Source organism: Alteribacter salitolerans (assembly GCF_016901055.1).
Taxonomy (GTDB): Bacteria; Bacillota; Bacilli; order Bacillales; family Salisediminibacteriaceae; genus Alteribacter; species Alteribacter keqinensis.
In genome coordinates this window covers 57,672-115,342 of the sequence record NZ_JAFEUX010000002.1, presented here as the reverse complement: position 1 = coordinate 115,342, position 57,671 = coordinate 57,672, and the positions used below count along the sequence as shown (strand labels likewise).

The following is a 57,671-nucleotide window of genomic DNA, read 5'->3' as shown; positions in this document are numbered from 1 at the left end:
CACAGGCTCGTCCTTCCATGGCGTTGGGAACGGCTCTACTTTCTCCGTAAACAGCGCTTCAAAGTCATTGTCCTCATTCGGAACCGTCAGAGCTGCCAGGAGGTCCGCAAACGGACGGTTGTCATTGCTCCATACGTTGTATACGTATGGGCTGACTCCTTCAGCTATGTTTCCGTTCGGAGACGGCTCGATGGCACGCTTGATCTGCTTCAGGCTGTCCGGAATCGAGTTCAGGTAAAGAGCCGGCCCGATGATCATGCCCCTCGTGCGCTCAAGATCTTTCTGATACTCGATCCACTGATCATAGCGCTCGCCTCTTCCCGGTGTTGCTTCCGGGTCATAGTTCATGACGTAGGCAAAATCCAGATAGCCTTCCTGAAGCCATTTTTCCCAGTTTTGGTGGGCACGCTGGACAGGATCCAGGTCTGTGAAATCATTTTCTCTCGGGTCGTCAAAGCCCCATGATAAAACAGCCGCCGTTACGTCAACGTTCATATCCAGATTCATAGTTTCTAAGTAAATCCGTTTCATCAGCGTGTCAATCTGGTGTGTTTTCCACTCAATCCACTCGGCATCGTTTGCAAGAGGACGGTCAGTACGGCCGGTTTCCTCCTGGAAGCGGGCAAGTGACGTCGGGTTGTACCCTTTGCCGTCTTCCTGATAGCGGATGTAGTCAACATGGATCCCGTCAACATCGTAACCGCTTACAATATCTTTCACCATGTTAATTGCGTGCTCTCTCGCATCCGGGTGACCGAAGTCGAGGTATGGCTGCATTGGGTTGGCTACTACACCATTGTAGTCCTTCGTCACCCATGTTTCGTTGTCCGGCGCATCTGGTCCGTACTGGTTGTAAATGTGCTCCTCGGCTTCCGGGGCTCCTCCGTAGATCGGGTGCCACATCGGTCCTAATACGACCCACGCATGAATGTCGATCCCTTTGTCTTTTGCCCCGTCAATTAAGTACTGAAGGGCATCGAACCCTTCTGTCATGTTCGGATCCTCTGTAAATGGTAAGTAGGAGCTGTTGAAATAAGCATCGTGTCTCCGTACTACCTGTGCCACAATCGTGTTCATGTTCGCATCTTCCACATCCGCCAAAAGCTGATCCACCTGTTCCGGTGATTTCAGCCCATCCTCAAAGGCCTGTACCCAAAAGGCCCGTGTGAACGGATCTTCTTGATCAGACGCCTCGGCACTCATCGGTGCTGCCGGAGCCAGTGATCCTATAAGAAAAATGACAAGTAACCCTATTAACCCCATCGAACGGAATACATGTTTCATCCAATCCCTCCTGATATTGTAATTTTGTTTCAACTAAATTTTAAGAATATTGAAACAATTTTACAATAGACGAATAGGAGTGAGTGTGGATAGTCTGTTTTACCCAGTTACGTATACAGTTTTTTTGACTGAAACTCAAGAAATGCCTGGGACTGCAGGGAATCCCTGCGAAACTGGGCAATTACGGAATTTCCCTGAATATAGGAAAGTCGCAAACCTTCTGTCCCATAAATGAAGTCTGACCAATACCGTTCATCCTTGTTTTTCCATAAAACCAGCGATGGGTGTTCGTCCCTCAAAACCTCAAATATGTGTCCTGCCAATGCCATCGCACCCCAGTTTTCACTCACTGGATGAAACCTTATCCCCTCGCATCTCTCATTCTCGTAATCTCCTTGAGAGGGCACAAATGTGACAGCTTCCAGCACCACACCGTCAGCTTTTCTCGCAGTGAGACTTCGGATGAATTTCCCGGCGTCAAGCCACGGCGCACCGAACTGCTGAAAAGGCTTGTCCGTCCCTGCCCCGAGGGAGAGGTTGATGCTGTCAAGAAGAGCCAGTCCATAATAAAACCTGGGCATCTCCATGACATTGGCATTCGGTGACGGCGGTACCCACGGCAGTCCGGTTTCTTTATAGTGCATGGCCCGCTCCCATCCCTTCATGGTGATGACTTCGAGCCTCCCGCCGATGGTTTGATTCAGTTCCATTGCGATCTCCCCAACGGTCAGACCGTGTCTCACCGGGAGGCCACTTGGGGAAAAGGAAGCAGCAACGCCCTGCCTGGATAACGGTCCTTCCGCAATTATCCCGCCAACCGGGTTCGGCCGATCGAGTACGATAAAGGGAATGCGGTGTTCCTTCGACGCCCTCAGTCCATAAGCGATAAGGTCGATGTAGGTATAAAACCGGGCCCCGATATCCTGCATGTCAAAAAGAAGCAGATCCAGCTCCACTGTTGCTTCGAAAAACCGGGATTCGTCAAAGGGAAACAGACTTTCAATGGGAATTCCCGTCCCTTCATCGACGGACGAGCCTACCTCACGCTCCGCCTTTACCTTTCCGCGAAATCCGTGCTCCGGAGAAAAAATCCGTGCCGGAGTGAACCCTCTCTCCTGCAGCGCATCGACGCTGTGCTTCAAAGAGGATGTCACTGATGTATGGTTGGCCATGAGGCCGAAGTTCTTTCCTTTCAGCATGATCAGATGCTCTTTTAAAAAACGCTCAAGTCCCGTTTGAATCATCGAGGGTCTCCTTTCATATGGCAGTTGCGAAAAATTATTCTATCATAAAAGCGAAGAGGCTCTTCTTACATTTTTAACACATATTTTTTCGTGATATGATAAAGCAAATAAATATAAGGGAAGGTGTATCATGACCAAACATCGGATTTATACAATGAGTTTTGCAAGTGTCTATCCCCATTATATTAATAAAGCGGAGAAAAAAGGGCGTACAAAAACAGAAGTCGATGAAATCATCCGTTGGCTGACAGGATACAGTCAGGAAGAGTTGGAAGCGCAACTGGAAAAGCAGACCGACTTTGAGACCTTCTTTGCTGAAGCTCCCCAACTGAATCCTTCACGGACGTTGATCAAAGGTGTCGTCTGCGGGGTCCGAGTGGAAGACATTGAAGAACCAACGATGCAGGAAATTCGCTATCTGGATAAGCTGATCGATGAGCTGGCAAAGGGAAAAGCGATGGAGAAGATATTGCGGAAATAATTATTAGAATTGATTCTCTATATAAATCTTAACTTTTGCAATTTGCGGGCCCACTGATGCAGAAAATGATCAGATTTTTTTATAAAAACCAACCTGAAATCTGCTGGAGAAGGATCCATTTTAATCACAAAATGGATTCTATTTATTTAACTGAAAACGCGGGTTCATAAAGTAATTGTGATTAAACCCAAAGCAATAAAAAGATGCCGGCAGGACAGCCTGCGGAGCAGCTGCCAAACTACTCTAAACAACAAAAGCATATCGCCAGGCGATATGCTCTTCCACCACATTGTTGCCTAAAAACCAGGATACAGTGTAAAAAAGACTAGAAGGTTGGACATTCAATTCCATAGTTTTTTTGCTAGTTTTTTTAAAACCAATATGTGTAAAATGTTCTTCACTTTCGCCTTTTTTTCACCACAAGCCGGCCCCTCATTTTTCGTTTTTTTGTAACTCAGGGTCCTACTTTCACAAAGTTAAGCACCCATTTTCCGAGCCCCCTCTACTTCACGCACCCACTTTCACAATCTGGGGAGCGCATGCTAAAACAAAAACCTATCGGCATAAGATACGCTACACAAAAAAATGACCTCCCCTTTTATCAAAGGAAAGGTCATTTCAGTCCGTACGCCCCTACACCTTAACAGCCTCATCAGCATTTGTTTCACGTGAAAACTTCTGAAACGCCATGTAAGCTGCGGGCATGAGGATGATGCCTGTTAAGCTCGGGATAAACCACATGAAAATGCCTGGGAAGAACAGGACAATATGATAGGTTACGGTCAGTCCGATTCCTGCCATGATCGCTAAGTAGAAATGCGTCATGCCATACAGGAACGCCACTTTCACCACTTTAAGCACCGGCAGATCGAAGTGGACGATGGCCGGAAATAAGAAGGTGACCGTCAGGAAAAACAGCGTACCGAGAATGATCAGTCCAATCACAATGAGGAGCTGGACGATTCCATCGGCACCGAGCATAAATTGATAGTTTGTAAACAGCACAAATCCGTAGAGCAAGGCGGCGTACCCAAGCACATTCACCTTCACGAATTCCTTTTTGTAGCTGCCGATAAATGTCCGGGGCACAGACGTATCCATGCCCTCCATCATCCATTTCCGGATCACGGATAGAAGGGCTGCGCTCGCCGGAAAAATTCCGAGAACACCAGCGCCCACCACCGTGAACACCATCCACAACACATTGAGTGCAGCTACCTTTACAAACACCTCTAACCCGCGGTAAATCCAATTTACCAGTCTGTTTCCCGTTATCATGTTGTTTCCCCCAAACGCGTTTATCCTAATTGAACGTTGATCTGCTTCAGGCGCCCTTCCCGGAGGGCTTCGGCTAATCTGCCTGTCAATCGGCCGGATTCAACCGTCTCTTGATCACCATGGTTCCATTCTACCTCAAACTGAACCGGTTTGACGCCTTTTTCACCAAAGGTATCTGCTTTCATTTCATTATGGTAGGTTACGCCCGTTGATCCGAGGAACGTGAACGACAGCTCGCCGGCCTCTGTAAACATCCATCCGGGCAGGACCGGCTCCAGCTCGCACACAAGCGTGCCTTCTTCCAAACGAAACGGCTTTTTCCCGGCCATCATCGTCACCCACATGTTCAAATGCTCAATGGTCGACCCGCTGAGACGCGACACAAAGCCTCTGCCGTGCAACGCAGGATTCGGGTTCGCACTGCTTGCAATAAACGACGAGTTTTCCAGCGGACTTCTTCCATAAACCGCAGGGTCCAGGAATGGCACGAGTGCTGTCTTCATGTCTGCAAAAAAGTCATCGTACAGACCGGCCTGCAGGGTCGCCAGTAAATATTTGTACTCCATGTGAAGAAAGACTGATTCGTTTTCAAGCCAGCCCGGCGTGAAGGATTTTGCCCTTCCCAGCTCGATCGGCTCTTCAGCGATGGACATAGACGTTTTATACATCTTCAATTTTTCATCAAAAATCGGTGATTGTCTCACGTTTTGGTAAAGCTGTGCCGCATCTTCCCGGCTGTCCGTCAGCTTCATCTTTTTCACAACACCCTCTAAAAACGGAGCAACCGGCTTCGGAATCAGAGTGAGACCCGCAACATCAACGTTGTCTCCCTCAATCTTTTGTCTCGGTTCAAAATAAATGTATGTCGGTGGCAGCGGATCAGCCAGCTGCTCGACAGCCCGGATACCCCGGTCCACTTCCTTGTGCAATAGGGCAAGCAACTCTTCCGTTTCTTCTGTTGTGAGCTCCATGTCTTCCCCGCGGATCCCCCGGTAAATCGTCTCCCGGTAGTTCTCACGAAGGGAAGAAACGTGATGCCAGTGCGCCATCATTTCAGCTGTGTCCGATTCGTCCTTCACAGCACTCAGCAGACGCCCAACATTGGTAAAGAACGGCTCGATTTCTGCAGGCAGACGTACGCTTTTTTCGCCTGAAACAGCGGACAACTGGTTAAGCAGACGCTTGAGCTCATACAGCTCAGACGTACTCGCCCCGAGCATGCCCGGCAGACCGTTTAAAGAATCATTCCAGCCCGGTTTGTCCCCTTCCATTTCAACCCCCATGCCGTACGGTGCCAGCGTGGTTGTCTTCACAGCCGCAAGAAGCAGAAGCTTGGAATAAAGGTTCGTCTCGTAGATCTGCCCGTCTCCCTGACCGGTCCTGATCCAAGGCGTGCCGCCCAGTTCCTTCTGTTTCGCCGCCTTCTTTTCGTCATGCTCGATCGCCTTGTACTGTCTTACATCCCCGTTTTTCACCACGTATTTCTCAGCGCGGCTCTTGACTCTGACGGCACTTTCGAAGAACCGGTACGGGCGCTCAAAGAAAAACGTCTGCTCCCGGTCCGGATAAACAGCTAAATAAGCATCGATCAGATCCAGATTGTACGTCCAATGATCCATCCAGAACCCTTCACCGAACGCCGCTTCAAACTGCTCACTCGAGAGGGTGATCACCTCGGTTAAAAAGGACTCGGCGTCCGTTTTCAGAGCGATGTCTTCCTTCTCAAGTGCGTGGATAATCTCTCCCGGTGTAAACGAAGAAGCGAACATCCCCTTGACCGCTTCAAGATCCCCAACGTTCACCCAGGCGCTGAAATCCACCTCTTCCAGGTTGTCCAGCTGAAAGCGGACTCCTTTTACCGACAGGGGATTATACCCGTCAAGCTGAATCAGGTTCATGAAAAGCCGGACATTGTAATCTTCCACCTTCGGCTCGAAAAACACATCGCAGCGCCGGTTCTGGTTGACATCCCGGTAGTTCCCGTTCCCCTGGGAATAGTAGGTGGGACTGAGGGAAAAGAAATTATAGTCTCTTTCCAGATCGCCGTGCTTTCTTGAATACACATAATAGACTTTGTGTCCGTTTTCTCCTTCGAACACCTTTGGAAACCCGCCCCGCAGGCCGTTGTCCAGAAAAGCCTGGCGCGTGTAGGCATCAAAGAGAGAAGAAGATGACTCTGTTTTCACGTTTGCTGTTAAATCACCGGTAATATGAACCGCCCGGTTTTGCAAGTCTCTGAGTTTTTCAACTGAGAGCGCTGAAGCGAACGTATTCACTACGTCCACAGAGCTGCCGTGTCCGATGACGGAGTACAGCTCAATCTCCTCACCGGCCTCGAGATCCACGTCAAAGGGCGTAAACCCGCCTGACACTTTATTTGTTGTATACTCGGTCTTTTTCTGAATCGTTTCCAGCGGTTCCTGCTGGAACAGGACGGGAGCGTTTAGAGAGGTCTCTCCCCCGAACAGAACATCACGGTCCACAATCGGTGACACTACCCGGTCTTCGCCACGGTAATACAGACGCCCCATGTAAAAGTTGCCTTCTACGATTTCACGGACCTCTGCCGTATCTTCCATACTGCCCCGCAGCTTGTAAAATGGAACGCCCGCTTCACGGTTCACCACATCAAACCAGCTTTTCAGGGTATTTCCAAGCTCCTTATAGGCCTGGTTCGGAACACCGCTCGGAAAGATCGCCGGCAGGCCGTCCACTCCTTCCACACCAACCGTTTCTTTGCCTTCATTTTTTATTGTCACATGACGAATGAGCCCGGCCAGAGGAGAATCCGGCAGACTCACATACGATACGTTAACGGAAAGCCCTTCTGACGGGTCGTTCCACGTGAGCGCCAGACGGTTTTCAGAAATCGTCATCGTCTCCTCTGAGTGTGAGGTGGCAAAGGGTTCCATAAACGTGCTTGTCCCGTTCCGGTGCAGCTTCAGAAGCGTTCTGAAACCATGTGTTCCTGTATATTGATACGCTTTATCTGCAGGAAAGAATTCCGTCATCGCGTGATCTTTGTCTTTTACCCCGAAGCTTGCAATGCCCTGCCCGCGGTTGACGTAAAACACCCACATGGGGATGCCCCGGACACCGGCAATGCCGGGAAGAAAGCTCGAAAACGGAGGCTTTTGCTGAAACCATTCCAGTTTAAAGTCATGTTCGTTCGTTAATGTATACATGTTTGTAACCTCCAGCCTGCTAAATCAAATAAGTTCCAATGGACCGCTTCGTACTCACGACGCCGGCAGACTGATTGTCAATCTGCAGGGAAAAGGAAACATCCTCTTCGGTTTCATTTAATACGACAAACACAATGGAACCATCCTCATTTTTAAAAGCGGTCATGGACAGCCCGTCCACCTGCTCATCAAGATGAATCCGGCGGGCGCCGGGTTTAATAAACTTACTGAAATGGCCGATCATGTAAAACGAGCTGTTATAGTGAACTTCATCGTTCTTTGTATCGACGATTACAGGGGCATCGCAGTAGTTTCCTACGTGGTTCGGCCCTCCTTTTTCATCGAGCACAAGGTTCCAGTCGATAAAGCCCTCGAGCCAGTTGTTCATGTCGCCGATAATGTTACGGGCGTACCGTTCCCCGGTGTGCCAGGCACCAAGCTGAACGCCGCCCTCGATGCACCCTTCTGTAAACAGGAGGTGCTTATCGGGGAATTTCTCATGGACAATGGACAGGTTGGCGAACTCCTCGGAAACATACCAGTGGTTCCCCGTGCCCCATACATACTGGGCAGCTTCAGGGTCAGACAACACGGTTTCCGCACGTTCGACGATGATGTCGCGGTTATGATCCCAGATGATGATTTTTTTATCCGCCATCTGATGACGGGACAGCGTCGGACCGAGATGGTTTTTAATAAAATCCCGTTCTTCTTCTGCCGTGTAAAGGCACGAATCCCAAACCTGCTTTGCTGCCGGCTCGTTCTGCACGCTCACGCCCCAGATCGGAATGCCTTCCGCTTCCATCGCTTCGATGTATTTCGCATAGTACTCGGCCCAAAGTCCGGCGTATTCCGGCTTTAACTTGCCTCCGTGATTCATTTCCCCGGTCGTTTTCATCCACCCCGGAGGACTCCACGGTGAAGCAAGCAGCGTTAACGGCTGACCGGCTTCAGCAACGGCTTCTCTAATAAACGGGAGCACGTACTTCTGCTCATGTTCAATGGAGAACGTTTCAAGCGTTTCATCGTTCTCTTCAACATACGTATAGTTTCCCAGAGCGAAATCACAACTGTGAATGTGCGTCCGCCCGAGGGAATAACCGAGCCCTTCAGACGGGTTAAAGTACGCTTTTATAATGTCTTTCCGGTGTTCTTCTGATACTTTCGACAAACTGTAGCCTGCCGCTTCTGTGAAGGCACCGCCGAACCCCATCCACTCCTGATAGGTGCGGTCCGGGATCAGCGTGACGACACGGTCAGTTCCCCCGTGCCCATCTTCAAAAGAAACGGTTCCTTTATCAAGCCAGCGGCCTTCTTCATCCCTGGCTGACTGAACGAGACGCATCGTTTTCTTCATGCAGCAACACTCCTTGTTTCACTTGAAACGGTTTTTCTGATAATGAACGGGACCCGACAATTTCCTTATATCGTTTGGCGCTGTCCTTCCAGTACCTAGCCTGTGTTTCAAAGTCCACATAAAAGATTCCGAACCGTTTTTCGTAACCGAAGGCCCACTCAAAGTTGTCAAACAGGGACCAGAGGAAGTAACCGGCAATATTCATGCCTTCTTCACACAGTTCATGAACCATTTTCAGATGCTCTTCAACATAGGCAACGCGCTCCGCATCATGGACCGATCCGTCGCTCTCAAGTACGTCATCATATGCCGCACCGTTTTCTGTAATAAAGATCGGTAAATCTGTGTATTCTTTGCGCAGACGGTAGATGAGCTCTTTAAACTCCTGGGGAGACACATCCCAGCCCATGCCTGTCTTTTTATAATCAGAGTGAGCAGAGGTATAAAGAAGATTCTCATTCCCTGCAAATTTCACAAGCGCTCTGTTGTAATAATTAATGCCAAAGAAGTCACACTCAACCGAGATCGCATCAAGATCCCCGGACTGAATGAAGTTAAAATCATGAACGTGCGTGGAGAACAGGTTCATCATGTCCACCGGGTACGCTCCTTTAAAGATCGGATCCAGAAACCAGCGGTTGACGTAGCCATCCGCATTGTTCTTCGCCAGTTGGTCATTGGCTGAATCGGATGCGCCGTAGGCAGGGGATAAATTCAAGGTAATGCCGATCGGCGTCGTTAAGCCGAGTTCGTTTTTAAATAACTGAACGGCTTTCCCGTGAGAAAGAAGAATATGATGAGCGGCTTTCAGGCCTTCCTCCATATTACGGTGACCAGGTGCATGATGCCCCGCATGATAGCTCAAGAAGCTTGCACACCAAGGTTCATTATGCGTGATCCACGCTTCCACATCCGCATCCAGCTCTTTAAAGCAGACTTCAGCGAAATCAAGAAACCATTGTACAGAATCTCTGTTGACCCATCCGCCTTTTTCGTACGCCCACATTGGCAGATCCCAGTGATAAAGAGTGGCCATCGGTTTGATTCCGGCTTTCTTCAGCTCCTGGATAAGGGATCGGTAAAAGGCCATGCCTTCTTCGTTATAGACGCCTTCCTGAGGAAAGATCCGCGGCCATGCGATGGAGAAGCGGTACGATTCTACGCCCAGTTCCTTGATCAGTTGGACGTCTTCTTTGTAGCGGTTGTAGTGGTCACACGCCACATCTCCGTCATCGCCGTTCCAGACGTTGCCTGGTGTTTTGGAAAAGGTATCCCAAATCGATAATGACCGTCCGCCCTGGTTGTATGCTCCTTCAATCTGATAGGAGGATGTTGCCGTTCCAAAAATAAAATCATCCTTAAATCTAGACAATGAAACCACCTCTTATGTTTATTTCTTTTTGTCAGCTGGCTTACAGTTACAGGTTGTTGAGATATAGATGTTGATGCTGCCTGCATGGCCTTCGCTTTCCGCGGAGGTGCCGTGAGCCTCCTCCAGCTTTCCTGCTTCTTCCTCTTCCAGCTAGCCTTTGCAGATCTCTGCGTCGAAGCAACTCGTCGTATACTCATGACGGAAATGCTCGTCACTGCGGGGTCTCACCCTGCCCCCACTTCCGCAGGAGTCTCGGCCATTCCGGTTGCATCCTAGCTTTGAAAATGAATAATTCTATTAACTTAAAAATAGAAAGATTTTAGATTTACACCTGCTTCTCAGAAGATGTTGATGCTATCTGCATCAGCTTTTTCAGAGCCTTACTTAAAATGTCCTTATTGAATATAAGCCTGTTGATTGGAGCGATTGCGCGACACTCCTGCGGGAGGAGCGAGTTCAGGGGAGACCCCGCAAGCGCAACGCGCTGAGGAGGCTCCCGAATCGCCCGCGGAAAGGGAGCGCAGAGAGCGTAAATCAACCAAGGTTTAATTGAATAACAGCGTCCTCAAATTTACCCTTAAAAGCACTGAAAACAGCGTTATTCTTTTACTGCTCCTGCTGAAATGCTGGTGATGATGTATTTAGATAAAAACAAAAATGCGATCATGATCGGAACTACGGAAATGGCAATCCCGAGATACATGGCACCAAGGTTCTGTGCCACCTGGGATCCGCGAAGGGCCCCCATCATAACCGGCAGCGTATACTTTTCCGGACTGAACAACACGACTAACGGCAGGATATAGTTATTCCATGATCCGATAAACGTAAAGATCGCCATCGTAGCTACAGCCGGCATCATAATCGGAACTCCGATTTTGTGGAAGATCGTAAGCTCCTTTGCCCCGTCAATACGAGCAGCTTCCAGTAAAGAAGGGTGCATCGTCGTCATTAGGAACTGACGGAGGAAGAACACAATAAACGGTGACGCAATCGGCGGGATAATTAACGGAATGTACGTATCGAGCAGTCCCATCGTACGAATCAGGTCATAAAACCCGATCAGCCCGAGCTGCCCCGGTACCATCATCAATAAGAGCATGACGACAAAGAGAAAATTACGTCCTTTAAAGTTATAAACAGCAAACCCAAAAGCGGTTAATGCACTAAAATACGAGCTTAGGATTGTTACACAGACAGCAATGAACAGGCTGTTGGCAAATCCCCGCCAAAGATTCATGTACTGAATAAGAATCTCATAGTTATCAAGAAGCGCTCCCCCCGGCAAAAGCGTAAAGCCGTGCTGAAGAATCTCCCCGTTGGACCTCGTTGCATTAATGATCATCATGTAAAAAGGAATGAAACTAATAATGACCATCAAGGTTAGAGTGAGATATAAAATCCCTTTCACAATGTTTGTTTTCCCCATGATCATTACCCCTCCTTTACATTCTTGCGGTACATGGATTTAAATGTGATTAACGAGAACACCACAGTAATAACGAACAATCCATACGCAACGGCTGCGGCATAACCGTAGTTGTTAAACCTGAAAGCCTGGTTGTATAAATACAGCACCATCGTGTTCAGGGACCCTTCAGGTGCGCCCATTCCATCGGTAATCAGCATTGGCAGGTCAAAAATCTGCAATCCGCCAATGAGGGAAGTTATTAATACGTAAAGCATGATTGGTTTTAATAAAGGCAAGGTCACATTTGTAAGTGTCTGCCAGCGGTTAGCTCCATCAATTAAGGCTGCTTCGAAGTAATCTTTCGAAATACCTGAAATGCCTGCCATCAATATAATGAAAGTATGACCAAACCACATCCACGCCCCGATCAAAGCCACAGACCATCGTGCCGTTGTCGGGTCATTCAACCAGTTAATCGGTTGAGAGATTATACCTAAATCCAGTAGCAGGTGATTGATTGTTCCGTGGTGCCAGCCGAGCAGGATACTAAAAAGCAAAGCAACAGATGCAATCGTGATTAAGTTTGGCAAGTAAAAGGCAGCTCTGAAAAAGCCCAGGCCTTTCATCTTTAAACGAATATCCGAGAATAAAATCGCAAGTAACAAGGCAATTCCTAATTGAAAAGCAAAGTTGATGCCCCATATGTACATCGTGTTATAAAAAGCACGGAAGAAGTATGGGTCGGTGATAAGCCGTGTGTAGTTTGCCAGCCCTACAAACTCAGGATCACCCATGCCTGAATAGCTGGTAAAACTGTAATAGAAGGTTAAGAGAATCGGGTAAATCGTAAAGGTAATAAACACTAAAAAGAAAGGAATGATAAAGAAGTAGCCGTTATAATCAAGTTTTTTCATCTAATACACCTTCCATCCGTTCTTATCTAAAAGGGAGCAGCAACGTGCTCCTGCTCCCTTTTACTTTTGATTACTTATTCGGCACCTGAATATGCGGGTAAGCGTTTTGAACTAAGTTGTAAAACTCTTCAAGCGCTTCTTCTTTTGTTTTCACACCGTCAACATATTCTCCTACTGCATTTCCAAACATCGTATCAATTTGCTGATCGTAACGAGTCACGACATTAGGGTCAATGGACTGTGCTTCTTCAAGGAAGAACGTGTAGTTGTTCTGTCCGGCTAGGAATTCGTCGCTGAACTCTGTCTTGATTTCTTCTGTTACCGGCAGATAAGAAAGCACGTCTCCTGTTTCAAGAGCCCAGTCTGTAAGGAATTCTTCATCGTGAGTCATCATTTTTACAAATTCCCAGGCAAGATCTTTGTTGTCTGAGTTTTTATAGATACCTAACCAAGTACCGCCCCAGAAGTAAGGGTTTGGACCATTCGTTACAGCCCAGTCTCCTGCAGTTTCTTCTACGTTTGTTTTAAGAACACTGTGCAGACCCCATGTAGGAAGGGCATAAGAGAATACTTCCACTTCACTGGATGCGTTCTCATCTACTTCATCCCATCCGGCGTTGTAGTTAACCGGACCGTCCATCGCTGCGAACCATGCCGGAGACCACTCAGGAGCAAACGCTGTCATGTCTTTGTCACGAAGCTCTTTTGCATAATCGAAGTGATTCATACGGCCTTCAGTCATAACAAGTTCATCGTCTTCATTTACCCATGGCTGTGGCTCCTGCCCCTGGGAGAACCAGCGGACTGCGCCTTCATCCGGGAATAAACGGTAGCCTTCTGCTTTTAACTCTTCCCCAACTTCGAACATACCTTCCATCGTAGACAGACGCTCGCCAATCGCAGCCGGATCATCTGTTCCTAATACTTCCTCTGCAATGCTTCGGCGGTAGAAGATACCTCCAGGCGTTGTCTGCCAGGAAAGGGCTTTAACTGTTCCTTCTGAGTCCCGGCCAAGATCAAACACGTAATCTACGTAATCATCTTTAATGTCTTCTACATTATACGGATCCTGGGACAAGTCTTCCCAGTAGTCCTGCTCTACCCACTCTTTAATGAAGGCCATTTCACCTGTAAAGACGTCCGGCGCTCCGGTTCCACTTTCCAGTACAGGACGCAGACGCGTAGGATAATCTTCAATTGGAATAATAGTCAGCTCAATTTCAACCCCGTGCTGCTCTTCAAAAACTTCAATCGGCTCTTCAAGCTCGTCCGTAAATGACCAGACTGTCAGTTTATCCTTACTGCCTGAACTTCCTTCTGCATCTTCAGTATCTCCACAAGCACTGAGCACTCCCAGCCCCAACATTGATACTATCGACAACGGCAACCATTTTTTCATACTCTAATCCCACCCTTGTTTTGTTTTGGTTCCCCCGAACCATTTATCCAAAGCGCTTTCGGGATATGTAACAACCTCGCGAAAGCGCTTTCGAACCTTTCCAAAAACATCATAACACGCTTTCAGGTTTTCCGAAAGCGGTTTCGGAAAAATTTTAAAAAAATTTGAATAATTAGTGAATCTACAAAGGTCAGTCAATGGCCTTTGTAGATTCACGGACCACAAGCTGGACAGGAATCGTCACCGCTGCATAGTCCCTGCTTCTCATATTGATCTGCTGCACCAGAACCTCTGACGCCTTTTTCCCGATCAGATCGGTATCCTGGCGGATGGTTGTAAGCCCCGGTGTAATGTGTTTTGAAATCTCAATATCGTCAAACCCGACAATCGACAGATCATCCGGAACTGATACACCCGCTTCTTTACATGCCTTAAGTGCCCCCAGAGCCATATTGTCTCCTGACACAAAGACCGCGGTTGGGCGATCTTCCAGGCTGAGGATCTCCTTCATGGCGTCATAGCCGCCTTCATAAGAGAAGAAGCCTCCGTCTGCAATATAGGAAGACGGAATATCAAGTCCGTAGTTTTCCATCGCTGACCGGTACCCTCTGAGGCGTTCAAGCCCGGCAAACGTTTTTTGGTGCCCCTTAATATGGGCGATTTTGCGGTGTCCGAGCTCATGCAGGTGATCCACCGCCAGAATACTCCCCCGGTAATTGTCGCTGTAAACAACACTGGACTTGTCGCTGTGCAGGTCCACCACCAGGCTCGGAATAGGTGATTCAATCAGCTTTTGCACCTCTTTGTCCTCAAAATCCGAGCACATGACGATAATGCCGTCCACTCCCCGGTGAATCGCATGATCCACATAGCTTTTTTCCTCACCGCCGATGTTCCTGCTGAGAAAAATAATATCATAGCCAAGTGATTCTACATTTTGTTTGAAGCTTTCAATGACAGCACTAAAAAACGGGTGCTTAATACCGACTCCGAGATCTTCAACGAAAATCACGCCGAGCGCCCACGATTTTTTTGTTGTGAGGGACCTGGCAATGGAGTTTGGATAATAGCCCATCTCATCGACAGCCTCTAAAATCTTCTTCTTTGTTTTTTCACTTACATCCGTGTAATTGTTGAGTGCCCGGGAAACCGTTGTAATTGAAAAACCTGTCTTTTTCGCAATATCATATATCGTTGTCATCGTTAACTCTCCATTTCCGAAAACGCTTTCGGTTTAAGTATACTGCATGGGGATGGGTTCAGCAAGAGTGGATTGGTGGTGCGCGGAGGGTGATTTTATTGTCACTATTATATCACAGACCTTGGAAATCACCTTGGAGAATATAACGTTACTTTTTCTCCAACAAGGGAATAACTCCAGTAATGTTTATTAGGAAAAAGGAGCTGGATGCGGATGGTCACAACACAGCAGTTAAATGGAAGAGTAGCTTTAGTTACAGGTGGCGGATCAGGGATTGGCAAAGCTTCCGCGATTTACCTTGCGAGAGAAGGCGCAAAGGTCGTGCTTGCCGACATAAAAGAAGACGATGCAACAGAAACAAAGGAGAAAATTGAAGCGCTTGGCGGTGAGGCCATGATCATCGAGACGGATGTTTCCAGAGAAGAGGATATCGAAGGGTGCTACGAGAAGCTTGTGGATCGTTTCGGGAGGCTCGACATCATTTTTGCCAATGCGGGCGTGAATGGAAAGATCACTCCCATTGAAGATATGGCAGCGGACGAGTGGGACCAAACGATCGATACGAACTTAAAAAGCACGTTTCTGACGGTGAAACATGCGATTCCCCATATGAAAAAAGACGGCGGAAGTATTATCATTACCAGCTCCGTAAACGGAAACCGCATATTTTCCAACTTCGGGTTCTCTGCCTACAGCAGCTCGAAAGCGGGCCAGATGGCCTTTGGTAAAATGGCGGCACTTGAATTGGCCAAATACCATATCCGGGTTAACATCATCTGTCCCGGAGCTATCGAGACAAACATCGGAGAAAACACCCATCCTGAAAAAGATGAGCTTGATAAAATAAAAATTCCCGTTGACTACCCGGAAGGCAACCAGCCGTTGGAGCACCGGCCGGGAAAACCGGAGGAAGTGGCCGACCTCATTCTGTTCCTCGCCTCGGATGCGTCAAGGCATATTACGGGGACGGAACTGTATATTGACGGAGCGGAGTCCCTATTGTAGAAGTGGTTAGTGTTGGTTTCTGTAATATTAAAACATGGCATGAAAAGAAGCATGAGGATCCGACCTCATGCTTCTTTTTTTACCACTTATACCTCTATACAATTCGTAAACTATCCTCTATTGTTGCCGCCATCTCAAATCAAAAACTTACCCTTTTATCCCCGATAACTTAATTCCCTCGATAAAGTATTTCTGGAACATAAAGAATATTAACAATACCGGCAATAACGCTACTATTGAAGCAGCCATAAGTAATGACCATTCTGTCTGGAACATCCCCTGGAACATGGCCAGTCCTAATTGAACAGTGAACTTCTCCATTGTATTCAAATAAATTAATGGTCCCAGGAAGTCATTCCATTTTCCATGAAATGAAAAGATGGCTACTACAGCAAGAGCAGGCTTGGATAACGGCAGGACAATCCGGTAAAAAATTTGAAAAGTGTTACATCCATCAATTCTTGCAGCGTCTTCCAACTCATTCGGTATACCTAAAAAGAACTGTCTGAACATAAAAATGAAGAACGCGCCTCCCCCAAAGTAAGAAGGAACGATCAGGGGTAAATAAGTGTCAATCCACCCAATATGAGCAAACATAATAAATACAGGTATCATCGTTACTTCACCAGGCAGCATCATTGTGGCCAGAACAATGATAAACAACGTATCCCGGCCTTTAAATTGCAGTTTAGCAAAACCATAAGCAACCAAAGCTCCTGTAAATACTTCTCCAATCATGGAGAGGCCGGCAATGGTTAAGGAATTAAGAAAGAACAGGTGGAAAGGCGCAAAAGTCATTGCTTCAACATAATTTCCCCAGACGATCGGATCCGGTATCCACTGAGGAGGAAACTGAAAGATAACACTTGAATCTTTCAGCGAAGTTGACAGCATCCAAAAAAACGGTACCAAAAAGATAAAGCCGCCTAAACATAGCAGAAAATAGGTAAAAGCCGTTTTTACCGCTTGGGAGATTCTTTTTTCTTTGCTTTTTGGATTATAAGAAAACTCATCCTTTTTTTGTTTTGAATATGAAGGCTGTGTCATATTATTTCTTCTTCCCTTCGTAATACACCCAAAGAGGTGAAGATTTCAGGATAATTAACGTTATGAGCAATATGATGACAAAGAATATCCAAGCCATCGCTGAAGCGTAGCCCATCTGCATAAATTGAAAGGCATTCTGCCAGAGGTAAAGCATGTAGAATAAGGCAGCATCCTGAGCTCCTCCGATAATGTAGGCTTCTGTAAATATCTTCAGACCTGCAATAATACCCATAATTAAGTTAAATAGAATAATAGGTGATAATTGCGGTAAGGTAATATGCCAAAACTTCCGTAACAGGCTGGCTCCATCAATGTCTGCAGATTCATAAAGCTGTTTCGGAAGATCCTGCAGTGCAGCAAGGAAAATTAACATCGCGTTCCCAAAGCCCCACAAGCTCATAATGATATACGAAGGCAGTACCCAGCTTGGATCTCCCAGCCAGTTCGGCCCTTCAATTCCTATCTTTGCCAACACACTGTTAATAAGACCCACATCCGAGTTGAAAATCCATCTCCAAAGTAAAGCAGTAGCTACCCCGGATACTACAGCAGGCAGGTAAAAGATTGTTCTGAAGACTTTCATCCCTCTAACTTTCTGGTTTAGTAAGATAGCAGCCAACAGTCCCCCGGCAAGGTTTAAAGGGACACTGAATGCAGCAAAAGTAAAAGTTACTTTTAGCGCCTGATAAAATTTGGGGTCCTGACTTAACTCCGCATAATTGCTAAACCCTACAAAATTGGGAGATTGAAATGTATTCCAATCAGTAAAACTAATGTAGAAGGATGCTATTACAGGACCAACTGTAAAGAGTAGCATTCCAAATATCCAAGGGGAGATAAATAAATACCCTTCCAGGTTTCTTTTCAAAGCTTTGTTATTTTTGATTTTCATCACATACACGCTCCCAGTCCAAATCTGATGACAAGCTTTGTTATGTATGGAAAAGGATCAAAGTCATGGACTTTGATCCTTTCTCCATTGGCCTTATTCTTCCAATAAATCTCTTAACTGTTCAGCTGTATCTTTTGCCAATTCCTCCGGGGTGCCATTTCCGGCTATTAACTGGCTCGTAAGGGAGTCCCATAATATAGTATCGATTTGCTGCTGTTTAGGATGTCCTGTAAATCCTCGAGCATATTCCATAGACTCATTCATAGCTTCTACAGCAGATTCCGTCTTTCTTGGCTCAATATCTAAAATCTGGTCAGCCAGACGGCTGTCCGGGGGTACGATTTTCCATGTGTGAATAGCCTCAGTCATATCTCTTAAAGCTTTATAGGCTATTTCAGGGTTCTCCGTTTTCGAGCTGGCAACCATGGAAGCAATCCAGTTGAACGTGGCTTTTTCTTCTCCATGAGGAACAACAGTGGCTTCAACATTGAGTCCTTCTACCCGGTCGAGGTCATCTGCAGCTCCTCCCATAAACATCCCGATGCGTCCAGCTTTAAACATTTCTGCCAGACCTTGTTGTTCAATGGTATTTGCCGCTGGTATGATTTCATCATCATGAAGAATATTGTTCAGGATCTCTAAACCTTCAATAGATTCCGGTGAGTCTAAAACAACTTCACCGTCTTCGGTAATAACATCTCCACCCATTGTCCAAATCCACTGATGAGTTGGAGGCCACCCGTGAGTCGTTGTACCCCATTGGTCAATTCGTCCATCATCATTTGTATCTTTTGTTAATTCCTTAGCAGCGTCCCGGAATTGATCCCAGTCCCACGTATTGTCCGGATATTCAACACCGGCCTCATCAAATAAATCAACATTGTAGTACATTATGACTGGCTGCGACACCCACGGAAGACCATAGAGTTGTCCATCATATGTAGCTGTTTCCAACGGTGCTTCATAATAAGAATCGAGATCCAGGTCCTCGTCACTCTCCGCAAACTCCGTAATGTCCAACAGCACATCAGAATCGGCATAAGTAGCAACCCACTCCTGTGATAAGTAAAAAATATCAGGAGCATTTCCGCCGGCAATCCTAGTCTGAATGGCTGTATAATAATCATCTGCTATAGTAATAAGATTAATTTGGTAATCATCCGCATTATCATTGACTTCATCAACTAAAGCCTGCAGTTCTCTAACTTCTTCCGGCCCTCCAAAAGCTGCAAAATCAATTCCTGCTACTTCACCCTCTGCATCGCCGTTCCCACCTGCACCTTGTCCTCCGCAGGCTCCTAAAATTGTAAGTGCTGAGACCAACCCAAGTGAACCTAACCATCTGCTTGCCTTCATCATGATATTCCCCCGATTTCTATTAGAATTTTTAAACTCCGGTACACTAAACTAAAATAACCTCGCTAATGGCAAGCGCTTTCAAAATTCATAAAACCTCTTTTGTAACGTTACAAGATAAAAACCCATTTTCAGCAATATATGTTTAATTTATGTGATAAGACTATTTGTTACCTACCATCTCTCGAGAGAGATGAAATGAATCAGTTATCGACAGGAAGAATTACATGTAACTATATTAGTAACGTTACTTAGATTTTAATTGAATCCTTACAATTAGTCAACATAAAATTAAATAATTCAAAAAATATGTCACGTTACTATTCAATTAAATATTTCATGGTGATATGATGGGACTAATTATTGAAAAGGAGACTATCAGCATGAGCATCATAGGGCATTCCTTTAAGCAGTACTTTTATCATTTATTTAAAGTTCTTGCCGCCGGTACCATCTGGTTATTATTATCTATACCGATACTCACGGCAGGACCGGCTACTGCAGGGTATTCATATTTTATTTATCAGATTCAATCACGAGAGGATAGTAAGATAAGACATTTGTTCACCGGGGTAAAACAATACTTCCGGAAATCCATTATCTTAGGAACCGTTATTACTGTCCCCCCTGTTGTATTACTAAGTAATTTTATATTCTTTTTTCAGCAGTCCGGGTTTCTATTCTACTTCTACGCAATGTTATGTTTCTATTGTTTTTTAGCTTGGGTATTAGTCAGCCAGTATGCTTTTTCAGTTCTCGTTCAAAAAGAAGAAATCGCAATCAAAGAGATCCTTAAATATTGTTTTCTTTATTTAAAAAGGGGTTTTTGGAAATCTATCTTCCTCCTGTTTCCAATAACCCTGCTGACCCTGATTTCACTTCCAACCCTGGTATTCTTTATCTTTGTTATGCTCCCTCTTCACTTCCTTACCATCCACAATTACCTTTCACAGCAAAAATAAGTTGTTTTTTTGTAACGTTACAACCACCCCGGGGTGATGACAAAAAAGCTGCCCCGAAGTAAGTTTAAACTTACTTCGGGGCAGCTTAGTCACATAGGAGAGAAACAGCGAGAAGCACCTCGTGTTTCCTCTTCTTACTTTTTCAGCAAAAAATCAGTTTATGGTATCTTTACTCCCTCTTCACAAGTAAGTGAGTTCAGGATTTCTTTCAGACTCAGCTCGGCACACGCCATAGAATCATCCGCTGCACCATAATACATTTTCACAACATCGCCTTCCACAAGAGCACCGCAGGAGAAAACAACATTACCAAAAAAACCATTAACCTCATATTCCGCTTCTGGTTCCAGGATAGGCTTTTCTGACCTGGCAAGCACTTTGGCAGGGTTGTTTAAATCCAGTAATACCGCCCCCATACAATAACGGTTGTCAGAAGAAGCCCCGTGGTATAACTCCAACCAGCCTGCTTCTGTCTTAATTGGTACAGCACCACCGCCAATTCTTCCATTATCCCACATACCTTCTCTTAATCCGATAAGATATTTGTGATTCCCCCAATATCGAAGGTTATCAGATTCGGCGATCCATATTTCCGGAGCACCCGTACTTTTCGGCACCGGCCTGTGAAGGGCAAAATATTTCCCATTAATTTTTTCAGGAAATATGAGTACATCTTTGTTTTCAGGAGCAAAGATCATACCCATGTGTTCAATATGCTCCCAGTCTTTAGTGGACACCAGTGATTCTCCAACACCTACAGGAGAAACAGCACTGTAATAAATATAATAAGTATCTTCAATTTTCGTTATGCGAGGGTCTTCAATACCAAAGGCCTCTAATTCATTCGACGGAAAAATGAACGGCTGGTCATCAATCGTAAAGTGACGCCCATCTATACTCCGGGCAATCCTCAGATAAGACAAGGAGGTTAAATAAACAAAGCTGTCAGGATTACCCGCTCTCGAAATGGTTCTCGGATCCGAAAAATCAAACTCAGGGTTCTCTTTGTTCAGCTCCATTACCGTGAGCTCCCCGGTTTCCGGGTCAAATACAGGGGCCTTAACGACAGCAGGGTCATTATTAATTGGTCTCTCTGCCACCCTGAGCAGCATGATTACTTCACCATTATATTCTGTAATACCGGCATTAAATGCGCCAATGACTTCAAAATCGTCCCGGTGTGCAGTCACATCTATCGGTGACACAAGCGGGTTTTCCTCATAACGATAAACATTCATATTTACGGCTCCTTACTTTTCAAAAGTTAAAAATGGATCTGGGACTGTTATTCGTTGTGCTTCGGCATCACTAATTCCCGCATATAAATCAGCGGTTCCGTTTTCATTGCGTACAATACCCCCGCTGAATACCACATCTGCTAAATCAGGGCGTTTCGCATCCCCCTCAAGAAAATCAGAACGCCGGGCAATAATTCTTATATCAGAGAATTCACCCGTATCCGGATTTAGTGCAAAAACCATTGGATAGTAGTGGCGATTATCATCTCTGTCGAAACAGGCAATATGCCCCAACACACCAAGCAGGCCGTTTGAGAGTAAGTGAATTTCATTCGCTCCTCCCCACTCCTCTTTAATGAACTGCCCCTCTAAAAGCGGAGCATCATTTATAACTTCAATAGAAACGTCCTCCAAGGAAGGGACTTTTACGAATCCAATTTCCCCCCTCCCTCCTTTTTCTCCCTGTGGTCGCGTCATAATCCCTACGCTACCATCCATTAATTCAACAAGGCGAAGGTCTTTCATCCCATCCGGACCAACGGTTAACTTTTTCAAAGTTGAAATCGTTTTACCTTTGTAAAAGACGGTTCTCCACCCCAGTGCATTTTCAATTTCAGGGTGAGGAAAGATTTCCACCCCGCCAAGGACAAGTTCTCCTCGTATCCTGGTAAAGAAGGGGTCTTGGAGTTTAAAAACAGGATCTCCTTTTCTCGGAACCCACTCCCCACCACGATTAACAAAGAAATATACTTCAGAATGTTCACTGTCCCGCTCTTCTACCCTGCCGGCAATAACATATTCCTCACCGTCTTTGAATGGAGCGGTAATATTATAGACATCACGACCACCGACACCTGAAAACCAAATTTTTTCAGGGGCTTCCGGCTGAGGGGCACCTATATACTCTTTTACTAAATCCCCGCAAGTCTTAACTTCGTTCTTCACCAGCTCTTTCACACTAATCATCCTCTCTGAGTAAAAACTAAAGCTTCAAATGGTAACAGGTTCAGTAAAGCACCCTTATCTGAGTCCAGGTTCTCCCTCTTGCTGGAGATAACCAATTCAACTTCTGACAGTTTTATGTCTGAAAAGAACTGTGGCGCACTGCTGAAGTTTAGCGCAACATGAATTTCCTGATTATTTGCTTCTTTTGTATAGAAAATAACCTCGCCCTTTTTATTCAGGCTTTTATAGCTTCCATTCATTAATGCAGGTAATTGCTTCCTCAACTGAAGTAACGACTTGTAATAGCACAAAAGAGAAGAGGGATCCGAAAATTGAGCGCTTACATTTTTGGTTTTTCCCAGTGACAAGGATATCCATGGCTCAGATGTTGAAAAGCCACTATACTTTTCATCATTCCACAGCATGGGCGTTCTTGATTTATCACGACTGCTTTGATTAGCTTTTTCAAGCGCTTCTTCCTCTCTTTTTCCTTCCTCCAGTGCTAGTTTATAGGCCGTTAACCCTTGTATATCTTTCATTTCTGTAATGTCACCGGCACAGAAATCTCTGATTCCAATTTCATCCCCGTAGTAAATAAACGGTATTCCTTTTGCAGTCAGAATAAGTGTACTCATTAGTTTAGCTATCACTTCTTCTTCATCAGGTCGTCCTAAACGAGAGATATGGCGTGACATATCGTGGCTGCTGAAAAAAAGTGTTGGAAGTTCATTCGCGCCGAGTTGTTCATCCATTTTTTTCAACTGCAAAAAGAGTTCATCACTGTCTAATTCAGCCATACTTCCTAAGTTAAAATTAAATACCGCATCCATCAGCCCCGGCCCCAGATACTGATTTAATACAGCTAAATCTTCAGAACCTACTTCCCCCAGTAAAAAACGATCGTCGTACCGCTTCACAAATGAATTAATTTCTTTTAAGATTTCCAAAATGCCATCCTGGTCTTTATCGTATAGATGAATTTGTTCCCCGTTTTGATCTTTTGGGTTATTTCCAAACGTACGGTCAACAGTAAGAAAGTTAATAACATCCAACCGAAATCCGTCTATACCTTTCTCAAGCCAGAATGACATTACCTCAAATAGTGCTTGTTTCACTTCAGGGTTAGACCAGTTTAAATCCACCTGTTCCTTAGCAAAAGCGTGATAATAATATTGGCCGGTTTGTTCATCGTACTCCCAGGCGGATCCTCCAAAAAACGATTCCCAATTGTTCGGGGGGCCACTTCCGGCCCCATCTTTCCAAATATACCAATCACGCTTCGGGTTTTTCTTTGAAGATTTGGACTGCAAAAACCAGTTGTGTGCCGAGGAGGTATGGTTCAGCACAAGGTCTATGATTACCTTAAGTCCTTTTTCATGAGCTCTTGTAATAAAATCTTCAAAATCATTCATCGTTCCATAATCAGGGTCAACGTTGTAATAATCTTCAATATCGTACCCATTATCCACCTGGGGAGAGACATAATAAGGTGTGAGCCAGATGGCATCCACACCTAATTCTGCTAAATAATCCAGCTTTGACGTAATACCTTTAAAGTCTCCAATGCCATCACCATTCCCATCACAAAAACTAGGCATGTATATTTCGTAAAAAACCGCACCTGTCCACCAATTCGTTCCCTCCATGACAGGCCTCCTTTACAAGTTGCTTTATGTATAATCCAACTGATAATTTATCCATGACTAACATTACAGATAATGTTACAATCATAATTACATTTAGTCAACGGATTTCTTTTTCAACTCCATGGGTTTATCAATAACCGATTTTATTTTACTTATTTGAAGGAATATTATATATTATGTTTGTAACGTTACAAAAATGGACGATATTAAAGATTATGAAACCAATCTACATAGAGCAGCTTTAAACAAGACGGAAGGTGTGATCACGTGGGTAAGAGAGTGACAATGCAGGATATTGCTGACAAATTAAAAATATCCAAGAATTCAGTTTCACAAGCCCTTTCAGGAAAGCCAGGTGTAAGTGAAGCTACCAGAAAGAAAATTGAACAAACGGCAAAGAGCTTGGGGTATCGCTATTCAGGTGCAAAAGTGAATACGAACGGGGGACAATCTGTCGGAAATATTGCTTTAATTGCCTCTGAATTTGCATTTTCTTTAAAAAGTTTTTTCGGAGAAATTTATCTGGCAATTGATAAGGAAGTAAAAAAAAGAGGCATGAACCTGCACATTCATTCAATAGATGATGTTACGAGGGCTAATTTAGTCCTGCCGGAAGATGTGGAGAATAACTCGGTATCAGGGATCATCGTGCTCTCGCACATAAGCACAGAATATATTAATAAAATTATCAATCTTGGCATTCCGACTGTTATGATCGATCACCACCACCCTTTCAACCATGCGGATGCCATTTTAATAAACAACCGTTTTGCTGCTTACAAGGCCGTTCACCACCTTATCGAACTAGGCCATCAGAATATCGGTTTTGTTGGAAATGTTGATTATTCTCCAAGCTACTTAGAACGCTGGGAAGGATACCTGCTTGCGTTAAAAGATAATGATATTGAACCTAAAGAAGAGCTTATGGTAACAGACGTAGCTGAAAATGGTGATTCCATTAACAATGCACTGAACCAAATAAATGAATTACCCACTGCCTGGTTCTGTACAAATGACGGATACGGATTTCTTATTCTTACCTCCCTTCAAACGAGAGGGTTACGTGTTCCAAAAGATGCGTCAGTGTGCAGCTTTGATAACGGGCAGCTCTCACGCATATCAACACCGCCAACCACAACAATGAATGTAGATCTAACCTTATACGGGAAAAGAGCGATAGAACAACTATTTTGGAGAATGGATAACCCTAATGAACCTTTCCAGGAAACTTTAATTGATTCAACTATTATAATCCGGGATTCGACCGGCCCGGTAAATTAACTTTTTTCAATATTACTTAATGAGTATTCCTTTAGCTTCAAAAGCGGAGTTCATCCGCTTTTGATTTTCTCATTCCTTCTTCAACTAACGCTTCCGTTACTTTAAGTACATTGCTTCACAAACTTAGCCGTTTATTACTGGACTGTTGCCCCTTTAGCCCATTTATCTCGTACTTTTTTTAATTGCTCATTGGCTATCGACTAGAGCTAATTACGATACATTCCCAAAAAAATAAGGCAGCTATACAAGCTGCTTTTCGATTTCAATCATTCAAATCATACGGAAATACGGGCCCTATCAATATTAATTGGAACATCAATTTTATCCCTTGCTACTACTACTCCATTTTTGATAATGTACACTTCAACATAATGCTCGCCTTTGAATTCCGTTCTTTCCTTGTGACGATACTTCCCAAGGTTTCCCTCGGTTATTTCACCTCGTATTTTATCCCTTTGATGAGCGATTTCCCCGACATTCCTAACTTTCCAGAGAACATCATAATCCCAATCTACATCCAGCGGCTCGATGGAGAATTCCAATCGCTTATCACTTCTCAAGAAAGGCAAGTGGCGCAGCGGGGTTCTATCTCTCCATCCATCTTGCGATACAAAGCAGTCAATGCTAACGGAATATCTTATATCCACCGGATATCTGTCTTCAATAAACTCTTCTGTATTTTTAGATGCAAATCGAGTGAAAAGACTTTTCTCAAATCGTTCTTCAACAAGGTTTGGAAATTTGGTTCCAAAAAGTTCTTGCATTTTGGCATACATTTCATTACTGTCATTACCAATATCCTTGATTTTGTTGTAAGCATTTTTGGCCTTTGTGACGAACTTCCCACCCTTGTTATAAACATGCTGGTTGCTGCCTAAAGCCTTCCAATATTCTTGCTCTTTATCCAGTTCTTTAAGGAAATAAAATAAGTCCTTCAACAACTGAGGATAATCCGAAAACTCTGCCTCATTGTACTTGGTATTTTGGTTAAAAAATTTATAAACCAACGTATCGATTAACAGGCCGCCCATCTTAAATCCTTGTTGGTTTTTCCAAGCTCGGACCAAGTTACATACATTTTTGAAGTGGCTGTTGGTTTCATCAATTTTGATTTCACTTGCCGTGATTTCAGGAAGAGGATTAGTAGTCCTCCAAAGTCCTCCATTATTGGAGTCTGGGTATAAAAAGGAACCATCCTCCTTCTCAAAACAAGGAAGTAATTCCACCTCATAATCCTTATATTCAAGGACCACAACTTGTCCATCCCCTCGAATAATGGTTCGTGGAGACAGCTCCAACAGCGTGCTTTTGACATCCTGTAATAATTGAGAGTGTTTATTTCCTCTTCGCTTATTAAATTGGTCATAAACTTCCCATGGCAGCTTAAAAGCAGCATCTACATCACTGACACCATTTATAGCTGTATGGCGGCCAAGAGAACCTACTAAGAGGAAATGTTCGACTTCACTGTCATTTCCGTCATAATAAGTTTTGTTTAACTTTTTGGTGATTCTCTTTAGGCGAGTTTCCTTATCCTCTAATTTTATATCCTGCAGATATTCTACATATTCTTCAAAAGCAGCTTCTATCCCCATTATTTCCCCCTATTAGAAAAATGTATTTTGAACAAATAAAACAACAATTATCACAATGGCTATAAGGACAACTGCTCCAATTGCATATAGAGTCCATCTAAGGGCCAATGGAACTTTATCTCGAAATTTAAACGGACGTTGTTCCTCTATCCAGTCCGTCTCTAATTGCACAAAGAACTTATAGTGTGCGTACCAATCACTAAACATCATTTGATGTGTAATGCCGGTGTTGTTAAATTCTCCAACCAAACGTTTGTATTCGGTTTCGTGCCTTTCCAACTCTTCTTTATCTGTTTCATTTGTTCCTTGCACACTGAAATATAAATTGCGTAAGTCTTGATAAATCCGGTTTATTTTGACTCCTGCATCCTCATATTCCTTTTTTCTATCCGTAAACATGTTGACAAAAATAGTCACAATACCGATAAAAATCAAAAAGACAGAAAGTATTTTATTGATATCATCCTCTATCTCAAAAGCTAGTTGGATGACACCGGCAGTCAACGTTCCTAGTGCAAAAAGGTTGGGAGCTTTGGCTGCTAAATCATAAGTTGCGAAATGCTTTTTTGCGCCGAAACCTACATCATATCCTTTCAACGCAATGGATTTTAAAAGGCTGTTCTTGTCCAATATAATCCTCCCTATTCCCAGTACCTTGAATAATATATCTATTATAACAAATATTTACAATATTCACCCTGTCAATATTCTATTAAATATCAATGAATTTTTATCCATACTGGTTGTTGTAATGGGGGGCTTTTTAGGCCATCAAGGTTATAAAAAATTATTGGAAGTTAACCCGAAGGGAGCGGAATACCTTCTTAGGTGGTTTTAAAAAGGAATTGAATACTTTCTGGAATAGAAAAGTTAAAAATCCGTAAGGACCAAATGCTTGCTCTTCATATGTTTCCTCACCTATATCTTAAACAGGAGTGGTTCCACCTGGATCCGACTCTCCAAATGTTCCTCTGGAGGTTTAGGCTCTGGTTCTTCAACAAACCTCCCCGTTAGTTTAAGTACGCCACTTCACAATACATTTCCTAATTTTAATATACATTTAATTCATCGATTTCTTTTCTATAGCCATTCTGAGCAATGGAATACTCATTTATTACTTTAATAAACCCCTCTCATTCTCTAACGGGAAAGAGAGGGGTTTACAGTTATAGGCACGATTTTTTCGCAGGTGATTGGCAGTTAAGCCTTGCTAGTGGTAAAAACGTTTTATAAGAACGTGCTTAAAGCCAAAAAAGAAGCATGAGGATCCGACCTCATGCTTCTTTTTTACCTGTGCTGATCCACAAGAATCGGATTGCCGTCCGGATCCTCAAGTGTAAAGCTCGCAGGTCCTTCCCCTGCTTCATCTGCTTCAGTCTGGAAAGCAACACCTTTTTCTTTAAGCTGCTTTTGAAGTTTCCGGATGTCCGTAAACGAATCAAGATTCTGGGCATTTTGGTTCCAACCCGGATTAAACGTAAGGATATTCTTTTCGAACATGCCCTGAAACAGCCCTATGACTGTGCTTTCATTCTTCATGATGAGCCAGTTTTGATCCTCATTCCCTCCCAGGATTTCAAACCCCAGGTTTTCGTAAAACGCTTTTGACTTCTGAATGTCTTTTACACTCAAACTTACGGAAAACGCCCCTAGTTTCATATGAACAGCTCCTCCTGCCAGGAAATAAATTAGAATTTTCACACAAATCAAGTGTACCTGATCACAGTGAAAAAGACATCTCCGTTTTATCCTTCTCGATCAAACAACCTCAAGCAGTCAAAAAAGAAGCATGAGAACCGTCCCCATGCTTCTCCATGCTTCTAACTACCCTATTTCACCGCGCCGCGCGTAACACCGCTGATGATCCACTTCTGTGCAATGATGTAAACGAGGACCATTGGTAGCAGGGCCAGCAGGTACGAGGCGAAAGCTAAATTATAGTTGGTACTGAATTCGGACTGAAAAATGTACTGAACGAGAGGTAAGGTCGCATCCGCAGGATCTGTCAGTATCACAAGAGGAAGCATAAAGTCGTTCCAGGCATAGAGCGCTGTTAAGATCGCCACTGTGGCGTTCATCGGCGCCAAAAGCGGGAAGATGATCTTCCAGAATACCTTCCACGTGCTTGCTCCGTCCATAATCGCGGCTTCTTCAAGTTCCACCGGGATCGACTTAATGTATCCAACGTAGATAAATACGTTAAAGGAAAGCTGGAACACAATGTAGAGAAAAACCAATCCGACCAGGTTGTCCATGTTCCATACGGCAGTCTGACGGACCAGCGGCAGCATGATGATCGGAAAAGGAACGAACATGGCACTCACGAAATAGTAAAACATCACTTTGTACAACCTGCGGTGCATGTTTCTCGCAATCGCATACGACACAAGGGAGTTCGTCAGCACCGTGAAAATAACAACAAAGAACGTCACCAGAAAACTGTTGCTGAAAGCATTGAAAAAATTCGTCACTTCGATGGCATCAGCAAAGTTTTGAAACCGCCACTCGTTCGGCAGGGACAAAAGGGGCTCACCCATCTCTTCAGGTGTTTTCAGGGCAATATTGATCGTTAAATAAAGCGGAAATAAAACAAGAAGCGTACCAAGCATAAGCAGTCCGGTAACGAGCCAGTTTTTCTTTTTGGAGTTCTTCATCACAGCTGCACCTCCCGCTTCTGCAAGATTCGTAGTTGAAAGACCGAAAAGCCTACAATGATAAGGAAGTAGATGACCGCATTGGCAGATTGATAGCCGAACTGCCCGCCTTCAAATCCTCCTGTATAGATTAATAGAGAAATGGATTCCGTGGCATGGCCCGGTCCGCCCCCCGTCAGGGCAATGATGTGGTCGAAAACCATCAGAAACGTTTTTAACGCCAGTACCATGTTAATCGTAAAGAACGGTGCGATAAGGGGAAACGTAATTTTAGAGAATCGTTTCCACGGACTCGCTCCGTCAATGGATGCCGCTTCGTATACATCTCCCGGAACAGTCTGCAAACCTGCGAGATACAGGATGGTGTTAAACGCCACCGCCTGCCAGACCGCCATGATCACAATCCCGATCCAGGCGTAATCCGGACTTCCAAGAATATTGGCTGAAAGCGCCTGAATGCCTAAAATATCCGAGAGCTGGGGTAAAAAGATCGTGAAGATGAACTGAAAGATGAACCCGACAATTAGAATACTCAGGATGTTCGGCAAAAAGTAAATCGCCCTGAGCGTCTTCTGAAATTTAATATTCGCATTTAATCCGAGCGCCACGATTAAGCTGAAGATATTTACAAGAATCGTAGACACAATGGCAAACTGAAAGGTAAATCCGTAGGCACTCCACGCCCTCATGTCCTGAAAGACATTAAGATAATTGGAAAACCCGACAAACTCCCAATCCCCGTACCCCCGCCAGTTCGTGAAGCTGTAAAACACACCTTGAAGCAGCGGGTACGTATGGAATAAGAAAAACAACACAAGTGCAGGTATTGTCATATAAAGAAACGATCGCTGTCTGTTTTTCATCATCAAAGTCCTTTCTAATACCTGAGTTGAATTTGATCCCACGTGCGGTCAAGCTGACTCAGAAATTCGTGACGGTCCTCGCCGTAAGTAAATCCCTGTACCATGTTTTCAACACCCATACCCGGAAGATAAAAGTGGTCCGGGAAACTGGTAATCTGATCATTTTCAAAGTGATCCGCAATGCCCTCCATGGCCGGATCGTCCGTCACGACTCCCTGCAGCACAGAAAAGGCAGCCTGTTCTTCCATGTACTGAGTAGAAGGCCCCTCTTCCAGCAGGAACGAAATAAACGCATCTGTTTCCTCCGGATGGTCTGTATCCTCCAGTGCCGTCAGGAGAACATCGACGCCGGACACAAGCTTGTTTTCTTCAGGGTTGTTCGTCACCGGCAGGGCGAATACACCAAGCTCCATATCGGGATTTAAACTGAGGATTTCAGGCACTGCCCAGTTCCCCTGAAAGTACAGCAGGCCGTTCCCCTGGGAAAATTCCCGGTTGCCGTCGTTATAGCCGATGCCGTGCATGCGAGAATGACCATATTCCAAAAGTTCCTCCAGCTTCTCCGTCACTTCCACGTGTGTATTGGCAAATGTGAGTTCACCTTCGGACTTTCTCTCTGCAAATCGTTCCGGCTGAAGGTTTCCTGCAAGGGCATTCCACGCCGGCATAATCGTCCATGCCTCCTGAAGGGTAAACAGAATCGGGATTTCCTCCGCTTCCTCTGCCATCTCCAAAAGTTCGATAAACTCATCCCACGTTTCCGGAATGTCGCCGCCAAGCTCCTCCATCATCTCCTTGTTGTAAATGACCGTGTTGGCGTTGGCCGCAAACGGTACCCCGTGAATACCAGGCGTGTCTGAACCTTCCAGTTCCTCCAGCATTCCTAAGTATGATTCCTGAATGTTATCAAGCACCGGATCCCCTTCATAATCCTGAAGCATTCCTGCACTGACCAGCTCTCCGTATAAAGCACTGCCTGCGATGGCAAGGAGGTCCGGCATATCATCTTTTACAAGTCTTGTTCGAAGGACTGTTTCTGCATCAGGCGGGGCATACAGGTTCACCTCAATACCGGGGTGCTGCTCCTCAAACTCTTCAATGAGTGCCTGGTACGTACCGGTATTTTCTGTTTTATTCGAGAAAAACTCCAATTGAACGGTGCCGTCCCCTGCATCTTCCCCACAGCCGGCAAGCATCGCCGCGCCTGCTAATAGGCCACCTGCAAACCAAGGTTTCGTTTTCATCCTTTTACTCCTCTCGTGATGTGTTCTTTACGCATTTGAGAAAACGTTTACTTTACTTTTTATAAAAAAAGAAGTCTCATATGACTTTTTCCGTCCTGAACTTCATATGAATCCGCTGATTGAAGTAAACGTTTACTCTTTTTGTTTTAAAAAAGAGAGGCTAGGTAGACAGCGTCTTCACCGAGTCTCTTTTTACAATGTTATGCTGGGCTGTCACGCTCGGGCTTTTCTCCCCTGTGTGAATCTCCCTGTAAAGCATTTCCGTCGCTTTCCTCCCCAGAGATTCAAGCTCCTGGGAGACAACGGTTAACTTCGGAACCGCCATTTTTGCCAGCTTTGTATTGTCGTAGCCGATGATCGACAAATCATCCGGTACTCTTTTTCCATACTCCAGTGCAGCTGAAATCGCACTCATGGCAAGTTCGTCGCTAGAGGCAAAGACTGCCGTTGTCTCCGGGTGACTGGCCATCAGCTTTGAAAAAGCAAGGTGCCCGTTCTCAAAGTAAAAGCCATTGTTTTGAGCGACCTGGGTATGACGGCACAGAAGTTTTGCTTCTTTTAACGCCCGTTTAAATCCATCAATTCGCGGTTTTCCGGCAATCGGGTCGTCTCCATTTCCACTGAGCATGCCGATATGTTTATGACCGTGTTCGATAAGGAACTTTGTCGCTTCATAGGATGCAAGTTCGTCGTCCACCTTGATATGGGGGACCCCTTCCACTTCAGACTCTGAAGCCAGCACCACAAACGGCACATTCATCTGCCCGACCATTTTTCCGTACGTTTCTGAGAGAATCTTACTTGTAAAGATCACACCTTCTACCTGCTTTTCTTCAAGGAGCCGTAAATACTTCAGCGTCTTCGCCTGATCGGAGTTTGTGTTGCACACAATGACGCTGTGACCGAACGTATTGGCTACAGCTTCAATTCCGTGCAGCATTTCCGAGCTGACCATACCGGAAATTTCAGGGAACAGCACACCGATCGTCCCTGTCTGCCTGCTGATTAAGCTCCGGGCTACGGCATTCGGGGAATACCCCATCCTCTCCATCGTCTCAAGCACGTGCTTTTTCGTCTTTTCCGAGTATCCTTTTGATGTCTGGTTTAAAATTCGTGATACCGTTGCAATTGAAACATTGGCTTCTTTTGCAACATCCTTGATTGTCTTTTTTCTCATGTCATTACCTTCCAAAGAAAACGTTTTCTTCACTTGAGTGTAAAGTGATCTTTTTCGAATGTCAAGATTCTCCTACTTTTTGATTTAGGACACTAAAAAAGAAGCACGGGACCGCTCCCATGCTTCTTACATCATTTACTTCACTTTATAAACAACCGCTTCAAACGGCTTTAAATCAAGGTAGTTGATGTCTCTTTCTTCTGTTTCACAGTTGCCGAGAAGCTTCTCTGCGCCGGTAAACTGCTGGTCTTTTGGCAGTTCAAACGGTACCTGCTCCCCGGACATATTCGTCACAACCAGGACCGTTTCCCCGTTGAGGGTACGGGTGTAGGCGAAGAGATTCTCGTGGTCCGGAAGAAGAATGTCATAGGATCCGTACAGAAGAACATCGTGATTTTTCCGAAGACGGATCAGGTTTTTATAATATTCGTACACAGACTCTGGATCTTCTTTCTGATCCTCCACGTTCACCTCTGTGTAGTTCGGATTCATTTTCATCCACGGCGTCCCTGTTGTAAAGCCGCCACTCTCTTCACTGTTCCAATGCATCGGCGTTCTGGAATTGTCACGGCCGCGCTTCCAGATGATCTTCATCACATCTTCGTGTGATTTCCCTTCAGCAGTCAGGTTTTTGTACAGGTTATGGGCATCCACGTCATCGTAATCATCAATCGAATCAAACTGGACGTTCGTCATCCCGATCTCCTGCCCCTGATAAATAAACGGCGTTCCCTGCATGAGAAAATACATTGTGGCCAGCGCCTTGGCAGACGCTGTGCGGTACGTCTTATCATCCCCAAGTGTGGAAACGGAACGGGGAACGTCATGGTTTTCCAAAAATAAAGCGTTCCAGCCGACGCCGTCAAGGCCTTTCTGCCATCGTGTATAACTCTGTTTAAAAGCAGGTAGATCGATGCCTTCATCTGTGTCCTTGCCCCAGAGGTCCAGGGACTCAAACTGGAACACCATGTTGAACTTTCCGTTTTCCTCACCGACCCAGAGGTGGGCATCGTCAACGGTAACCCCGTTTGCTTCCCCTACCGTCATCACGTCGTAGTGATCAAGGGTTTCCTCCTTGAATTCAGAAAGAAACTCCTGGATACCAGGCTGGTTCATGTGTCCGGCAAAGGACGGTACATATTTCCGGCCCTCGGGATTCGGCATATCAGGAAAGCCCGGTGTTTTTTTAATGTGGGAAATGGCATCCACACGGAAGCCGTCAATCCCTTTATCAAGCCACCAGTTGACCATGTCGTACAGGTCTTTTCGCACATCGGGGTTCTCCCAGTTCAAGTCCGGCTGCCCTTTGGCAAAGATGTGCATGTAATACTGGCCGCTCTCCTCGTCGAACTCCCAGGCAGACCCGCCAAAGATACTTTCCCAGTTGTTCGGCTCCGACCCGTCATCTTTCGGATCGACCCAAATATAATAGTCGCGCTTCGGGTTGTCTTTCCCTTTACGTGACTCGATAAACCATTCGTGATCCGCGGACGTGTGGTTGATCACGAGGTCCATAATGATCTTAAGGCCGCGCTTGTGGGCTTCGGCCAGGAGCTCGTCAAAATCCTCCATCGTCCCGAACTCGTCCATAATATCCTTGTAATCAGAGATGTCATACCCGTTATCTTCGTTCGGGGATTTATAGATCGGGCAGATCCAGATCACGTCAATGCCGAGATCCTTCAGGTAATCAAGCCTGGACATAATCCCTTTAATGTCCCCAATGCCGTCACCGTTGCTGTCCATAAAACTTCTTGGATAAACCTGATACACAACTGCTTCTTTCCACCATTTTCGTTCCATGTTGAACCTCCGTGTTCTCCTGATGATCCTCTATATGTGCAAATACATGCATGAATTGCGAAATCGTTTGCCCATATCATAACAGGAAACAAGTATAAATGGTAGATGGTAACGTGTAAAACGTTTTCATTTTTTGTTCCTTTTGTTGGAAGGCTGTAAGTGGTGCCTGTCACCACCCGGATTTTGTCGAATCTATAGGGCTTTTTGCCAGCTGATGCATTTCATTCAACAAAAACCGTCTCTTAAACAGGTAAAATGACACCACTTTAGATAATAGGGGCAACTGAAAATGGTGAACCTGTGCTTGTTCGTGTCAGGCCATGTACAGGGGAAGCCGTAGAAGTTTTCAGAGGAAGTTTTTATGTGAATAATTGTCTGGGTCACAGCATGTGTATTTTATAGTTAATGAATTGGTGAACTGGCAAATAAGAGAGATGACCCCCTGTTGTTTCGTTCAGTTTCTATTACTGCCGTTTATGCACACATTCAGCCCCCTTCCCGTATAAGATAAAGTACTTTGCGAAAAGTACGCTACCTCCAGGCAGCAGGTCCCTTCAGGGTCTGCTGTTTTGTAATGTATTAAGCCACATACCTTGTGCATGCGGTCTCAGGTGGAATGCGAAACCCAGAAAAAATACGAAAAAGAAGTGCAAAAACCAAGGCAGAATACTAACAAGAAAAGTTGGTCGAAACCTGTAAAGTTTACACCGACGATAGTTCAGAAAAGAAAGTACATTAAACCAAGTAATCAGTAAAATTCCCTAAATTAAACGACTAATGGGTCACAGCTTGTCTTCAATGCGGTATTGTTTTCCCTGTACACTTTGTAATACTCCTTATAATATCACCTCCGCATTTTTCACATGCAAGCATTGGTAGAACGCTCTGATCGCCCTTCTCTTTTCCAAACTTATTTGACACTTCTGAATTCCCGTGCTAGTATGCTTGTATCAATCCAATAGCAAACTCTTATTGAGAGTGGTGGAGGGACTGGCCCGATGAAACCCGGCAACCGATCATTCATTGATTGTGGTGCCAATTCCAGCAAAGCTGAGTCTTTGAGAAATAAGAGAGGTCAAATCAACATAACCCTCTCATTTTGAGAGGGTTTTCTGTTTGATAGACCAAATATCCGTGTTTCACAGGTGCTGAACTCACGTTGCGAGTCCAGCTTAAAAGGGAAGTCCGGTGAAAGTCCGGTACGGTCCCGCCACTGTAAATGGGAGCATCCAGCAAAATAGCCACTGTCTCGGACGGGAAGGCGCATGGATGTGATGATCATGAGTCAGGAGACCTGCCTGTAAAACATACACTACGTCCTACGAGGAATAGGAAGGTGTTGACATTTCAAGGGCTTCGTCTGTCTTTTTAATGACGTTTATTCCCTGTGTCCACCTCATCATCTCTCTTGTAGGCAAGAGAGATTTTTTTATTGGGTTGAAAAAGAATATCAGGAGGAATGGACATGAAAAAAACCAGAAGTTCGACAATCGGGTACCCGAGAATCGGGGAAAAAAGAGAATGGAAAGAAGCGCTGGAAGCGTTTTGGAGCAAGTCCATCACGGAAGAAGATCTGCTAAGAAAAATGGAAGCCCTTCGCTTAAATGACCTTCAAAAACAAAAGAACCTCGGAATTGACCTCATTCCTGTTGGTGACTTCAGCTTTTACGACCATGTTCTCGATACCGCCGTGATGTTCGGGCTCATCCCCCGCCGTTTCCGCTCTGACGAAACACCGTTATTACAGACCTATTTTGATATCGCCCGGGGAAACAAGGAAGCCGTCGCCTCGGAAATGACGAAATGGTTCAATACGAACTACCATTACATCGTTCCGGAATTTGACCAGAACACCGCCCCTGTACTGAAAGAGAACCGGCCTCTTACTTACTTTCTTGAAGCCAAAAACAAGCTTGGCATAACCGGGAAGCCTGTTCTCCTCGGTCCCGTGACATTACTGAAGCTCTCGAAAGGGTATAAACAGGAGGAATTCGGGCCTCTTTTAAAGACGCTCGTTCCTCTTTACCAGCAGGTGTTAAAGGAACTGGATGAAGCAGGGGCTGAGTGGGTTCAGTTAGACGAGCCGGTTTTAAGTACCGATCTCACCAAAACAGAAATCGGGCACGTAAAAGACGTCTACGAACAGCTTCACTCACCAGCGGCAAACCTGAAGCTCCTTGTGCAAACGTATTTCGAATCGGTATCTGACTATGAAGCGATCATCTCCCTCCCGGTAGACGGGATCGGTCTCGATTTTGTTCACGACGACGGAGCGAACCTGGATGCTTTAAAAAAATACGGGTTTCCTGCTGATAAAACATTGGCCGCCGGTGTTGTGAACGGGCGAAACGTCTGGGGAAGCGACCTGGAAGAAAAATGGGGGCTCTTGGAAGCCATCCGTGGCATCGTTTCTGATAACCGCCTCATCGTACAGCCTTCGTGCAGTCTTTTACACGTCCCTGTGACCGTAAAGACGGAGGATCACCTTGAGCCTGAATTAAAGGGTGCTTTAGCTTTTGCCGATCAAAAAATTGATGAAATCACCCTGTTGACGAAGGGGATCAATGAGGGCAGACCATCGATCGAAGACGAAATCAAAACTCGGGAGGAGACCCTTCAGATTTTCCGTCAGTCCCCATCGCGGACGAAACCGCATGTGCAAAATGAGGTGAGTGAATGGGAAGGAAAAGAACCGGCACGGGACTTTTCTTTTACCGCCAGGCAGGCATTGCACCAAGACATCTTCAAGCTTCCGGTGCTGCCTACAACAACAATCGGAAGTCTGCCTCAAACTACAGAAATCCGCCAGGCCCGGTCCCGTTACCGCCATGGTGAATGGTCAACAGCGGCGTACGACGCCTTCATTCAGAAAAAAGTAGCGGAATGGATTGAGGTACAGGAGTGGATTGGCCTCGACGTACTCGTTCACGGTGAATTTGAACGAAATGACATGGTTGAATACTTCGGGGAAAAACTTGACGGGTTTGCTTTTACCAAATACGGATGGGTGCAATCCTACGGCTCACGGAGTGTAAAACCACCGATCATTTACGGAGATGTGGCTTTACCGGAGCCGATGACAACAAAAGACATCACCTATGCCCAGTCACTCACTGACAAGCCGGTCAAAGGCATGCTCACCGGACCCGTTACCATTTATAAATGGTCTTTCCCCCGTGAGGACATCCGTGCATTCGAAGTGACAAAGCAGCTCGCTTTAGCATTGCAAAACGAAATCAGCCATCTGGAGAAAAACGGCATCGGCATGATCCAGGTAGATGAGCCTGCTTTACGTGAAGGACTGCCCCTTAAAGACGCAAAGAAACAACAATACCTCCAGGAAGCCATCTATGCGTTCAAACTTGCGACCTGCACAGTGAAAAAAGAAACCCAGGTCCATACGCATATGTGCTATTCGGAGTTCGGGGAAATCATTGATTCAATTAAACAGCTGGATGCTGATGTTATTTCTATTGAAACAGCGCGAAGCCACGGTGAATTAATCGCGGACTTCGAAAAGGCATCGTACGACAAAGGCATCGGCCTCGGGGTTTACGACATTCACAGCCCGCGTGTACCAAGCACCGAAGAAATGGAAACGAGCATCCGCCGGGCCCTCCAGGTCCTCCACCCGCAGCAGTTCTGGGTCAATCCGGACTGCGGCCTGAAAACGAGAGGCATCGATGAAACCGTTCCTTCACTTAAGAATATGGTTGAGGCCACCCAGCGTGTGCGGGAGGCACTTGGCTCGGTTGGTGCGGTGCCTGTCACCACCCGGATTTTGTCGAATCCATAGGTCTTTCTCCCAAAGTTTCATAGACTCAACCAAAATAAAAGGCTCGCAAAGGGGGATGCGAGCCTTTCTGACAAATCTATCAGTCTTTCGAATACACTTTAGCTGTACCAAACTCCGACCACGTTTTAAGAAACCTCGTGAACATTTCTGCACCGAGAACAATCGCAAAGATGACCAGCGTGACCCCGAGCATCTGATCGTATGCCATCATACGGGACGCCCTGAACAGCTCCCAGCCGATTCCGCCTGCACCAACAATCCCTTATAGGACCTCTCCAAAATACCACACAAGAACCGTCCCCAAATAACATCAGTGGCTGGTTTCTTACTTTGCAAAAAAGAAATCATTCACGGTCTGCTCGAGCGTGCCTTTTGTGATGACTTTCGGATCAAATTGAAGGTCTTCTTTTATGAGCGTGCGGACGATCTGCGGACGCAGGCCCGTAATGATGCACTCGCAGCCCATCATATATGTACCATTTATCGTTTTCATTATTCGATTCATGCTTGTGGTGTCAATCTGTGCAATACCCGAAAAATCAATAATGAGTGTTTCAATCTGCAGTTTTTTAATTTCAGGCAGGGTCTTTCCTTCGATCGTTTCCACTCGGTCCTCATCGACTTCCCCGATGAGAGGCAGAACACATACACGATCACTGAGCGGAATAATCGGGGCACTCAGATTTTCAACAAGTTCACGCTGAGAAGCAAGCAGGGCATCCTTATAGCGGGAATAGCTTAAAAAGAAGCCGTTGAGGAACTGATCAATCGCATCATTCACCTGTCTCTCAAGTTTAAACAAGTTCACCTTCTTATCTTTGTTTTCTTCATGAAACTCTTCCAGAAACCGCCACATCGTCCGGCGGATCGACTGGACCCATTCCAGCTTGAATGACAGTGTGAGATCATGCTGCGCCCAGACCACGCCTTCTTTTTCTGCAAACGATGCTAAAGAATCATTTTCCCCGAGGGCATACATTACCAGTTTATGCGCATTCTCAAGAAGGTCAATATTTCCTACCCGATGGATTTCATCAATCTTGTCCCGAACTTGAGAGGCATCGCAAATCAGCTTATTCCGAAAGTCTTCCTGTCTCTGGTTAAAATAATCTGCATAGATTTCATGAGAGTTTGATTTCACTGGTTTTCACATCCTTAAAGTAAATTTCATTACCATAAGTATATCATTTCAAAATCCTGATCACATGATAAAATTTGAAGCTTCTTGAAAGGCCTACCAGCTCCCACTTGGGTTTAGCGTTATGAAAGGGGCCTCCCTCTCCGTTGAAAAATGCCGTAAAAAACAAAACCAGCGCAATGATTATTTGCCCGTTCAAGGGGGAGACCTGCAGGAAAATCTTAGCTAGCTGGTGCACTGTCACCACCCCGATTTTGTCGAATCCATAGGACTTTTTACATCTGCTACAAGTCCACATACAGCAAAAAGACGTGAGTCCACAGTGACTCACGTCTTTTTTGCATGCCACCCTCCGCATCTCATAAAAAGAGAAGCCGATCGCATCCGACCGGCTTCCTAAAATAAACTATTCTCCTACTCAAACAAAACCGTCTGTACCTGATTCTTTTTCACTTTCGCAGACAGCCTGTTACGGTCTACCTTCAACGGGCTGACGGCTTGTTCATTAAGCTTGCCTTCATACGCTGCCGAGACGTCTCCCTTCACCTCAAATGCAGCCTCGGTTTCTTGTTCTCCCGGGTTGAAAAACCGCAGGACAAACCTGTCTTCTTTTTCTGCTTTTTTCAGTGTGCTCAGCACAGCGGCAGGCGTCACTTCCTCCAGAAAACTGTAGCTGAGAGGTGTGACGATATTCTCCTGATTGAGCTTCATGGCATCGTGAGGGATTTTATTGTAGCATTCAACCGGTGTTGTATAGTCTTTTGCCATTCTTCCCGCATTCGCATCGGGTTCATGGAAAGCGAGAGCGAATTCCAATGTGAGCTTTCCGAGCATTTGAGAGTCAGGGGTTGGCATTTTGATCCCCGATGGGCGGCCCGGTCTTCTGAGCAGCTCTTCTTTCCCAAGAACACCAACGCTTCTGAATAACGTTACGGCAATCGTGTCGTAACCGTCCCCGACGATCTCATATTCCCTTGTGCTGTTTGTCAGGACACTGACCCCGTAGTCATCACCCGACAGCCCCGCGAAACTGAGCATCGGGTAAATGGCATCAGGACGTTCACTCCATCCTTCCTCTTCCCAGACATCCATGGCTTCATCATAGACATCCCGTTTAATGAGGCCAAACTGGTTGTCAGAGACAGAAAATGATGAGGCGATCTCTGTTGGAATAAGTGCTCTTAACCGATGATCACAGGCATGGTTATCGAGATGAACCTTCACGTCAATGACAGGTTTGTGATTGGCGAGTGTGAGTTCAAAATGCACATCCACAGTGCTTGTCCGCTTTCCTTCTTTGCGGTCAGCCAGATGGGCCGGCACCTCCAGCTGATACGAAATGTCAATATTGGCTTCATACTTGTTCTGTTTTACGGAAACCTCTGCTTCCACTTCGTTACTGTAAATCAGCGTTTCACCAGGCAGCGGGGAATAATCATATTCATCCCCGTCGTCTCCCCCGTTTTCAAGGAGAAGAACCTGATCAAACGATTTGTCCAGCTCCTTGCTGTGGACATGTAAGGTACCGTTCTGATTAACAGCTATCTCGTAAAAGTCCGTTTCCACCTTATCAGCTGCCGCTTCTGTCTGAGCAAATTCCCGGTCATCCTCCACAACGAAATACGTTTTATATCCCATGGCCGGAATCCGGTCTTTTACCTGAATAGTATACTGAATAAACGGTTCGTAATTTCCGTAATGTACAATCTGGCGGTCAATTAAGCCAGGGTCGATCACTTCACTGTCCACGACTTCAAAGTCCACTTCATTTTCGTCCTTATCTACGAGCTTAAATGACGTCAGCTTCGATGTGACAGTCGTTGTGACTACCTCTTCACGTTCATATGGAAGGAAGTTAAACATCGTGAGACGGTCAGCTTCTTCCTCTGTATTCATGGCATCGACGATCTTTCGTTTATAAAACCTGATCAATTCATCCACTTTCTCCTCGGCAAGGAAGAAACGGTTAAAAATCTCCTGATGGACTTTGTCGGAACAGCAGCACCCGATGCTGTCATGAGCGTGATTTTTCATGATTTCCTTCCAAATCAGCTCAATCAACCCATGTGGGTATTCAAAACCAAGGCGGTGCGCAATCGAAGCAAGGGGCTCCAGGATGCTCGTGATCTTATTCTCAATCCGGGTATTGGCAGCCTTGATGTCCATTCTTGTTGAAAAAATACTTCTGTGGACACGCATGTACTTGCCATCCAGAAACTCACCCTGAAGCGTCGGGAGCTCCTGCTTTTCCAGCTGCTCGAAGATATTTTCGTACTTGCTTAAAAAGAATTCACGGTCAGGGTACAGCTGGTGCAGTTTATCAATAACCGTAAAAATATTCTTCTGAATCGGCATCTGATCATGACCGTTCGGCAGAATAATATTCTCCGTTGTCGCTCCTGTGTCCAGGACCGTAAAGTATTTGTCGATCCGCTCCGTGAGCTTTTCCTCGTCCTCCGGCAGATACTTCCCGATGGCGTAGCCGAGAGGAAACAGCTGGACAAGCACGCGGGAGCCATCGTCAGACTCCCAGTAAAATTCGGTTTTGTCCGTTCCATGCCGTTCAGACGTGCCCCGCCAGAAAATAGAGTACGTAATGTCAAAGCCGTTCAGTATTTGCGGTATCTGCGAAGACTGGCCGAAGGAGTCCGGCAGGTAACCGATTTTCATATGGCTGCCAAAGGCCTCACAGTCTTTAATCCCGTACAGAAGATTCCGCACGATCGATTCCCCGCCGACAACCATCTCATCGGTCTGGGTATACCACGGTCCGATGATAAGCCGGCCATCCTGAACAAGCTTTTTCACGCGCTCTTTGTTTTCCGGCTTTACAGCGAAGTAGTCTTCGAGAATGGACGTCTGTCCATCCAGTACGTAATAGGGATAGTCCGGGTTGGTTTCCAGCATATCCATGATTTCTTCCATATTGTTCACAAGGAGAATACGAGATTCCTCCGTTGAAAAATACCATTCACGATCCCAATGCATATGTGGTACGATATGAACCTTTTTCATAATGACCTCCAGTAACATTCAAGAGAGTAATTGTTTTTATGCAGCATCTGGCAGGCTGTTCTTTCCATCCTTTGCGAGCTTGGATTTACGCGTCACGATCAGCAGCATCATAGAGATCGCTGCACCGAGAAGAGCGGCTCCGAGCCAGATGGAAGCTGCGAGAATCAGTGTCTGTCCTTCTACCAGGGCAAGGGAGAAGATGCCGGCACCAGGTACGGCCAGGCCGATATTAAAGTACGCCACAATCGCTCCTGTTACGGCTGAGCCGGCCACAAGGGACGGAATCACCCGGAGCGGATCATTCATCATAAACGGAATGGCCCCTTCCGTAATCCCTGCAAGTCCCAGGAGCCAGGTCTGCTTGCCCACTTCCCGCTCCTGTTTCGTAAAGTAGTGCTTGGCAAGAAGCGTAGCCCCAGTTACGGCAAAGGCTGACACCATTTTTACGGAAGCAAAGGCGGCATAAGGGACAAAGTTCCCCATGGCCATCGCTCCGATACAGAACGTGTAGGCCGCCTTGTTTACCGGGCCCCCTAAATCAAAGGACACCATGGCACCCAGCACGATCCCGAGAAGAATGGCATTCGTTCCCGACAGTCCTTCCAGCCAGTTTACGAGCCCTTCGTTTAAGAAGGCGAGCGGCTGTCCGATTACAAACAGCATCACAGAACCGACAACGAGCGTCCCGATTACCGGATACACCCAGAAGCTGACAAAGCCGGCAAACGTCCCTTTCGGCTTTACTTTATACTTCAGGTATCTGAGGAAGTAACCGGCGAGAATACCGCCGAGCATTCCGCCCAGAAAACCGCTTCCGATCAGGTTTGCGGCTACCCCTGCGGCAAAGCCCGGTCCCAGTGCCGGTTTATCTGCAATCGAGTAGGCCATGTAGGCAGCAAGGATCGGTACCATGAGTGTGCCGAGAAGGGTGCCTCCAAGTTCTCTTAAATACCAGAGCCACGATCCTTCCTGTTCGTAAAGATGCTGAAGGTTAAACGCCTCGGACACCAGGACGGCAAAGGCCAGTGTCATCCCTCCGGCAACGATAATCGGTATGATGTAGGAGATTCCCGTTAAAACAGAATCTTTGATTTCTGTCTTGAAAGACTTTTTATCCTCTTCCTCTTCGGAACCACCTTCATCCACATACTCTTTCTTCGGTTTCGTACCGGCTTTATCAATGGCTTCCTGTACAATACCCCGGGCATTTTTCAGAGGCTGGGCCACTGTTGTTTTCAATTTTGGAAGGTGGCGGTAGCGTTCTCCGTCCTTGACAGCCACGTCGACGGCAAAAATGACGGCATCCGCTTCTCTCAGCTGCTTTTTCGTATGGCGGTCTTCCACACCATTGGCTCCCTGCTTTTCAACAAATACGTTCACACCGAGTTCCTTCCCGGCTTTCACAAGGGCTTCCGCTGCCATATACGTGTGGGCAATGCCTGCAGGACAGGCGGTGACAGCTAAAATCGTCTGATCCTTCGCGACTGGCGCCTTTTCAGCCGGCTCTTCCTCCCCTGTCCGGTCAAGGTTGTCAAACATCTCCCCGCTTGACCCCGACTTTTGAAGGCGGGCTTTATACGTTTCATCCGAGAGTCTGGTCACGAATTCTGCCAGCAGGTTCAGATGCGTGGATCCCCCTTCATTTTCCGGAATCGCCAGGAGGATCACCAATTCAACCTGATTGGAAGGATCGATACTCTCCCAGTCGGTTAACGGCTTCTCAATGGTAGCAACAGCAAAGGCGGCTTCCTTTACAGCCGTTGACTTTCCGTGGGGAATGGCCAGCCCCCCTTCAAATCCCGTAGGAGAAAGCCCCTCCCTCTCCAGGACAGCATCGTAAAACTCATCTTTGGAATGAAGCTTCCCCGCCCGGTCGAGCTTGTCTATCAAAAACCGAATAGCTTCCTCTTTTGATTGAAATGGCTGATTTGTAAAAAGCAGTTCTGGTGACGTCAGATTTTGTAACCTCATGCGCGTTTACCCCCTCGTAGGATGTGCCATCAGCTTGTTGAAACGAGAGTATCACAAAAAAAATAAGAAGAGCGTGTCTTCTTATTAATCCACCGGAACGTATTAAGATAGCGCTTACACGTGTATTTATACACACTTATTTTTCATACATTTCCCAGAAGGCTTCGGATAAAATACGGAGCACCGCCATCATCGGGGTTTTGTCTGTCACATTAAAACCGTTGATCCTCATTTCAGGGGAATAGCAGTACAGGTTCACATCCGCCATCTCTTTTAATGCATTGCGGGTAAAATGGGTCAGGGAGACCAGTTTCACACCTTTTTCCTTCCCGATCTCAGCCATATCCAGAACATCCTTTGTTTCCCCTGACATACTGAGAAAAAACGCCATATCCTGCTTTGTAAGCTGCTCCATGGCAAAAAGTGTTTCATGCCGGTGAACAGAAAACTCCGTCTGCTTATTGACGATCTTCAGGTTTTTTACCATCAGCTCACAATAAGGCGCAGTATCCCCCACCCCGAAGAACAGCACCTTCCTCGCATTGACCATCATCTTCGCCACATGGGAAATCTTATCGTGATCAATCAGGGACAGGGTTTTATCGAGGTTAAAGGAAAAGCTGTCCTTCGGCGGCACCGCTTCCTCCTCGACTTCCTCCAGGAGGCTGTTCTTCAACTGGGAATACCCCGTATAGCCAAGCTTTTTGCACAGTCTTGTAATCGTGTTCGGGACCGTGTACAGCCGGGACGCCAGCGCCTGGATGGAACAGTCTGTCACCTCTTCCTTGTTCGCCAGGATGTACTCAATAATCTGGTCATCCGTATCGTTGAGCTTGTATTCATATTTATGGGCACGTTCATGAAACAGCATGACATCACCTTTTCCTATGTATCCTTAAAGACATTACTTTGCTTTATCATACCAAAAGTATGCACAAACAAAAAAAAGAGGGAAACTATCATCCCTCTCTTAATCTCTAGTTACGTTCCCGGACCTCATCAGCCCGTCTTTATCTTGTCCATCCCACTCTCACGAATAATCCTGTTTAACTCTTCGATTTCCCACAGAAGAATGCTTTTTTGCACGTTGTTCACCTGACTGTAGTCCCTGCGCAGATTCTCAGCTTCTCTTCTGAATAGATCAATCTCTTCTAAAGACAGCATCTCTCCTGCATCCTCCTATAATCTTGATATCTATTATTATAGGTAAATCAGAGAGCGCTTAATCAGAGAATGACACTAATTTATGGGAAGTACATCTTACTATTTCCGTCACGGACTTCTCATACCATTTATCTCTGCGTGAGGATATCAATGATTGACACTGAAAGGACATGGGACTGTTCTTGTGCTTTCCCGGTAAGCAGTCACTCCTAATGACACAACAGAATCTCACACTACTTTCTCATCCAACTCATTCAATAGTTTCTCAAACGCCAGATCTCCCGGTAACCCCTCCGGTTGACGGTTTTCGTTCACATAGTTCTCGAAGTGTTCACTGAACAAAGTCTTAGGTCGGAGATATGTGTCCATCCTCTCATCTCCTGACCACTCTTTTGTTTTCTGGTCAATCACAAACACAAAAGCATCCATCCGGTATCCTTCATCCCATCTCTCTTTGATGAGTTTTCTCGTTAACCGGTTGGTTTCCCTGAAGGTTTTCATCGTCTTCTCGTTGAGATACTGGATGATGGCTCTGTAGGGAACCCTCTCTGACGTAGTCTTTTTTATAGTCTTTGAAGTAATCTTTGGTATTGTAAGGGATCGTGGTTCCTTTGAACGGGGAGACGGTGTCTGCGGAAGGGAAATTTCCCCTTCCGGCTTTTCCCCGCTCCTCTCCGGCTCAACATCCTGAAGATCCTGCTCCCCGCACTGCCAGAAAGCCTCACTGTAGTCTTTGAGATAGTAACCAAGAACCTCGAGATCTGCCTGGATTTTTACGAGACTGACCCGGTACTGCTTCGTATGGTCCCACCGGATCTTCTGGTTGTTCCGCTCCTCGAGCCATCCGTGATGCACAAGCTCCTTTAAGTACGCCCTCATGGCTTTCGGTGACACGTTGACCATGGACTCCTCCACGAGCTCTTCTGCTTTTTTAAAAATCCAGCCTGCCTCTCCCTCACACGCTTCACCCTCACTCCGGGCCCGCTCTTCGTTCATGTACGCCTTAAAATCAGTCACCCGCTGCGACCAGTAAATCATCTGATCCAGGACCAGCGCCAGTTTAAAATCGCCCGTGAGCTTAAGCATCTCCTCTCGCAGTACCGTACAATTCCAATGCTTCATTCCCATCCTTTATCCCCTCCTACCTAATAAGTAACACCAGGAGGCGAAAAACGGGGATCGGGGAACGAATTTTTTTTGAACGGCATTGTCATCGATTTTGATATACTTGTTGGAAAAGAACGAGGAGGAGTAAGTGTGGGTTACGGAGGAACGATTGTATGCAAAAACGTTGATTGCGGTTATCGTAAAACCTATTATCTCGGACGCGGAGAGATGCCCATCTATCCCCTTTCGTCCCTCATCACGAAGCTGCACCCGAAAACACGGCCCATTATAGAGGAAGCCGTGAAAGACCGGCATGTACAAAACTATGAGCACAATCGTTCCCTGTTTCACTGCACCGATTGCGATCATGTGTTTAAAAGAGTAACGGTCAAAATCGAGTTCCATGACGGCGGTTCATTTGAAACACACAAACGCTGCAGCCGGTGCAAAAAAGACCGGACTAAAGAAATCGACGTGGGAGAACTCGAGAACCGAATCTGCCCCAAGTGTAAGGAAAGCCTCCTGAAAATGGATAGTTTCATTTTGTGGGATTAGAAGACCTCACAAAAAGCCGCCCAGGGCATTCCCGGCCGGCTTCTACTATGAAGCTTTCGAATCTTCCACTCTCTCTTTCCTTACATTGTGAATCCACGCCCGGTCCTGATCCATCATTTTTTTCGCCGCATAAATGGTCAAAAACTGAATTATGATGATCGGCAGTCCCATAAGGCCCGATACGACTTCAAGAGGGGCAAGGCCGCCGACTCTCATGAGAATAAGCGCAAGAACGGTAATAATTCCGGCTGTCGCAATCCGGAGAAACCTGGACGGCTCGTACTTACTCATATCCTTTGTGCTAGTATAAGCCGCAATGGTGTACGTTGTGGAATCAAGGGTTGTAGTCAAAAAGATCATGGCCACAATGGCGAATACAACGAGAGCCACTGTAGACCACGGCAGTGACGCGAGAATCTCCGGAATGAGGGCCATGTCATCCTGATTCTGCACAATATCAAACACCGGAACCGCGTCCGTCAGATGCCTGTGCACGCCAAGCCCGCCAAGAACCTCGGTCGCCACCCAGCTGAGCAAAGTTGGAGCGAGCAGGTAAGTTAAAATCATTTCCTTAATCGTTCTTCCTTGGGAGATCTTCGCTGCAAAAATACTGTGAAGCATCGCCCAGGTTGCGCTGTAGGCAAACCAGAACACGGTGTTACTCTGGACGTGGGACGCCCCTTCCAGCTCAAGTGACTCGGTATAAAAGGAGATGTTCACGTAGTTTGTAATCAGGCTGCTGACACTTTCGGTAAAATAATTAAGAATAAAGACACCCGGTCCTGCAATCATGATAAACAACGCGAACCCTCCGGCCAGATACATATTAAACGTACTGAGCCGCTTGATCCCTTTTTCGATTCCTACATACGCGCTTAAGGAAAATAAAATGACCCAGACGATCGTAACAATCATCGTCAGTCCAAACGTGACCTCAATCGCAAACAGCTTTGACAGATTATAAGTAACAATCGGTGTACCAAGGCCGAGTGTGACCGCGGCGCCGGATAAAATACTCACAAGAAAAATGATGTCCAGAAACTTCCCGCCGGCGCCCTCTGTAAACCGGTCACCGAAAATACAGCGGCACGCTTCCGAAATTCTCATCAATGGCCGCTTGCGGACATGAAGGATATATCCCATGGCAGGCGCTGCCATCACAAAGATCGCGAACACCTGAAAGCTCCACATAAACATGCTGTAGGCATTCCCCATCAGAAGCGCTTCAGAAGACTGAGGTTCAAGTCCGAATGGCGGATCGTTCGCCACCGCCGTCCACTCCACCATCCCGGTTCGCATGATCGTCGACCCGACGCCCATGGCGATCAGGATCGATGCATATTCAAACAAGGTAAAGCGGGGCTTCTCGTTCGGGTCGCCCAACACAACCTTTCCGTACTTTGAAAAAGACAGATACAAACCTGCCCCGAGGAGCAATATCGCGTACCATATGTATCCCCAGCTGAATACCTCCACAATCGTGTCGAAGGTCTGATTCAATGCCGCCGTTGCCTGCTCCTCATAAATGGAAAACGGAATACTGATTCCGATAATGACAAGCAGTGACGGGACAAAAATCCGATAATCTATCAGCCGGCCCTTATCGGGACCTTCACTATCTCTTCTCAAAACAAAAAAACCTCCCAGTCTGCAAAATCGTCCCTCCTTCCTACTCGTTTCCATTTGCAGAAGGTGTAAAACGTCGGATTTCCACCTCGATGCAGCCCCTTCATAAGAAAGCCGGACACAAAGAATGAAACGGGCTTGCTCCAGAGGTGCAAACAAGCCAATCACTAGCAAAAAATACATGTGATTTGTAATGGATTTACCGTGCGATTTAATTTATGAATCATAGGGATTTGGATATTTATGTTAAAATAAAGAAAGGAAGATTCTTCATTATTAGAGTTGTACATATAAAAAGCCAAGGAAAAGGAGAAGTTCGATGATTACACTAAATCCAATTGGCGTTGCTTATAATGAAAGACACGAAATCGAAGACGATTACTGGGGGGACGTTGTGACCAAGATCATTTTGGATCGCTCTCTTCCAGAAGAAGCTCTAAGTGAGATTGAGTCTTTTTCCCATTTAGAGATCATCTTTTATTTCCATTTGGTAGAAAAAAACAAAATAGTTACAGGTGCAAGACATCCAAGAAATGATAAAAAGCTCCCTAAAGTTGGTATCTTCAGTCAACGTGGAAAAAACAGACCTAATCAATTAGGCCTTACAACAGTAAAGATATTCAAACGAGAAGGAAGAGAATTAATTGTGGCAGGCCTTGACTGCATTAACGAAACACCAATCTTAGACATAAAACCAGTGATGAAAGAATTTCTTCCAAAAGAGTCCATTGTTCAACCTCAATGGACAAGTACCATCATGAAAAATTACTGGGGTTAAAACGTATTATTCTTTCCTATCTATTAATTAACGGTAAAGCTGCAGTTGAATAAGAAACCAGAAAATGAAAGCATGGACCAATCTCCCTGCCAGAGTACCTCAAAATTAGCTGAAAGAAATGAAGTTATTATGCCAAAGGCAGGAAAAACTCTACAAGTATAAATTATGGATAAAAAAGAGGCCGGGACAAAAGTGTTTTAGTTGAACGAAAACCCGAACGAATAGTATGCGGTGTAATAAAACCGCTCCTGAAATATACTCCGCTTTCCGCGGGAAGCTGGTGAGCCTCCGTGTGCTATCGCACTCCGGGGTCTCACCTTTGCTTTTCCTCCCGCAGGAGTCTACGTATATTTCATCCGCTAAGCCAGCGCATAGTTCGGATCTTCAGCTAAACACTTTCTTTATGTCCCAGCCTCTTTACCTCTTCTACTCGTTCCCGAGAGTGATCCCATAGGCTTCTGCAATCGCCTTTGGTACGTCTGTGTTATCGACCATACCTGTGAGAAGCTCTGATCCCGGTCCATAGGCAAAGATCGGTACTTCAATGCCTGTGTGCCCTGTGGTTGACCAGCCGACACCCGCATAGTCACTGACGATCTGGTTTATGGTGATACGCGGAGTACGTGCTTCCCTGACCCTCTCCACCTCGCTGTCCGTAAGCTTGATAGACGTATACGCCTCTACCACTTCCCGCACGTTGGAGCGATCAGCATTCAGCTGACCGGCCATGTAGGCGCCAGTGGCTGTGACATCGCGAAGAAGGCCGACATCAGTCCCCTTGCTGTTGTATCCCCCAAGTGTCATGCCTCCGGTGTCGTGATCCCCTGCCACGATGACGAGAGTATTTTCATCCTCCTTGGCAAAGTCAATTGCTGCGCTAACAGCATCTTCAAATGCTTCGGTGTCACTCATTGCCCAGGCAGCATCGTTATCATGGCCGGCCCAGTCAATCTGGCTTCCTTCCACCATCAGGAAAAATCCATCTTCTTCCTGGCTCAGGAAGTCAATGGCTGTACTCGTCATCTCGCCAAGGCTCGGCTCTTCCGTTTCCCCGCGGTGCAGCTCCGGTGCCATGGCATTGTCCGCAAAAAGACCAAGCACTCTGCCTTCCTCCAGCTCAAGAAGGCCGTGGCGGTCCTGTACAACCTGGTACCCTTCCAGCAGAGCTTCTTCAATCAGATTGCGCTCAGGCTGTCTGCCGCCCTCTGTTTCAGGAAGAAAGAAATCCATACCTCCTCCAAAAAGCACATCCACTGTTCCTTCTTCAATATACTGACGTGCAATTTCCGCCTGATTGTTTCTGGAGCTGACGTGGGAAGCGAATGCTGCAGGAGTGGCATGGGTAATCGTGGACGTGGCCACAAGACCTGTTGACTTTCCTTCTTTATGTGCCGCCTCCAGAATCGTTTCAAGCTCATTTCCATCCGGATCGAGACCCAGCATACCGTTGTTCGTTTTGATGCCCGTGGACATAGCCGTTCCCGCTGCAGCTGAATCGGTAATTGGATTGTCGTTGGAGTGCGTCATCATCATCCCTGTCAGGAAGCTGTCCCATACAGGCACATCGTCTTCCTTATAATGACGGTAATTCACGTTGTATCCTGCAGAGAAACCATCCGGAATCATATAAATCACATTATCCACCTGCTCCTTGCCCGGCTTCGGACCTGCATGCGGCGGCGGCCCCGGCTGATCCGGCTTCCCGCCATGCCCCGGCGGAGAAGCTTCTGCCCACATATTTCCCAAACCTAAACCACTGACAACAACTGCTGCACTCAAAACCCCAAGAACCGTCTTTTTAAACATTTTCCTGCCTCCCGATAACTATGTATTTTGCAGGGGAAGGCCTCGCCCTCCACCTGTCATCTGCAGTTTAACAAGGCAATATATTGGCTTCGTGACAGTAGCTTTGAGAGAATGTAAACGACATGCCCGTATGGTTCCCCGGTCCCCCTGTTCGACAAAAAGGTACATAAGCTGTTCTTGACTTCCTTACCTTCCACCCGGTACATTTTGCATAAAAAGGTAATAACTCTTCTTACAGGCCGGTTTTTTTATAGGATTGACCCATTTTTTCGTGAGTCTTAGGGGACGTATTGTAAAAGAATTGCAGTGGATGTTAAAGAACAGTCATTTCCTTTACATAAACAAAGGAATACAGGAAGGTGTTGACCCACAAAAAAAAGCCTCTTATAAGGCATATGAAACCTCGAATACACCTTTGGTCTCATAGATAGACGGATAGCAGCCAAGAACGACGAGGTACTCATGGATGTTCACTATTGTCCCCCCGATATAGTAAGGAAGGCCGCAATTGGCAAAAGAAACATATTCCCCACGCTCAAAGACAATAATGTCTGCTTTTTCATCCAATCTTCTCAGCTGGGCTGCTGCTGTAGCCCCACCCGCTACACCTCCAACAATAAGTATCTTTTTTGACATCCTGAATCTCCCCTTTCTCCATACCACACATACGCTACAGGGTATGTTTTTGTTGTGCGTGAATAAAAAAGGAAATGACCGAAAAAAGATGAACATTTTGTGTCCGGGATAAGGGAAGAATCGATCGTTTCTTGGGTAATATTCTTTTAATCGACAGCGGAAAGCGTGGGGACTCTCATGCTTCCTTTTAGTTTATTGAAGTAAGTCACCCTTAAAGAAAGCAATAGAACCGTCCCCTTGCTTCCGGTGGCTTTTTTGCGATTTCATCTTTACATAAGAATATATCGTAATGTAAGATATAAAAAGAGAGGAGGTTTTCTTTTGTGACTCTAAAAAACACAGTTAGTAATATAAATCAAAGTTGGACAGATATTTATCATTTCTTACATTACATTCATCAAGACAATATTTCGCACCAAGCTGTACGATTGTTGCAACACATAGAAAAGAAGCAAGAAACGACGATAGGTGATTTAGCTGCATTCTTAGGTGTGACTCATAATACTGCTTCAGAACACATTAAAAGACTAATTAAAAAGGGCTTTGTATCCAAACAAAGAAGCATTGAAGATGAAAGGAAAGTATTTGTGATTTTGACTGAAGAAGGTAGTGAAGTATTGTATAGACATACACGATTAGATAATGAAAAATTAAAAAATGTATTAGAAAATCTTGATGAATCTGAAATTGAAATGATAGAAAAGGCATTTGCTCTTCTTAGTGGGGAGGCAAGGAAATGTTTTTAATTGCAAAAATTCTGGTCTCAGCAGTCATTATTGGCCTGGTAACAGAATTGGCAAGAGTTTTTCCAAAATACGGGGGGATCATTGCCGCTTTACCCTTAGTGAGTTTACTGAGTTTGTTATGGCTTTCTATTCAAGGAGAACAAACAACCAATCTGAGTAAATTTGCTTTGGGTGTCCTATGGGGGTTTCCTGCTACTGCTGTGCTATTAATCATCGTTGTCATTTCATTAAAAGCATCCTTATCATTATTTATATCGATAGGTTTGGGAGTGGGTGGTTGGATAATTTTCTTGACCGTGCAAGATTTCCTTGTAAAGAAGGTAACCCCTTACTTCTAATTTGACTAATACAAATAGAGCTTGAACGAAAGATTAAAAAAGGGAGGGAATTTGGTGAATAAATATAAAGTTGAAATTATTAAGCACCAATTAGATTCTATAACTTTTGTAAAATCCTTGGAAGAATTGAGTGAAAAAGAATGGAGAACGGAGATTGAAGAGGGTAAATGGACGATTGCAGAAATAATTGGTCATTTTAAACCTTGGGATGAATTTATTATACACAAGCGTTTACCATATCTATTTTCAAAAGATGAACTTCCAAAAGGTCCGGACAGCAAAAAAATGAATTTAAATTCAGCAGCTATTAGTAGACGTGAAAATCAACTAACAACGATAGAGAACTTTATTTCTACTCGAAATGAACTTTATAAAAAAATCAATGAAATCCCTGATGAATATTGGGTGAAAAACTTTACCATCGGAGAAACAACACTTTCTTTGTATGAATATCTTAAAGGATTAGCGCAACACGATTGTCACCATTTCAGGCAAATTAAAAATACCCATCTTTTCTTAAAGGAACGGGAGCGGTAGTTAAAGAATCTGACACTAATAAAGAGTACCAAAATGTACTTAAACTATTGGGTAGCGTTAGTCCAACAAGCAAGTAGAAGGGCATGGAGACCAAACTCCATGCCCTTGTTTAAAGTTTCGATTTTGCACCTTTGAAGTAAAACTGTTACAAAGAATGGGACCTGTTTTAAAAGAACTACGTATCCGGCAAAGTTCCTGCGGTACCGGGCACCGAACGCAGCTGTATCTTTTCACTCTCCAAAACCGCATTTAACCCTTTCCTTCCATTCTCTATCACCTGCTCGCACCATTCCTTTTTGCGAGGGTAAAAAAGTCTGGCGAAATCTCTTTGAATTTCTTTTCTGTCTTCTTTTTTAGCCGCCCCTTTAAAATAAAGCTGATTTTCATTGATCATCGTCCGGGTACAAAAAATGAGATCGTCCAGAGATTCTCCGATCGTGCCGAATTCAAATAAACATACAAGGGCCTTTTTATCAGGGTATTCTTCCTGCACAGCTTTCTGAAGAAAGAGGTTTGAATCACCGTCCACCTCAGGCGCTTTCATGACATGGTCATAGGAGAGTTCTTCCTGGAGTGTGCTTTCACTTCGGCTGTCCGCTTCCGTAAAGATTAATGACAGCTCATCCTTTGGTCCGCCCCCGGAATGGATATCCATATGGACGGGATGTTCGTAGTTTTTCATCCAGTTTAAGTACCTGTTTTTCAACTTTTCCGCCGGTTCATCCCAATCTTTTCCCCCATAAAAAATGCCGGTCTCACATTTATACTGGCCTGAAGGGGTGTCTTTTAACTTTTCCAGCTCTTCAGTGGTGTAAGCTTCCTTTAAACGAAAGGACAATTCCTCCTTATGTATAGGTAAGTCCCCGATCGGTTCAGAAGGAACAAATACGCTCTTTTGCCGGGCGAATTCTTCATTAACAGTACCCGTTACCTTACCCCAGTCTTTAATATAATTCCGGTTTAAGTCTACGTTGTTTTCTGTCACCCTCCTGAAATGCCTCATTCCCCAAGGGTTAACGGCGTGAACGAGCCGCAGTCCTGTCGTTTCAGGGTTAATGACCGGCAGATACTCTTCAATAAAGAGCTGCAACACAGCGCTGCCCGTAAACCCTTCAATCCCGTGTTCCCCCGCGGTAATAATAAGTAAATCCTTTTTTTCCTCCAATGCATCAGCCGTGAGAATATCGGTCGTATTATCCTCTTCCTCACTCCCGATATGATAGGTCTCAAGCCTGGCATTCGGCCAGTATTTTTCAATTTTTTTCAACTGATCCCGAAACCCTGCGCGTGATTCTTCATACGTGTTGCTGAAAAAACGGTCACTTGCCATTCCACAACCTCCCTGTACCAATCCATTTAAGGGAGCTATTTCACGTTCTTTGCCCCAGTAAACATTCAGATCACTGTGGATGCATCCATATGAATCTTCTTCAATCATTATTTTCCCCGTTGCTTCCACTGCTGAATGCTTTCATAAAGTAAGCTGCTGGCAGGAGCAGACCAAGGGCTGCCTGTATCAAAGAGAATAATCTGGTACTCCCAACAGGGACAAAATCCCCGTAGCCTACTGAGAGTATCGTTACGCCGCTGAAGTACAGCATGTTCAAAAACGTATGCTCTGCCGCTTCTCCGGTCGGATCATTCACTCTTAAGACGACTTCATTGAAGGACAAAATATAATAAAGCACTGCGAAGCCGAAGGTCACGCCAAGCAGCACAAAAAATAATTTATAAAACATTGCAGGATCAAAGTAGCTCTTTTTATAGGATTTATGGGTAAAAAAATAATAGAGATTAGCCAAAATAAAAAGGATTGTCATGCCGATTAAAATTTTGGATACCATACACCAGCATCCCCCTCTCTGTTCTCTCTACCCTCTTTCCTTTACCTGGTGAAAGAAAACGTGTTTCGCTTCGGGCCCGCCATACCCTTCCCGCAGCAGCTCTTTTGAAGAGGAAAAAACCAACTCAAATGCTGTTATATTTCATTTCCGAAAAAAGAAAAATCGTTTTTTTATGTAATACAGCTTCACTTGGTGCCCCGATACACCGGCACCTCAGCAGGTTGACAGTATGTAAGCGCTTTTATAACATGGAAGGAATAAGCAGGGACTGAGTCTATTTTACTCACAATCAAAGAAAGGGGATAAGTTGTGAAAAAATATACTTTACGTTTTTTAGGTTTATTTTTCGTGATGTTACTGGCCGGGCCGAATCTGACAAACGCTGAAAGTGATAAGGATTTTTTGGTGGAACAAGGTGCACCGCCTCCAGGTGCGAATGATCCCACATGCGAGCTCACAGAGGACAAGCCAAAACCGGTTATCCTTGTGCCGGGCACGTTTGAACGGAGTGCACAAAACTGGCTGAAGCTTTCCCCGGTGCTTGTAAGTGAAGGGCACTGTGTTTACGCATTGAACTACGGCTTCACACACGCTGGTGCTTCCACCGGACCAATCGAGGATTCTGCCGAAGAGTTAAATAGTTTCATAGATAATGTCCTGGATCTTACGGGCGCTAAACAGGTGGATATCGTCGGACACAGCCAGGGAGGCATGATGCCCCGGTACTATCTTAAAAATCTTGGAGGAGCGGAGTATGTGGACAACCTTATCGCTTTTGTTCCCTCCAATCATGGAACCGATGGTCTCGCAGGTTTTAAACGATTGACTTCAGACGTCTCTGATGTCGCATCCTGTATTGCCTGCCAGCAGCAATTAACCGGTTCAGAGTTTCTGGATAACTTGAACAGGGGTAATGAAACCCCCGGAAATGTCTCTTACACGGTGATAACGACAACAACCGATCAGGTCGTTGTCCCTTATAATTCCGCATTCCTTGATGGTCCTGACACCCAGGTATCCAACATTACAATACAAGACTACTATCCATTGAGCCCGATAGGTCATCAAGAGATCGTATATGATCCGTTGTCCTACAATTTTGTGTTTGATGCCCTTGATCATGACGGGCCGGCCGATCCGGATCGGGCGGTAGGAAAATAAGTCAAAAGCCCGCACCTATATTACGGTGCGGGCTTTTGAATAGGATAGCTTAATTATTACCTAATCCTATAATTATGGCTGGCAATAACCTCTTTTTTCGAAAGGAGGGCACGATTCTCATACTTCCCTCGAAAAAAACTCCGTACTAAAAAAGTACCGACGGTGCCTAGCAACCCACACAGTTGACGTAAGATGAGGGTTGCAGGTGTAGCTCAATTATCAGAATCCCAATGTTCACTACCTACAGCAAAGTCAGCAAACTCACGCACAGCTCGATCAACATATAACTGATAGTCAACATCAAGTTGATTATATAAATTTTCAAATTCATTTTCGTCCATTGTTTCCATATCATTAATCAATTTATTTGCAATTTTTTTCTGCTTATTGTTATCCATATTTTAATCATCTCTCTTTATTTAAGAATTTCTATATTATCTTTATTTATTTTATTTCCAATAGTCTTCTTTAGATTCATAGATGTTAGTGCTTGAAATACTGTTTTTATGTCCACATTCTGTGCATTGCCAAAGGTATTTATTATCATCAAAATTAGACTGACTATTTAGATATGTATTGCAACGATCACACCACCAGTCAACATTAGAAAACCTTTCAC

46 protein-coding genes, 1 pseudogene and 2 riboswitches (1 of these 49 only partly in view) are annotated in these 57,671 nt (G+C 45.4%); of the genes and pseudogenes, 10 read left to right on the top strand and 37 right to left on the bottom strand.

The annotated features are described in order from the left end of the window. Positions 1-1,284, bottom strand: the 5' portion of a protein-coding gene (locus JSY36_RS03675; RefSeq protein ID WP_205165295.1) for a glycoside hydrolase family 10-like protein. It extends 216 nt beyond the left edge of the window; only the first 1,284 of its 1,500 coding nucleotides appear in the window; its start codon is at positions 1,282-1,284; its stop codon lies off the left edge, out of view. Positions 1,285-1,391: 107 nt separating this feature from the next. Continuing rightward, positions 1,392-2,528, bottom strand: coding sequence for an exo-beta-N-acetylmuramidase NamZ family protein (locus JSY36_RS03670; RefSeq protein WP_205165294.1), 1,137 nt, complete (start codon positions 2,526-2,528; stop codon positions 1,392-1,394). 130 nt (positions 2,529-2,658) lie between these two features. Between JSY36_RS03670 and JSY36_RS03665 the strand changes: the two genes are divergently transcribed. Then, a complete protein-coding gene (locus JSY36_RS03665; protein WP_205165293.1) occupies positions 2,659-3,009 on the top strand; it encodes a DUF2200 domain-containing protein in 351 nt (116 codons plus the stop codon). A gap of 633 nt (positions 3,010-3,642) precedes the next feature. Here JSY36_RS03665 and JSY36_RS03660 read toward each other — a convergent pair. The 8 genes from JSY36_RS03660 to JSY36_RS03625 all read right to left on the bottom strand — a co-directional run bounded on the left by JSY36_RS03660 (position 3,643) and on the right by JSY36_RS03625 (position 15,126). Beyond that, a complete protein-coding gene (locus JSY36_RS03660; protein WP_205165292.1) occupies positions 3,643-4,287 on the bottom strand; it encodes a YesL family protein in 645 nt (214 codons plus the stop codon). Between the two features lie 20 nt (positions 4,288-4,307). Beyond that, complete coding sequence (locus JSY36_RS03655) at positions 4,308-7,472, bottom strand: hypothetical protein (RefSeq protein ID WP_205165291.1); 3,165 nt, start codon at positions 7,470-7,472, stop codon at positions 4,308-4,310. Between the two features lie 19 nt (positions 7,473-7,491). After that, positions 7,492-8,829 carry a glycoside hydrolase family 30 protein gene (locus JSY36_RS03650; protein ID WP_205165290.1) on the bottom strand — a complete coding sequence of 446 codons (1,338 nt, stop codon included), beginning with the start codon at positions 8,827-8,829 and terminating at the stop codon, positions 7,492-7,494. Then, positions 8,789-10,201: a GH1 family beta-glucosidase gene (locus tag JSY36_RS03645; RefSeq protein ID WP_205165289.1), complete on the bottom strand. Its 1,413-nt coding sequence runs from the start codon at positions 10,199-10,201 to the stop codon at positions 8,789-8,791. Before JSY36_RS03645 ends, JSY36_RS03650 begins: the two co-directional genes overlap by 41 nt. A 598-nt stretch (positions 10,202-10,799) precedes the next feature. Beyond that, positions 10,800-11,630 (bottom strand): carbohydrate ABC transporter permease, encoded by an 831-nt coding sequence (locus JSY36_RS03640; protein WP_205165288.1) that lies wholly within the window; start codon positions 11,628-11,630, stop codon positions 10,800-10,802. A gap of 5 nt (positions 11,631-11,635) precedes the next feature. Further along, a complete protein-coding gene (locus JSY36_RS03635) occupies positions 11,636-12,526 on the bottom strand; it encodes a carbohydrate ABC transporter permease (protein WP_205165287.1) in 891 nt (296 codons plus the stop codon). A 70-nt stretch (positions 12,527-12,596) separates the two neighbouring features. Beyond that, on the bottom strand, positions 12,597-13,925 hold the full coding sequence (locus tag JSY36_RS03630) for an ABC transporter substrate-binding protein (protein ID WP_205165286.1): 1,329 nt from the start codon (positions 13,923-13,925) through the stop codon (positions 12,597-12,599). Between the two features lie 190 nt (positions 13,926-14,115). Further along, positions 14,116-15,126, bottom strand: a complete 1,011-nt coding sequence (locus tag JSY36_RS03625; protein ID WP_205165285.1) for a LacI family DNA-binding transcriptional regulator — start codon at positions 15,124-15,126, stop codon at positions 14,116-14,118. Positions 15,127-15,339: 213 nt separating this feature from the next. On the opposite strand from JSY36_RS03625, the gene JSY36_RS03620 reads away from it, so the two are divergent. Continuing rightward, positions 15,340-16,131, top strand: a complete 792-nt coding sequence (locus JSY36_RS03620; protein ID WP_205165284.1) for an SDR family oxidoreductase — start codon at positions 15,340-15,342, stop codon at positions 16,129-16,131. A 147-nt stretch (positions 16,132-16,278) separates the two neighbouring features. Here the strand turns inward: JSY36_RS03620 and JSY36_RS03615 are convergent, their stop codons facing one another. The 6 genes from JSY36_RS03615 to JSY36_RS03585 form a co-directional block, all read right to left on the bottom strand. Beyond that, a complete protein-coding gene (locus JSY36_RS03615; RefSeq protein WP_236784533.1) occupies positions 16,279-17,043 on the bottom strand; it encodes a carbohydrate ABC transporter permease in 765 nt (254 codons plus the stop codon). Positions 17,044-17,179: 136 nt separating this feature from the next. Next, positions 17,180-18,070 carry a carbohydrate ABC transporter permease gene (locus tag JSY36_RS03610; protein ID WP_122900292.1) on the bottom strand — a complete coding sequence of 297 codons (891 nt, stop codon included), beginning with the start codon at positions 18,068-18,070 and terminating at the stop codon, positions 17,180-17,182. A 93-nt stretch (positions 18,071-18,163) separates the two neighbouring features. Then, on the bottom strand, positions 18,164-19,429 hold the full coding sequence (locus tag JSY36_RS03605) for an ABC transporter substrate-binding protein (protein ID WP_205165282.1): 1,266 nt from the start codon (positions 19,427-19,429) through the stop codon (positions 18,164-18,166). A 1,117-nt stretch (positions 19,430-20,546) separates the two neighbouring features. Then, entirely contained in the window at positions 20,547-21,626 is a 1,080-nt protein-coding gene (locus JSY36_RS03595; protein ID WP_205165280.1) for a BtaManbiosPhlase, read from the bottom strand. A gap of 12 nt (positions 21,627-21,638) precedes the next feature. Continuing rightward, on the bottom strand, positions 21,639-22,583 hold the full coding sequence (locus tag JSY36_RS03590; RefSeq protein WP_336511436.1) for an MTP-1 family protein: 945 nt from the start codon (positions 22,581-22,583) through the stop codon (positions 21,639-21,641). A 5-nt stretch (positions 22,584-22,588) separates the two neighbouring features. Beyond that, positions 22,589-24,217 (bottom strand): alpha-glucosidase, encoded by a 1,629-nt coding sequence (locus JSY36_RS03585; protein WP_205165278.1) that lies wholly within the window; start codon positions 24,215-24,217, stop codon positions 22,589-22,591. Positions 24,218-24,484: 267 nt separating this feature from the next. On the opposite strand from JSY36_RS03585, the gene JSY36_RS03580 reads away from it, so the two are divergent. Next, positions 24,485-25,498, top strand: a complete 1,014-nt coding sequence (locus tag JSY36_RS03580) for a substrate-binding domain-containing protein (protein WP_205165277.1) — start codon at positions 24,485-24,487, stop codon at positions 25,496-25,498. Between the two features lie 275 nt (positions 25,499-25,773). Here JSY36_RS03580 and JSY36_RS03575 read toward each other — a convergent pair whose 3' ends face one another. The 8 genes from JSY36_RS03575 to JSY36_RS03540 form a co-directional block, all read right to left on the bottom strand. Beyond that, a complete protein-coding gene (locus JSY36_RS03575) occupies positions 25,774-27,093 on the bottom strand; it encodes a nucleotide-binding domain-containing protein (protein ID WP_205165276.1) in 1,320 nt (439 codons plus the stop codon). A 12-nt stretch (positions 27,094-27,105) separates the two neighbouring features. Beyond that, positions 27,106-27,723 carry an SLATT domain-containing protein gene (locus JSY36_RS03570; RefSeq protein ID WP_205165275.1) on the bottom strand — a complete coding sequence of 206 codons (618 nt, stop codon included), beginning with the start codon at positions 27,721-27,723 and terminating at the stop codon, positions 27,106-27,108. A gap of 657 nt (positions 27,724-28,380) precedes the next feature. Continuing rightward, on the bottom strand, positions 28,381-28,752 hold the full coding sequence (locus JSY36_RS03565; RefSeq protein WP_205165274.1) for a VOC family protein: 372 nt from the start codon (positions 28,750-28,752) through the stop codon (positions 28,381-28,383). A gap of 170 nt (positions 28,753-28,922) precedes the next feature. Then, positions 28,923-29,747, bottom strand: a complete 825-nt coding sequence (locus JSY36_RS03560) for a carbohydrate ABC transporter permease (protein ID WP_205165712.1) — start codon at positions 29,745-29,747, stop codon at positions 28,923-28,925. Beyond that, positions 29,747-30,610 (bottom strand): carbohydrate ABC transporter permease, encoded by an 864-nt coding sequence (locus tag JSY36_RS03555; protein WP_122901371.1) that lies wholly within the window; start codon positions 30,608-30,610, stop codon positions 29,747-29,749. The genes JSY36_RS03560 and JSY36_RS03555 overlap by 1 nt, the downstream gene beginning before the upstream one ends. 14 nt (positions 30,611-30,624) lie before the next feature. Next, on the bottom strand, positions 30,625-31,854 hold the full coding sequence (locus JSY36_RS03550; RefSeq protein ID WP_122900276.1) for an ABC transporter substrate-binding protein: 1,230 nt from the start codon (positions 31,852-31,854) through the stop codon (positions 30,625-30,627). A 160-nt stretch (positions 31,855-32,014) separates the two neighbouring features. Further along, positions 32,015-33,031, bottom strand: a complete 1,017-nt coding sequence (locus tag JSY36_RS03545; protein ID WP_205165273.1) for a LacI family DNA-binding transcriptional regulator — start codon at positions 33,029-33,031, stop codon at positions 32,015-32,017. A gap of 135 nt (positions 33,032-33,166) precedes the next feature. Beyond that, positions 33,167-34,834, bottom strand: a complete 1,668-nt coding sequence (locus JSY36_RS03540; RefSeq protein WP_205165272.1) for a glycoside hydrolase family 13 protein — start codon at positions 34,832-34,834, stop codon at positions 33,167-33,169. 966 nt (positions 34,835-35,800) lie between these two features. Further along, a riboswitch (SAM riboswitch) is annotated at positions 35,801-35,906 on the top strand. A 54-nt stretch (positions 35,907-35,960) separates the two neighbouring features. Further along, positions 35,961-36,150: riboswitch (cobalamin riboswitch) on the top strand. A gap of 149 nt (positions 36,151-36,299) precedes the next feature. On the opposite strand from JSY36_RS03540, the gene metE reads away from it, so the two are divergent. Then, on the top strand, positions 36,300-38,630 hold the full coding sequence (metE, locus tag JSY36_RS03535; RefSeq protein ID WP_205165271.1) for a 5-methyltetrahydropteroyltriglutamate--homocysteine S-methyltransferase: 2,331 nt from the start codon (positions 36,300-36,302) through the stop codon (positions 38,628-38,630). Between the two features lie 79 nt (positions 38,631-38,709). On the opposite strand, the gene JSY36_RS20610 is transcribed toward metE, so the two are convergent. The 7 genes from JSY36_RS20610 to JSY36_RS03505 all read right to left on the bottom strand — a co-directional run bounded on the left by JSY36_RS20610 (position 38,710) and on the right by JSY36_RS03505 (position 47,046). Then, entirely contained in the window at positions 38,710-38,841 is a 132-nt protein-coding gene (locus JSY36_RS20610; protein ID WP_272873250.1) for a hypothetical protein, read from the bottom strand. A gap of 114 nt (positions 38,842-38,955) precedes the next feature. Further along, positions 38,956-39,771 (bottom strand): STAS domain-containing protein, encoded by an 816-nt coding sequence (locus JSY36_RS03530; RefSeq protein ID WP_205165270.1) that lies wholly within the window; start codon positions 39,769-39,771, stop codon positions 38,956-38,958. A gap of 411 nt (positions 39,772-40,182) precedes the next feature. After that, positions 40,183-42,783, bottom strand: a complete 2,601-nt coding sequence (mngB, locus tag JSY36_RS03525) for a mannosylglycerate hydrolase (protein ID WP_205165269.1) — start codon at positions 42,781-42,783, stop codon at positions 40,183-40,185. A 36-nt stretch (positions 42,784-42,819) separates the two neighbouring features. After that, complete coding sequence (mngA, locus tag JSY36_RS03520; protein ID WP_205165268.1) at positions 42,820-44,754, bottom strand: PTS 2-O-a-mannosyl-D-glycerate transporter subunit IIABC; 1,935 nt, start codon at positions 44,752-44,754, stop codon at positions 42,820-42,822. A 136-nt stretch (positions 44,755-44,890) separates the two neighbouring features. Next, the gene (locus JSY36_RS03515; RefSeq protein WP_205165267.1) at positions 44,891-45,625 is read right to left on the bottom strand and encodes a MurR/RpiR family transcriptional regulator; all 735 of its coding nucleotides are present in this window, start codon (positions 45,623-45,625) and stop codon (positions 44,891-44,893) included. 128 nt (positions 45,626-45,753) lie between these two features. Next, entirely contained in the window at positions 45,754-45,918 is a 165-nt protein-coding gene (locus tag JSY36_RS03510) for a hypothetical protein (protein ID WP_205165266.1), read from the bottom strand. Between the two features lie 228 nt (positions 45,919-46,146). Continuing rightward, positions 46,147-47,046 carry a conserved phage C-terminal domain-containing protein gene (locus tag JSY36_RS03505; RefSeq protein ID WP_205165265.1) on the bottom strand — a complete coding sequence of 300 codons (900 nt, stop codon included), beginning with the start codon at positions 47,044-47,046 and terminating at the stop codon, positions 46,147-46,149. Positions 47,047-47,175: 129 nt separating this feature from the next. Here JSY36_RS03505 and JSY36_RS03500 point away from each other — a divergent pair, with 129 nt between their 5' ends. Continuing rightward, positions 47,176-47,580 (top strand): hypothetical protein, encoded by a 405-nt coding sequence (locus tag JSY36_RS03500; protein WP_205165264.1) that lies wholly within the window; start codon positions 47,176-47,178, stop codon positions 47,578-47,580. 45 nt (positions 47,581-47,625) lie between these two features. Here JSY36_RS03500 and JSY36_RS03495 read toward each other — a convergent pair whose 3' ends face one another. Continuing rightward, positions 47,626-49,209 (bottom strand): BCCT family transporter, encoded by a 1,584-nt coding sequence (locus tag JSY36_RS03495; protein WP_236784531.1) that lies wholly within the window; start codon positions 49,207-49,209, stop codon positions 47,626-47,628. A gap of 316 nt (positions 49,210-49,525) precedes the next feature. On the opposite strand from JSY36_RS03495, the gene JSY36_RS03490 reads away from it, so the two are divergent. After that, positions 49,526-49,984 carry an SAM-dependent methyltransferase gene (locus tag JSY36_RS03490; protein WP_205165263.1) on the top strand — a complete coding sequence of 153 codons (459 nt, stop codon included), beginning with the start codon at positions 49,526-49,528 and terminating at the stop codon, positions 49,982-49,984. 426 nt (positions 49,985-50,410) lie between these two features. Here JSY36_RS03490 and JSY36_RS03485 read toward each other — a convergent pair whose 3' ends face one another. Together JSY36_RS03485 and JSY36_RS20795 are read right to left on the bottom strand one after the other, a co-directional pair. After that, positions 50,411-51,790, bottom strand: a complete 1,380-nt coding sequence (locus JSY36_RS03485) for an alkaline phosphatase (RefSeq protein ID WP_205165262.1) — start codon at positions 51,788-51,790, stop codon at positions 50,411-50,413. A 450-nt stretch (positions 51,791-52,240) separates the two neighbouring features. Continuing rightward, positions 52,241-52,426, bottom strand: a pseudogene (locus JSY36_RS20795) (CoA-disulfide reductase); the annotation flags it as partial. Between the two features lie 323 nt (positions 52,427-52,749). On the opposite strand from JSY36_RS20795, the gene JSY36_RS03475 reads away from it, so the two are divergent. The 3 genes from JSY36_RS03475 to JSY36_RS03465 are packed head-to-tail and all read left to right on the top strand — an operon-like array spanning position 52,750 to position 54,047. Next, on the top strand, positions 52,750-53,172 hold the full coding sequence (locus tag JSY36_RS03475) for a transcriptional regulator, SarA/Rot family (protein ID WP_205165261.1): 423 nt from the start codon (positions 52,750-52,752) through the stop codon (positions 53,170-53,172). Next, on the top strand, positions 53,163-53,510 hold the full coding sequence (locus tag JSY36_RS03470; protein WP_122900245.1) for a DUF3147 family protein: 348 nt from the start codon (positions 53,163-53,165) through the stop codon (positions 53,508-53,510). The genes JSY36_RS03475 and JSY36_RS03470 overlap by 10 nt, the downstream gene beginning before the upstream one ends. A gap of 54 nt (positions 53,511-53,564) precedes the next feature. Continuing rightward, on the top strand, positions 53,565-54,047 hold the full coding sequence (locus tag JSY36_RS03465; RefSeq protein WP_205165260.1) for a DinB family protein: 483 nt from the start codon (positions 53,565-53,567) through the stop codon (positions 54,045-54,047). A gap of 175 nt (positions 54,048-54,222) precedes the next feature. Here the strand turns inward: JSY36_RS03465 and JSY36_RS03460 are convergent, their stop codons facing one another. Together JSY36_RS03460 and JSY36_RS03455 are read right to left on the bottom strand one after the other, a co-directional pair. Further along, positions 54,223-55,377 (bottom strand): M14 family metallopeptidase, encoded by a 1,155-nt coding sequence (locus tag JSY36_RS03460; RefSeq protein ID WP_205165259.1) that lies wholly within the window; start codon positions 55,375-55,377, stop codon positions 54,223-54,225. Between the two features lie 100 nt (positions 55,378-55,477). After that, positions 55,478-55,891, bottom strand: a complete 414-nt coding sequence (locus tag JSY36_RS03455) for an ion channel (RefSeq protein WP_205165258.1) — start codon at positions 55,889-55,891, stop codon at positions 55,478-55,480. A gap of 309 nt (positions 55,892-56,200) precedes the next feature. On the opposite strand from JSY36_RS03455, the gene JSY36_RS03450 reads away from it, so the two are divergent. After that, the gene (locus tag JSY36_RS03450; RefSeq protein ID WP_205165257.1) at positions 56,201-57,052 is read left to right on the top strand and encodes an alpha/beta fold hydrolase; all 852 of its coding nucleotides are present in this window, start codon (positions 56,201-56,203) and stop codon (positions 57,050-57,052) included. Positions 57,053-57,264: 212 nt separating this feature from the next. On the opposite strand, the gene JSY36_RS03445 is transcribed toward JSY36_RS03450, so the two are convergent. Then, positions 57,265-57,450 (bottom strand): hypothetical protein, encoded by a 186-nt coding sequence (locus JSY36_RS03445; protein WP_205165256.1) that lies wholly within the window; start codon positions 57,448-57,450, stop codon positions 57,265-57,267. Positions 57,451-57,671: the final 221 nt, after the last annotated feature.

Coding starts and splice junctions, on each gene's coding strand:
- JSY36_RS03545 (WP_205165273.1), bottom strand. CDS start 33,031: ATGAGAAAAAAGACAATCAAGGATGTTGCAAAAGAAGCCAATGTTTCA.
- mngA (WP_205165268.1), bottom strand. CDS start 44,754: ATGAGGTTACAAAATCTGACGTCACCAGAACTGCTTTTTACAAATCAG.
- JSY36_RS03605 (WP_205165282.1), bottom strand. CDS start 19,429: ATGATGAAGGCAAGCAGATGGTTAGGTTCACTTGGGTTGGTCTCAGCA.
- JSY36_RS03630 (WP_205165286.1), bottom strand. CDS start 13,925: ATGAAAAAATGGTTGCCGTTGTCGATAGTATCAATGTTGGGGCTGGGA.
- JSY36_RS03560 (WP_205165712.1), bottom strand. CDS start 29,747: ATGAAGAACTCCAAAAAGAAAAACTGGCTCGTTACCGGACTGCTTATG.
- JSY36_RS03515 (WP_205165267.1), bottom strand. CDS start 45,625: ATGCTGTTTCATGAACGTGCCCATAAATATGAATACAAGCTCAACGAT.
- JSY36_RS03620 (WP_205165284.1), top strand. CDS start 15,340: ATGGTCACAACACAGCAGTTAAATGGAAGAGTAGCTTTAGTTACAGGT.
- JSY36_RS03505 (WP_205165265.1), bottom strand. CDS start 47,046: ATGGGAATGAAGCATTGGAATTGTACGGTACTGCGAGAGGAGATGCTT.
- JSY36_RS03540 (WP_205165272.1), bottom strand. CDS start 34,834: ATGGAACGAAAATGGTGGAAAGAAGCAGTTGTGTATCAGGTTTATCCA.
- JSY36_RS03650 (WP_205165290.1), bottom strand. CDS start 8,829: ATGAAGAAAACGATGCGTCTCGTTCAGTCAGCCAGGGATGAAGAAGGC.
- JSY36_RS03555 (WP_122901371.1), bottom strand. CDS start 30,610: ATGAAAAACAGACAGCGATCGTTTCTTTATATGACAATACCTGCACTT.
- JSY36_RS03655 (WP_205165291.1), bottom strand. CDS start 7,472: ATGTATACATTAACGAACGAACATGACTTTAAACTGGAATGGTTTCAG.
- JSY36_RS03585 (WP_205165278.1), bottom strand. CDS start 24,217: ATGGAGGGAACGAATTGGTGGACAGGTGCGGTTTTTTACGAAATATAC.
- JSY36_RS20610 (WP_272873250.1), bottom strand. CDS start 38,841: ATGATGGCATACGATCAGATGCTCGGGGTCACGCTGGTCATCTTTGCG.
- JSY36_RS03445 (WP_205165256.1), bottom strand. CDS start 57,450: ATGGATAACAATAAGCAGAAAAAAATTGCAAATAAATTGATTAATGAT.
- JSY36_RS03565 (WP_205165274.1), bottom strand. CDS start 28,752: ATGAAACTAGGGGCGTTTTCCGTAAGTTTGAGTGTAAAAGACATTCAG.
- JSY36_RS03670 (WP_205165294.1), bottom strand. CDS start 2,528: ATGATTCAAACGGGACTTGAGCGTTTTTTAAAAGAGCATCTGATCATG.
- JSY36_RS03575 (WP_205165276.1), bottom strand. CDS start 27,093: ATGGGGATAGAAGCTGCTTTTGAAGAATATGTAGAATATCTGCAGGAT.
- JSY36_RS03640 (WP_205165288.1), bottom strand. CDS start 11,630: ATGGGGAAAACAAACATTGTGAAAGGGATTTTATATCTCACTCTAACC.
- JSY36_RS03550 (WP_122900276.1), bottom strand. CDS start 31,854: ATGAAAACGAAACCTTGGTTTGCAGGTGGCCTATTAGCAGGCGCGGCG.
- JSY36_RS03595 (WP_205165280.1), bottom strand. CDS start 21,626: ATGAATGTTTATCGTTATGAGGAAAACCCGCTTGTGTCACCGATAGAT.
- JSY36_RS03485 (WP_205165262.1), bottom strand. CDS start 51,790: ATGTTTAAAAAGACGGTTCTTGGGGTTTTGAGTGCAGCAGTTGTTGTC.
- JSY36_RS03610 (WP_122900292.1), bottom strand. CDS start 18,070: ATGAAAATCAAAAATAACAAAGCTTTGAAAAGAAACCTGGAAGGGTAT.
- JSY36_RS03470 (WP_122900245.1), top strand. CDS start 53,163: ATGTTTTTAATTGCAAAAATTCTGGTCTCAGCAGTCATTATTGGCCTG.
- metE (WP_205165271.1), top strand. CDS start 36,300: ATGAAAAAAACCAGAAGTTCGACAATCGGGTACCCGAGAATCGGGGAA.
- JSY36_RS03625 (WP_205165285.1), bottom strand. CDS start 15,126: ATGACAACGATATATGATATTGCGAAAAAGACAGGTTTTTCAATTACA.
- JSY36_RS03665 (WP_205165293.1), top strand. CDS start 2,659: ATGACCAAACATCGGATTTATACAATGAGTTTTGCAAGTGTCTATCCC.
- JSY36_RS03660 (WP_205165292.1), bottom strand. CDS start 4,287: ATGATAACGGGAAACAGACTGGTAAATTGGATTTACCGCGGGTTAGAG.
- JSY36_RS03490 (WP_205165263.1), top strand. CDS start 49,526: ATGATTACACTAAATCCAATTGGCGTTGCTTATAATGAAAGACACGAA.
- JSY36_RS03455 (WP_205165258.1), bottom strand. CDS start 55,891: ATGGTATCCAAAATTTTAATCGGCATGACAATCCTTTTTATTTTGGCT.
- mngB (WP_205165269.1), bottom strand. CDS start 42,783: ATGAAAAAGGTTCATATCGTACCACATATGCATTGGGATCGTGAATGG.
- JSY36_RS03510 (WP_205165266.1), bottom strand. CDS start 45,918: ATGCTGTCTTTAGAAGAGATTGATCTATTCAGAAGAGAAGCTGAGAAT.
- JSY36_RS03460 (WP_205165259.1), bottom strand. CDS start 55,377: ATGGCAAGTGACCGTTTTTTCAGCAACACGTATGAAGAATCACGCGCA.
- JSY36_RS03635 (WP_205165287.1), bottom strand. CDS start 12,526: ATGAAAAAACTTGATTATAACGGCTACTTCTTTATCATTCCTTTCTTT.